Origin of the sequence: Streptomyces sp. TLI_55 (assembly GCF_900206255.1) — a bacterium.
Lineage (GTDB): Bacteria > Actinomycetota > Actinomycetes > Streptomycetales > Streptomycetaceae > Streptomyces > Streptomyces aquilus.
In genome coordinates this window covers 114,209-171,879 of the sequence record NZ_OAOJ01000002.1, presented here as the reverse complement: position 1 = coordinate 171,879, position 57,671 = coordinate 114,209, and the positions used below count along the sequence as shown (strand labels likewise).

Here is a 57,671-nt window from a genome sequence, read left to right as displayed (position 1 = left end):
TCAACGCCGCCGCGCGCAAGACCCCCGTGACACCCCAGCTCACCCCGGCCGGCCGGCACACCGAGGCGACGCCCGGGCAGGCGCTGGCGACGGTCGCGCGGCAGGCGGTGGAACTGCTCAGCGGCCCGGACGTGCCCTTGATGAAGGAGTGCGGCAACCCCGAGTGCACGCGCGTCTACATCGACCGCTCGCGGGGCATGCGGCGCCAGTGGTGCGGCATGGAGTCCTGCGGCAACAAGATCAAGGCGGCCGCGTACCGCGCCCGCAAGAAGTCCGCACCGGCCGCGGCCGGCCGCTGACATCCTCGACCGGCCCGGCGCGTGGGGCTCAGTCGGCCGCCAGACCCTTGAGGATCCGGCGGAACCGGTGCATCAGCACGCCTCGCGCCCAGCGCACGGGCGGCGGGAAACCCGCGTACACCCGTTCCCGGCCGGGGACGGGCTCGGGGTGTTCCAGGAACCCGAAGACCAGATGCGGCTCGCTGCGCAGCACACCGTCGGCGGCCGCGGCGCCGACTGTACGGAGATCTTCTTCTCTGGCCTGGGCGAGCAGCCCTTTGAGCAGGGGTTGTACGACAGCGATGTGCTCGCGCACCCCCTGCCCGACCCGACAGGACGCGAGCGTGCCTTCCCTCATCGCGTGCCCCCAGCTCACCGATCCGCCGACGTGGTGTTCCTCGGAGATGCGCTCGATGACGCTCTCCAGCCCGTCCAGCGCCTCGGCCAGCGTGTCGTCGTCCTCACCCAGCAGGTCGAGGCTGCGTACCGATTCGGGGCAGCGCACGCATAGCAGACCAGCTCCGCGCCCCGGGACATGACCGTGTGCGCAGCGAGCAGCTCCTCGTACAGAGGCGCACCATCCGTGACCGGCACCGATGTGGCGGACATGCATGGGCCTTTCTTCACCAAGTGTGCGCACCGGCGGCCCGAGGGGGGAACCCAGACCGCCGGTGCGGGGACGGGGACGGACCACGTGAACGTGGCTGGAACTCCGGATGTCCCGCCCCGACTCCCCCGTCCGCGTGTCTGACGGCGGAGCCTCCATCCTGGTAACGCGGCGACGGCCATGAAAGGTTCACAACATGTGTGGCCGGTTTCACCTCAGCCGCACGTCAGAGATACATGGCCCGGTGACTGCTCAGGGCGAAGGTGTCGCCCGAACTGAGGAGGGTCACGATCTCCTCGCAGAAGCGCCGGTACTCCGCCTCGTACTCGGCCGGCAGGGTGACGAGAACGGCGGCCCTCTGCAACACGACGCACCGCAGAATGTTCAGCAGGTTCTGCGGGGGCGGCAGCAACAGGACCTCCATGACGCGCCGGAAGACCTCGGTGAGGAACTCCTCGGCGTCGCCCGGCTCGGCGCCTGTACCGGCGAACAGATCGAGGCAGGCGGTCAGTTGCCCGAGCTCGGCCGCGGTCACCTCGATCGGGTACAGGCTCGTCAGTTGGTCGCCACGCACGCTGTACAGGATGTAGCGGGGCGGTGGTTCGGTCGGAGCGAGGACGTCTGACGCTTCCTCGGCGTGCCAGCGCGCCCACAGCGGAAGTTGCAGCAGGACCTGCACCCAGCTGTCGTAGGCGTCCGAGACGATCCGCTCAGCGTCGGAGTCCGTGGCCGCGTGGTGCAGCCGGTGGAGGTGGCGCAGCAGCAGCTCTTCCAGGCTCTGGAACTTGGCGTAGAACACGGGGTCGTCAGGTACCAGCAGGTGCACGTGGCCATTTCCTCTCGCCGGTACGACACGCCCCGGCCGGCGGGGCTCGTCATGAGGTTGAACGGAGTGGAACTCCACGGGGTTCATCGAATTTAGTCACCTCCTTGACCGGTGATATAACCGACTGTATCGTCACCTGTTAGAGCGGTTACTTACTCGCTGGACAGGTAAGTCACCTGACAGATCCATCGAACAGGTATGGGCTGTCACACTCGGTGCGACACCCGCGTCGAACGCCTCCGCCTGCACATACGTGTCGCGGAACGTGGCTACACTTCGCCGTCTTGGCCACCCGCCCCACACGTGGAGCCGGCGCGGCCCCCCACCTGCAGTGACGCCGGGACCGGGTGAGTGACCAGCAGCATCACGGGAGAAACAGCGAGGCCAGCTGCGACATGGACACAACAGTGCGTTACTCAGTCCTCGGCACCGTGCGGGCGACACGCGGTGACACCGAAATCGACGTGGGGCCCCCGAAACGACTGGCCCTGCTCGCTCTGCTGGTGCTCCGTGCCCCTGGTCCACTCACTCTTGGCGAGGCCGTCGACATCCTGTGGGACGAGGAGCCCCCGCCCAGCGCCGTCAATGTGGTCCACCGGCACATCGGCGCCCTGCGCAGAACCCTCGAACCCGAGCTGCGCAGTCGCAGCAACGCCGAACACCTCGTCCGCGCCGCCGACGGCTACCGGCTCCTCGTCGACACGAGCAGCTCGGACCTGCTGCGTTTTCGTGACCTGCGCACCCAGGCCCAGCTCGCGCTCCGCGACGGAGATCTCGCCGAGGCCGCGCAGGACTTTGTCGAGGCTCTGCGCCTGTGGCGCGGTCCCGTGGTGGCGGCGGGCACCAGCGTGGCCCGGCATCCCGTCTTCACCTCCGTCGGGCACGAGTTCGTCTCCACCGTGAAGGAGGCCGCAGACGCCGTCCTGACCGCAGCGCCCGCGCTGACGGAAGAGGTGCTGACCGTGCTGCGCAGCGCCCTGGAAAACCATCCGTTCGACGAGGCCCTGCACGCCCGCGCGATCGCCGCCCTGGCCGCCACCGGCCGACAGGCCGAAGCGCTCCAGCAGTTCGAGACCATCCGCAGCACGCTCGCCGACGAACTGGGCGTCGAGCCCGGCCCCGAACTGCGCTCCGCCCAGCAGCACTTGCTGCAACGCCGCATCGCCCGGACGCCGGACGCCTCACCGTCCCGGCCTTCTCCGCCCGCGCAGATCCACCGCCCTTCCCAACTGCCCGCGGACTGCGCCTCCTTCGCCGGCCGCCGCGAGCCTTTGAGCCAGTGCCTGGAACTACTGCCGATCCAGGGCGAGAGCCGCCCGCCCACGATGACCGCGGCCCTCTGCGGCATGCCGGGAGTCGGAAAGACGACCCTGGCCGTGCACTGGGCCCACCTGGTCGCCGACCACTTTCCCGACGGCCAGATCTACCTCGACCTCCAAGGCCACCACGCCACCCGGCCCCCACTCGACCCGGCCGAGGCGATCACCGCGGTACTGCGCGCACTCGCCGTCGAACACGACCCCGCCCACGCAAGTGCCGCCGCGCTGACCGCCGTCTACCGCAGCGCCCTGAGCCGACGCCGACTGCTGCTCGTCCTGGACGACGCGGAGAACTGCGAGCAGGTACGCCCCCTGCTGCCCACCACGCCGGGAAGCGTCGCCGTCGTCACCAGCCGACGGCGGCTGGAGGGCCTGTGCGTGACGGACGACGCCCGGATCATCACGCTGGATCCCATGACCCGCGCGGAGGGCTTGGAACTGCTCGACCGACGTCTGGGCACCGACCGCATCCGGGCCGAGCACGCGGCCGCGGAGGAGATCGTGGAGCTGTGCGGCGGACTGCCCCTCGCACTGGCCGTCACCAGCGCCCGGGCCCTGGTGCAGCCGCGATTCCCGCTGGCCTCGCTCGCGGCCCGGCTCCAGAACGCCGACGACTTCCTCGACATGCTGTCCTGCCGCGACGACCGCACCGACCTCCGCAACGCGATCCACCGCTCCTACGAAACGCTGAGCAGCAGTGCCGCACGGTTGTTCCGGCTGCTGAGCCTGCACCCCTCGCGCGACATCGCGCTGCCGGCCGCCACCAGCCTCGCCGGCACCGACCCGCGCAGGACCCGGCAGGACGTGGCGGAACTGATGGACCATCACCTGCTCGTCGAACTGACCGCGGGCCGGTACACCTGCCACGAACTGCTGCGCACCTACGCCAGGGAACTCTGCGCCGTCCTCGACTCCCCCACCGCCCGATCAGAGGCTCTGGCCCGGATGTTCGAGCACTATCTCTACAGCGCCGACGCGGCCACGGCACACCTCACGCCCCACCGCGGCACCGTGCTCCCGCAACCCCCGCGCCCCGGCGTACGGCCCGAGCGGTTCAACGGACGCACGGACGCCGCCGCGTGGATCGTGGCCGAGCAGTATCTGCTGCCGGAACTGGTCCGCTCCATCGAGGGCCACCCCCAGGACGAGACCCTGCACCGCCGCCTGACCTCGGCCCTGGAGATGTGCTTCCAGCCCGGTGGCTCCCGCTCCTAGGCGGCCTCCGGCCGCACGACCCCCCGCAGCTTGCGCAGGGCGTTGTGGTGACGGCTCTTGACCGTGCCTGCCGGGACCCCGAGGATGCCGGCCGTCTCCTGAATGCTGCGGTCGCACAGGTAGATGTGCACCAACACCGCGCGGTGCTCGGCAGACAGCCGCTGCAGCAAGGGCCTGGCGACCAGGGCGTCATGCACTGTCTCGGTGCCGTCGGTGCGCGACACGGGGTCGTTGTAGGTGACTCCGACTACTTCTCTGCGCGCGTGGGGCTTGCGCACCCAGTCGATGACGAGATGCCGGGTCACGGTGAAGAGCCAGCCACGGACCGACCCGTCCATGCCCAGCAGGCGGTCGATGTTGCGCCAGGCCCGGATGATGGTCTCCTGGACGATGTCCTCGGCGAGTCCGTGGTCCCCGAGCATCTTCTCGGCGTACGAGACGAGGCTTTCCCGGTGTTCCCTCGTGATGCTGCCGAGCAGGTCGGATCGGGACATAGCCGTGAGGGGCGTAGCCATAGTGTTCTGAACCATCCTGGTTCTCTGTGGTGCGGCGACCGGGGGTCGGATGTAACCCCCGCATTCGCACTGTAGGCAGCGACGGGTGCCAGAAAAATGCTGTGTTTGTGTCGTCTCGCTGCCGCTCCGGCGACCGACGAACACGTGTGACCATCTTACGGCGCAGATATAGCCTCTCACCTGGGCTTTTACCGGAGAATCACTGATTCCACGTCCTAACAGGTTCCCGACAATCGCCCCCCATGAGTTCTATGTCACGTGCCGCCGAGGCGCCTTGACTCAATCGCAACGTGTGCAGTGCTTCGTCATCAAACACATGTGAGAGGGTCGCGGGGAGGCGTCACCTGAAAGAGAAGACCACTTTGCGTAAGAACCTGCTGCGACTGGGTGTGACCATTGCCGCCGCCGTCGGTCTGTCGTTCGGTGCGAGCACCGCGTTCGCCACCCCGGCCGGACCGGGCGTGACCGGCAAGATCATCTCCCAGACCACCATCGGCGACACGGACTACATCCTCCGCCAGATCACCATCCCCCCGGGTCAGAGCACCGGTTGGCACTACCACGACGGAACCCTCTACGGCTTCGTCCAGCACGGCACCCTCAGCCACTTCGACTCGGACTGCCGGACCGACGGCGTCTACCGGGCCGGAAACTCCCTGACCGAGCCGTCCGGCGCCGACCACGTGCACATCGGCCGCAACCTCGGCAAGACCGACGTCGTTCTCGACGTCCTCTACGTCCTGCCGCACGGCGCCCCGCTGTCGGAGGACGCCCCCAACCCGGGCTGCGACTTCCAGTAACCACGCCCCGCGCACGTCGAGCCCGCCACGGCATCCCCGTGGCGGGCTCGACGTGCGACGTGCCTGCCGCCCCCCTCAGTCGTCCACGGGCGACCAGGAGCGGAACACCGCGGCCTGACCGTGGATCCGCCCCGCGGGGTCCATCAGGTCCCACATGGTCACGTCCTCGATCCAGAAGGGCGTGCCGCTCCTGCCGATCCGTATCCCGCGGTAGCCGGTGGCATAGTGCTGCGCCGACACGGCGCGTACGAAGGCGTCGCGTTCCTCCTGGCCGTCGGGGCGTGCCGAGAGCCGGGAGGGCAGGCCGACGAACTCGTCCCACGAGTAGCCGAAGCGGCGCTGCGCCGTGCGGTTGGCGTAGACGAAGCACGGGTCGGCCGACGTGTCATGCGCCAGCAGCCCGAACGGAGCCTGCTCGTACAGCCACCGAGCGGCGTCCGGACCGGCCGCCCGCGCCGACGGGGACAACGGTTCGCCCACCAGCCGCCGATGGCTGGTCAGCAGCAGGTCGGCGAAGGCGGGGTCGGCGGGCGGCGCGGGCAGTGCCAATGGGGCGGCGGCGCGGTCAAAGGGAGTCATCAGGGTTCACATGTTTCCTGTCGGGCACGGCTGAAGGTTTTTGCCATCGTCAAGGGCCTTGACACAGAAGTGTTCGCGGCAACAGCCTATGGCAACGTTGTCAGCTGCACGCGGGCCAGCCGCGCCGGCAACCACAGGCCACCGCTCACTCACACCTTGTGATGGGACGATTACAATGCCCGATCAGTCGCGCTCCTCGGGACACACCTCCCGCCGCACCGTCGTCGCCGCAGGCTCGACCCTGCTGGCGGGCTTCGGCCTCGGCACGGCGTTCACGTCGACGGCCGACGCCACACCCGCGAGCGCGACCGGCACCGGCACTCCGTCCGCACCGGGTGAGATCGCCGCCTACCGCCCGGTCCGGGCCTCCTCGCAGGCCTACGCGCCCACCCCCGCCGGGTTCGTCGTGGACGCGCTGCCCGCACCGGGCGTGCGCGGCACCGGCTGGCGTGCCGAGGTGGGCGACCCGCAGTGGATCGAGGTCGACCTCCAGGCGGACTGCCGTGTCGACCGCGTCCGGCTGACCTTCGAGGCCGACGCGAGCGACCCGGTCTTCACCCCTCCGACCAGTGGCAACCCACGCCAGGGCACCACCGGCAAGGAGATTCTCTCCAGCTACGCCCGCGAGTTCGTCGTAGAGACCTCCCGCGATCACAAGACGTGGACCAGCGTCTACCGCACCACCGCCGGCACCGGTGGCGTGGTGGACATCCCGCTGCCGGTCCCGGTCACGGCCCGCTGGGTGCGCCTGACGGCCCGCCGCCGCTCCCACCCCAACCCCCTCGGCCTCAACGGCTTCGAGGTCTACGGCACCGCTCCCGCCCACCGCCCGAAGGCCACCGGCTGGACCGACTGGGGCACCCACCACGGCGAGGCGCCCAGGCTCTCGACGGCCGCCGACGGCACGGTGCCGCTGGAGTCGGGCTGGACGCTCACCCTGGACGACTGGGCGGACGGTGACGGCGCGGCCCTGTCCCGCACCGGCGTCGACACCAGCCGCTGGCTGCCCGCGACCGTCCCCGGCACCGTTCTCGCCTCCCTCGTGGACCAGGGCAAGCTGCCCGACCCGGTCAAGGGCCTGAACAACCTGCGCATCCCCGAGGCGCTGTCCCGCCACTCCTGGTGGTACCGGCGTGCCTTCACCCTGCCCCGTGGTCTGCGCACCGGCCAAGGGCGGCACATCTGGCTGGAGTTCGACGGCGTCAACCACAAGGCCGAGATCTGGCTCAACCGACAGGGAGCGGGCGAGGTGACCTTTCCCTTCGCCCGCTCCGCCCTCGACATCACCGAGTTCCTCGCCAAGGACGGCGACAACGCGCTCGCCGTACGCGTCTCGCCCATGCCGACGCCCGGCAGCCCCGGCGACAAGGGACCGGCGGGCGAGGCTTGGGTGGACGCCGGAGCCAACACCATGAACCTCAACTCACCGACGTACCCGGCCTCTTCGGGCTGGGACTGGATGCCCGCCGTCCGCGACCGCGCGGCCGGCATCTGGAACCATGTGCGGCTGAGATCGACCGGCCACATCGTCCTCGGTGACCCGCGCGTCGACACCGTGCTCCCCGGTCTGCCGGACCTGTCGGTCGCCGAGCTCACTTTGACGGTCCCGGTGCGCAACGCGGACACCGCCGCCCACGAGGCCACGGTCACCGCCGAGTTCGACGATGTCCGCGTCTCGCGCACGGTCACCGTTGCGGCGGGCGAGGACATCGTTGTCACCTTCGCTCCGGACGCGTTCGCGGCGTTGCGGGTGCGCGACCCCGAGCTGTGGTGGCCCAACGGCCTGGGCGAGCCCGCCCTGCACGACCTCACCCTGACCGTCCGGACCGGCGGCGCCGAGAGCGACCGGCGCACCACCCGCTTCGGCATCCGGCAGTTCGGCTACGAGTACGACACCCCGCTGAAGTTCACCCCGTCCTCCGACGCCTACACCCAGACCATCCCGCTCGGCACCCGTGAGGCCCGCCACGTCCGCGTCCGCTGCCTGACCCGGGCCACCGGCTGGGGCAGCTCCCTGTGGACCCTGTCGGTGTTCGACAGCGCCCGCCCCGGCACCGACCTCGCCCTGCACGCCCCGGCCGAGGCGTCCAGCACCGACGAGGACGGCCACGCGGCGGCCAACGTCACCGACGGCGACCCCGGCACCCGCTGGTCCTCCGCCTTCGCCGACGACCAGTGGATCCGCGTCGACCTCGGCTCGGTGCAGTCCTTCGACCGGATCGACCTGGTCTGGGAACAGGCCTACGCGCGGACCTTCACCGTGCAGATCTCCATTGACGGCGAACAGTGGACGGACGCCGCGTCCGTCGACAACACGGCCGTCCCGCTGCCGTTCAACAGCGGCGACGCGAGCCTCAGGATCACCGACTTCGAGGCCCGTACGGCCCGTTACGTCCGCCTGTCCTGCGGCATCCGCAACACCAGCTGGGGCAACTCCCTGTGGTCCCTGGCCGTCATCGACAGCGCCGCACCCGGCACCGACCTCGCCCTGCACCGCGAGGCCACCGCCTCCAGCCAGGAGGACGGGCACCCGGCCGCCCACGCCACCGACGGCGACCCCGGCACCCGCTGGTCCTCCGCCTACGAGGACCACCAGTGGCTCCAGGTCGACCTCGGCAGCGCCCGGCGCTTCGACCGGGTCGCGGTCGTCTGGGAGCAGGCGTACCCGAAGACGTACGTCATCCAGGTCTCCGACGACGGCGACACCTGGACCGATGTCACCACCGTCAGCAACACCCCCGATCCGCTGAAGATCAGCGTCAACGGGGTCCGGGTGTTCGTGCGCGGCGGCAACTGGGGCTGGGACGAACTGCTGCGCCGGATGCCCGCCGAGCGGATGGACGCGGCGGTGCGGATGCACCAGGACATGAACTTCACGATGATCCGCAACTGGGTCGGCAGCAGCAACCGCGAGGAGTTCTACGCCGCCTGCGACGCGCACGGCATCCTGGTGTGGAACGACTTCCCCAACGCCTGGAGCATGGACCCGCCCGACCACGAGGCGTTCGTGTCCGTGGCCCGCGACACCGTGCTGCGCTACCGCAGCCACCCGAGCATCGCGGTGTGGTGCGGCGCCAATGAGGGCAACCCGCCCGCCGCGATCGACGAGGGCATGCGCAAGGCGGTCGAGAGCCAGGCTCCGGGACTGCTCTACCAGAGCAACTCCGCCGGCGGTGTCGTGACCGGCGGCGGCCCGTACGGCTGGGTAGAGCCGGAGAAGTACTTCGACCCCGCCACCTACGGCAGCAAGGACTTCGGCTTCCACACCGAGATCGGCATGCCCGTCGTCTCCACGGCGGCCAGCACCCGCGCCATGGTCGGTGACGACGGACCGGAGTGGCCGATCGGCGGCGCCTGGTACCACCACGACTGGAGCGAGCGCGGCAACCAGGCCCCGCAGCACTACAAGGCGGCCGTCGAGACCCGGCTGGGCACCGCCCGCGACCTGGACGACTTCACGCGCAAGGCGCAGTTCGTCAACTACGAGAACTTCCGTGCCATGTTCGAGGCCTGGAACGCCCATCTGTGGGACAACGCCAGCGGGTTGATGCTGTGGATGTCCCACCCGGCCTGGCACAGCACGGTCTGGCAGACCTACGACTACGACTTCGACGTCAACGGCGCCTACTTCGGCTGCCGCAGCGCCTGCGAGCCCTTGCACGTCCAGGCCGATCCGGTGAAGTGGCAGGTCATCGCCGTCAACCACACGCGGGAGGCGCTGCGGGGCGCGACGGTCACGGCCCAGACGTACGACCTGTCCGGCCGCCGTGTCGCCGATACTCGCCACACGCGCGTGGACGTAAATCCCGCCGCCTCGGCGACCGCTTTCACCGCGGCGCCCACGGACGACCTGCCGGACCTGCACCTGCTGCGGCTGACCATGGAAGACGCCGACGGCAGGCTCCTGTCCCGCAACACCTACTGGCGCTGCCGCACCCCCGAGGCACTGCGGGCTCTCGACCAGGTCCAGCGGGCGAAGCTGACGGCCTCCATGAGCCAGGTGTCCCACGACGGCGACCGGAGGACGACGACGGCCACGGTCCGCAACCGCGGGTCCATGGTCGCCGCGATGGTCCGGCTCTCCCTGCTCGACGAGGGCGGATCCCGCGTCCTGCCGACCCTCTATGACGACAACTACCTGTGGCTGCTGCCCGACGAGAAGCGCACGGTGACCCTGTCCTGGCCCGCGTCCGCCCTGCCGTCGGGCCGGCCGAAGCTGCGGGTCGAGGGGTACAACACGGCGCCGATCACGGCACGCGGCTGATACGACCAGACGGCCCGGGGAGCGGCGTCAGACGCCGCGCTCGTAACTGGCCCACGCGATGTGCGACTCGTGCAGGGTCACGGCCACCTCGCGGATTCCCCGGGCCCCCTCCCCCAGCGTCCCCGCGTGGATCGCCTCGGCCAGGCGGTCGGCGATCACTTTGGCCAGGTACTCCGTCGAGGTGTTGACCTCCCGGAACCGCTCCTCGTCATCGAGGTTGCGGTAGTTGAACTCGCTGATCACCTTGCCGAGTTCAGCGGTCGCCAGCCCGATGTCCACGACGATGTTGTCGTCGTCCAGTTCCGGGCGCCGGAACGTCGCGTCCACGACGAACGTCGCCCCGTGCAGCCGCTGGGCGGGCCCGAAGACCTCACCGCGGAAGCTGTGGGCGACCATCATGTGGTCACGTACCGTGATGCTGAACAAGAGGACTCCAAACGAGGTGTGCGCTCAACGATGAGCAATATAACCGCACACACGTAAGTTCACGTGTGAACCAAATGTGAGATCCTCTCGTGTCCCTGGTGTGTCGGGTGGCCGCACCGGCTGAGGAGGACGATGGAGACACCACCGGTGAGACGCCTGGAGCAGGCCCTTGCCGACTTCGCCCAGCGGTACGCAGCGCTGACCAGAACACGGGAGCAGCTGAGGGCTCTGTCGGTCACGGCCTGCTCCCGGGACGAGGTCGTGCAGGTCACGGTGGGCGTGGACGGCTGCCCTGCGAGTATCAGGTTCGTCGGCGAGCGGTTCCGGCAGATGCCGCCCGCCCAGCTCGGCGACAGCGTCGTGGAAGCCCTGGGCACGGCGCAGGCCGAGGTCGCGGCCCGCTTGTCGGCTGCGATGACCAGCGCAGGGCTGCCGGTCCAGGCCGCCCGGGAGACGCCAGGACCACGGCCGCAGCGGCCGTTGTGGGGCCGTCGCTCCTTTTCGCCGCACGCCCCCCTGCCGCCGGACCTGCGGGCGGCCGTCATGGCGCTGACGGACTCAGTGTGCGACGCCGTCAGGTGTGTCTGACGCCGGGCCGGACAGGACCCAACACACCTACTACGTTCACTGCACATACATTACTGCGCTGTCGAGCGGACAGCGCCTGTGCAACAACCGAGGAGCGGAACGAGCATGCCCACATCCCCACGTACAGACGACATCGTCCAGGTCGAGAGCAATGTGTTTCTCGTGTCCGGCAGCAACACGAACTGGGTGATCATCAAGGACGGAGCCAGCTGCACCCTCGTCGACAGCGGCTACCCCGGCGACCGCGACGCCGTGCTGGGGTCCCTCGCGACGCTCGGCCTGGGACCGCGCGACGTGTCCGCCGTACTGATCACGCACGCCCACAACGACCACATCGGCGCGGCCGAGCATCTGCGCGCCGCGTACGAGGTGCCGGTCCTCATGCACCCGGAGGAGGTGCCGCACGCCCGCCGCGACTTCCTCGACCAGGTCTCCGTGGGACAGGTGCTGGGGCAGGCCTGGCGGCCCGGGGTACTGCCGTGGGCCGTGCACGCCCTGCGGGCCGGCGGAACCACGCACGTGCCGGTCTGCGAGCCACAGGCGTTCCCCGCAGCGGGCGCCCTCGACCTGCCCGGAGCCCCGGTTCCCGTGCACACACCCGGGCACACCAAGGGGCACTGCGCCTATCACCTGCCCAAGAGCGGCATCCTGATCACCGGCGACGCCCTCGTCACCGCGCACCCCACGTCCCGGATCAGCGGTCCCCAACTGCTGCCCGAGATGTTCCACACCGACCGGGCGCGGGCTCTCGACTCCCTGACCACGCTGGAGAACCTGGACGCGGGCCTTCTGCTGCCCGGCCACGGACCCGCGCATCGCGGCCCGGCGAAAGAGGCCGCCGCTACGGCCCGCGAGCGCGCGAGCAGGTGACCGATCGCTCCCTCGGACGGCGGAACCCGGCCACCGGCGGTTCAACCACACACTTACCGGGCAGTACGTTCGAGGGTGCCCTCGTGCGAGTGACCCGGTGGAAACTCGAGGCAAACCGAAGAACAGCCACACTTCCTCTATGCAGGGGCACATCAGCGCTTATCGTGAGGAGTGAGCATGTCGGAGGAACCATCTGACGTTGACACTTATCCACACGAGTCCCTCGCCGTGGGTACCATGCGCAACGTCATCCATATCGAGGGAGTGAACGGTTGTGACCAGCCAATCAGCCGCCACGCTCCGATCGCGGTACGTAGCACAAGCCGCATCGGACTTGGAGGAGAACCGTCGGCGACAGCAGGAGCTGGCGGAGAGGATCTCCGTGTTGAAGCAGGAGGAGGCCCTCCTCGCGGACATCCTGAACCTCGCCGAGCGGTACGAGGGTTTCGCCGACGCGTCCCGGCTGCCCGAGCAGTTGCAGGACGAGCCCGTTGTTGCGAAGGCGAAGAAAACGTCCACCGGGGCGGCGCCCCGACGCTCGGCGTCGGCCAAGAGCACTCCGACCGGCAGGACGGCGAAGGCCGGCGCGAAGGGGAAGTCGCGTCAGCCTCTGCTCGGTGACCTGCTGGCGGAACTGCTCGGTCAGTACGAGGAACCGCGGCTGGCGAAAGAACTGCGCGACGAGCTCCTCGAGAAGCACCCGGACCGCAACCCCACCCCGCAGGTGGTGCGGAACACCCTTGAGTCCCTGGTCGCCAAGGGCCGTATCCGGCGTCACAAGCAGCAGCGCTCCGTCATGTACACCCTGATCAAGCCGGGTGCGTCGGACGGCGACAGCTCCGACTGAATCGTCCGCTCGTCCCGTTGTCCCACGAGCGGTGATGCGCGGCCAGGTCGGTGACACGCACCGGGCGCGACCCATCGTTTCGCGGGACAACGACGTGCGGGACGATCCTTCGTGGGACGGGCGAGGCACCGCAACCGCGCCGAGACAAACACGTATCTTCTCGTGGACGAGCATGCGGCCGTACTCGCCCTTCGAGGTCGCCTGGCGCTCGCAGAACGGCCCCCACACTCTCGAAAGTCCGGGCCGACCCGGACGCCTTCACCGCGATCAGCGCCGAGGTCGGAACCTTCACTCGCGCAACCGCGGACGGCATCTACCAACCGCGCCACACATTGTCGAACGCAGCGCTCTCCACGTCCCGCCGCAGGCGTGCGGCCGCCAGCTCCGTCACCGCGTCACCGACGGCGGCCAGCACGGTCGTGACGTCGTCGTCGAGGGAGCTGTCCTCACTCTCGGGCCGCTCGTCCTCTCTGCCTTCAGTGATCGCCGCGCCTTGGACTCCCAAGGCCGCCAGCAAGTCGTTGAGAACGGGCTCGCCGGATGCCCTGCGCTCCTCCGCCTCGCGGCGTTCCTGCGTATCGGCCGGCACAGCCGGCCCGGACAGCAGCCGGAGCCTGTGGCCGTGCGGATGAACGACGAGTCCTGCCCGCTCCAGGGCGTCGGCGTAGGCCGGCACGAGGTCGTCGCCGCGACGCCACAGCCACTCGTGAATCGTCTCGTACGGCTCGTGCCGGACAAGGGTGGCGTCCGCCTGGTCCAGCAGCGGGTCGTCGGACACCGTCCGCGGACCGGGCACCACCCGAGGACCGGGGACCATGCAGTCACCGTCCAGGCTCAGTGCCCCGCGCCGCAACAGGTCGATCGCTTCGGCTCCGGCGAGCGCGAGCGACAGGTCGCCCTGGCCCGCGATGTCGCCGGTCGGCAAGGTGAGGGCGACGAGCACGAGGTCGCGCGCGGTGCTCATGAGTCCCTCCGGGTCTCCAGCAGGCGCAGCCACACCTCACTGATGGTGGGGAAGGCGGGTACGGCGTGCCAGAGGCGTGCGACCGGCACCTCCCCGGTGATGGCGACGGTCGCCGAATACAGCAGTTCGTCCACGCCGGGTCCGACGAAAGTGGCGCCGACGACGACCTCACGCTCCCGGTCGATCAGGATGCGGGCCCTGCCCCGGTAGTCAGGGCGGTACTGGATGGCCCCCCCGACGCGCCCGAGATCGTAGTCGACAACCTCGACGTCCCGGCCGAGACGCTCGGCCTCCCGCGTGGTCAGGCCGACGCTCGCGACCGGAGGGTCGGTGACGACGACGCCGGGGACTGCCACGGTGTCGGCCGTGCCGCTGTGCGGCGACCAACGGCCCGTGTCCAGCTGCTCGCCCCGCGCCCGGGCAACGATCACGGAACCGGCGACTCGGGCCTGGTACTTGCCCTGATGGGTGAAAAGTGCTCGCCGGTTGACGTCGCCGACGGCGTACAGCCACTCCCCCGGCACCGCGGTGACGGTCAGGCTGTCGTCGACGGTGAGCCACTCACCCGGCTCCAGCCCCACGGTGTCGAGCCCGATGTCCTCCGAGCGCGGGGCGCGGCCTGTGGCGAAGAGGATCTCGTCGGCGGTCAGTTCGGTGCCGTCCGAGAGCCAGACCCGGACCTCGCCGCCGCCCTGGCCGTCCTCGCCGTCCGCCCGCTTGGCATCCACGACGGAGACGCCGAACCGTACGTCCGCTCCGGCCTCCCGCAACCGCTCGGTGACCAGCTCCCCCGCGAAGGGCTCCATGCGGGGCAGCAGTTCGTCCTCACGGGCCAGCAGGGTCACCTGGCTGCCCAGGGCCTGCCAGGCGGTGGCCATCTCGACGCCCACCACACCGGCGCCCACGACCACCAGGCGCCCGGGCGGCTGCTGGGCGCTGGTGGCCTCCCGGCTCGTCCAGGGGCGCAGTTCCTCGATGCCGGGAAGCGGTGGCAGGGCCGCACGGCTGCCGGTGCACACGGCGACCGCGTGCCGGGCCCGCAGTCGTACGGTGTCGCCGTCGGGGGTCACCACCGACGCCTCGCGCTCACCGGTCAGCCGGCCATGCCCGCGCACGAGATCGATGCCAACCGACTTGATCCAGTCGACCTGGTCGTCGTCCTTCCAGTGCGCGGCCATGCGGTCGCGGTGCGCCAGGACGGCGGCGACGTCCAGCGGTCCCTTGACGGCGGGGTCGAGCCCCGGCACGTGCGCGGCGTCGGCTCGGAACAGGGCGGGGCGCAACAGGGCCTTGCTGGGGTCGCAGGCCCAGTACGAGCACTCGCCACCGGCCAGCTCGCTCTCCACGATGACGGTGCTCAGACCGGCGGCGGCGGTCCGGTCCGCGACGTTCTCACCGACCGGGCCAGCGCCGATCACTATGACGTCGTACGTGCGGATGTTGTCGGTCGGCATGTGTCCTCCGGGGGCTGTGTGCCGGGCGGATGGGTAGGGGGTGGGTCGTGTCAGCGGCCGGGGGCTCGCTCGGTGACCTCCTGGAGGAACCACTCGTTGCCGTCCAGGTCCTTGAAGGCGGCGAACGTGCCGTAGCTGGCCCGCTCCGGGTGCAGGCCCAGGACGCGGTGGGTGTCACCGGCGTGGTGGAAGGCGCCCGTCTCGTCGCGGAAGGGGCCGTAGACCTCAACGCCGTACGAGGTCAGCTCCTCCTGGGCCTTGAGGATGTCGGTGACGGTCAGCTGGAGGCCGTGGAGCGTGCCCGGCTCCTGGCGGGTGAGGCCCTCGCCGAAGATGATCGAGCACTCGGAGCCGGGCGGGGTGACCTGGACGATCCGGTAGCCGTCGTTGATCGGGAAGTCGGCGTCGAGGCGCCAGCCGAGCCGCTCGACGTAGAAGCTCTTGGCCCGGTCCACGTCGGAGACGGGCAGGATGACGACTTCGAGCTTCATGTCCATGGCTGTGTTCTCGCTTTCGATGGTGTGGTGCCCCGCGCCGACGGGCGCCGTGCGCTCAGTGTGGGCCGGGGGCGACATGTGTCGCCTCAGTCAAGTGACGGTGGGTCTCGCAGTGCGTTGGCCGATTCGTTACCGAAGCCAGCGCACCGGACGGCTGTGAGATACGTGTGTTTGGTGGGTCCCCGGTGCGGGGGCCCGGACCGAACACGGAAGGACAGATCTTGAGAAGACTTTTCCCCGCCTCGCGCGCCGGCCGCGCGCTGACGGTGGGTGCCGCCCTCCTCTCCGCCGGAGCCGCCCTCGCCCCGGCCGGTACGGCCGCGGCGAGCACCGGCACGGAGAGCAGGCACCGGGTGGATTACGTGGCCCTCGGCGACTCCTACGCCTCCGCGCCGCTCGTCCCCACCCAGGTCGACGCGACCTGTCAGCGTTCCGACCAGAACTACCCCTCGCTGGTGGCACGTTCGCACTCCGCGAGGCTGACGGACGTCAGTTGCGCGGGTGCCACCACCGAGGACATGACGGCCTCGCAGACCGAGGGTGTGCCGGCGCAGCTCGACGCCCTGAACCGAGGCACCGGCCTGGTCACGGTCACCATCGGCGGCAACGACATCGGTTTCTCGACCGTGCTGGGCACCTGCGCCCATCTGACCTCGGGCAACCCGGCGGGCGCCCCGTGCCAGGCCTACTTCGCGGGCAGCGGCACGGACCAGATCACGGACGCGATCTCCGCGACCGGGCCGAAGGTCGCCCAGGTGCTGCGGGGCATCCACCGCCGCGCGCCGCACGCGCGTGTCGTGGTGGTCGGCTACCCCGACCTGTTCCCCGAGGACGGTGTCGGCTGCACCAGCAGCACGGTGCCGCTGGCCGCGGGTGACTTCGCGTGGCTGCGCGACAAGGAGAAGGGACTCAACGCGATGCTGGCCCGCCAGGCCCGCCGCGGTGGGGCGGAGTACGTGAACACGTACACGCCGACCGTCGGACACGACCTCTGCAAGCCGGCCGGCGAGCGGTGGATCGAGACCTTCGCCCCCGAGACCCCGGCGGCGCCGGTGCATCCCAACGCCATGGGCGAGAGCATGATGGCGACCGCGGTTGATGGTGTTCTCGCAGGTCACCGTCACTGACGTTTTTGCGGTGCGGGGTGGTCGGTCCGGCACGAGCCGGTGCCCGGTCCGGCCGCCCTCCCCTGTGTCGGGGCACCCGTCAGAGGAGGCTCGCGGGCCCGGGGCCGTACCCGGCCAGCACCGTGCTCTCCGCCCAGCCCCACACCTGCGTGTCCGTCGGCCAGTCATGGCCCCCCTCGGAGACCGGGCCACGTCGAGGTATCTGCTCGGCGGTGGCACGCTCACCGGAAACATGTTCATCGGAGGCGCGCCGGGAGTGTGCGCGACGTTTCTCGGCAGCCCGTACACGTATGTGCGTCAGGGAGACCATGGTCGGGCTCTCAGGCGGCGGCGCTGGCGTTGATGGTCACCGGGATGTTGCCGCGCAGGGCCTTGGAGTACGGGCAGATCTGGTGTGCGGCGTCCGCGAGTTCCTGGGCGGTGGCGTCGTCGACGCCGCCGAGCACGGGGTTGAGGACGGCGGAGAGGGAGAACTCGCCGTCATCGCCGTGGGTGAGGGTGATGTCGGCGGTGATGCTCGTGCTGGTGAGGCGGATCTTGCGGCCGGTGGCGGCGCGGCGCAGGGCGCCGAGGAAGCAGGCGGCCCAGCCGGCGGCCAGCAGCTGCTCGGGGTTGGTGGCCGTACCGGCGCCACCGAGCTCCTTGGGAAGGGCGAGGGTCGTCTCCAGCAGGCCGTCGGAGGAGCGGACGTGACCGCCGTTGCGGCCCTCTCCGTCGACGTTGACGACGGCGGTGTAGCTGACTGCCATGACTGTGCTCCCCATCTGGGTCGAAAGGTCCGTATGCGCTTCTGACCAGGACACCTTTCATGTCACCGGTTGAGGCGGTGACGCAATCATGGCAGTCGTCAGCATCACCAGTCAAGGCGGTGACTGGCGGCTTTGCCGGTTCATGTGCCGGCTGTCGCCCTTGTGACATGTCCCAGGTGTGCCACCGGCATCGAGTGACACCCGCCGCACGGCCGACGGATTCTGACGCGCAGATGAACAGCACACAGCGCGCCGGGAGAGGCACAGAACCGATGAGACACACCCGCTTGTTGGCGGCGTTCACCGCAGGCGTCGCCCTGGCCGCCGCGGCGGTCACCCCGACCTTCGCCGTCCCGACGGGCCCGCCGCGCACCGAGGACGCGCCCCAGGCGGCCTCCGATACGGCGACCGTCCGCCTGATCACCGGCGACCGCGTGACCGTGACCAAGGGAGCGGACGGTCGACAGACGGCTTCGGTACACCCCGGCCCCGGACGCGACGGCATCGTCTTCCACACCTTCGAACAGGACGGACGCCTGACCGTCCTCCCCTCCGACGCCTCTCCCCTGGTGGCCGGCGGCCGCCTGGACGAGACCCTGTTCGACGTCACCGCCCTCCTCGCCCAGGGCTACGACGACGCCCACACCGACGCACTGCCGCTGATCATCGGCACCACCGGCCCGACGGCCGCCCGCACCGCCGACAGGCTCACCCCGTTCGCCGAACAGGGGGCGCCCGCACGGGAGTTGCCGAGCATCCACGCCCGCTCACTGCACGTCGCACAGGACGACCTGACCCGCTTCTGGAACCAACTGACCCCCGACACCACGGCAGCGAAGGCCGCGGCTGTCCCCCGCGTCTGGCTCGACGGCCGGGTCAATGCCGTACTGGACCGCAGCACCGCCCAGATCGGCGCCCCGACCGTCTGGCAGACGGGCGCCCACGGCGAGGGCGTGAAGGTCGCGATCCTCGACACCGGCGTCGACCAGACCCACCCCGACCTCGCCGGACGCGTCACCGAGACGGCCAACTTCTCCAGCAGCCCGACCACCGACGACCCCTTCGGCCACGGCACCCACGTCGCCTCCATCGTCGGCGGCAGCGGCGCGGCCTCCGGCGGCACCCGCAAGGGCGTGGCCCCCGGCGCGCAGCTCCTCGTCGGCAAGGTGCTGGGCGACGACGGCAGCGGTTCGGAGTCCCAGATCATCGCCGGTATGGAATGGGCCGTCGCACAGGGCGCCAAGGTCGTCAACATGAGCCTGGGTTCGCAGGAGCCGAGTGACGGCACCGACGCGATGAGCCAGGCCGTCGACGAGCTCTCCCGCACCAGCTCCACCCTCTTCGTGGTCGCCGCGGGCAACAGCGGCACGGACGGCACGTCCACCGTCGGCTCACCCGGCGCGGCCGACGCGGCGCTGACGGTGGGAGCCGTCGACCGCGACGACAAGCTGGCCCCCTTCTCCAGCCGCGGCCCCCGCACCGGCGACGGCGCGGTCAAGCCGGACGTCACCGCACCCGGCGTCGGCATCGTCGCGGCCCGCGCCACCGGCACCACCGGCGGCGACGTGGTCGACCAGTACTACGTGGGCTACTCGGGCACCTCCATGGCCACCCCCCATGTCGCGGGCGCCGCCGCCCTGGTGGCCCAGCGCCACCCCGACTGGACCGGCCACCAGCTGAAGGACGCCCTGGTCAGCACAGCCCGCACCAGCACCGGCCAGCAGGTCACGGAACAGGGCGGCGGCCGTATCGACGCCGCCGCGGCGGCCCTCGGCACCCTCACGGCGACCGCCGGCCTCACCCCGGGCCCCTTCCAACTCACCGACCCGGCCCGCACGCTGGACCTGACGTACACCAACACCTCCGACCAGGCCGTCACCCTCGACCTGACCCCCCGCCTCACCGACAGCGCCGGCCGCCCAGCCCCGACGACCGCCGTCCGCCTCGCGGACTCCGTGCGCGTCCCCGCCCACGCGACCGCCACCGTCCCCCTCACCATCGACCCCGCCAAGACCGGCCAGGGCACCTACTACGGCTACGTCACCGGCACCCCGACCGGCACCGGCAGCCCAGCCGTCCACACCACCCTGAGCCTGATCGTGCACGGCCCCACACACCGGCTGACGGTGCGGACATACGACGAGCACGGCGACCGCGTCCCCGCACAGCCGCTCATCTGGGGCCCGGGCGGCTTCGTGACCTACACCGACCCCGAACACGGCATCGTCGAGGTCGAAGAAGGCACCTACCAGGTCAACAACACCTTCATGGGCACCGCCAAGGACGGCCAGGAACTGCGCGAGGTCGTCCTGCCGGAGGTGAAGGTCACCAAGGACACCACCGTCACCGTGGACGCCCGCAAGACGGTCCCCATCCAGATCCGCACCCCGCAACCCGCCGAACAGCGCGGCATCCTCAGCTACCAGACCTACCGCGAACTCGACGGCCACGCCCTGCTCCAGGGCACCATGTTCTTCGACATCGCCAAGCGGCTCTACGTCAGCCCCACCCCCCAAGTCCGCACCGGCACCTTCGAGTTCGCCTCTCGCTGGCAACTCGTCGCCCCGCTCCTCCAGGCGCGGGCCACGGGCCTGCCCGGCCCGCTCAACGCCTACTACATGCCGGACTCCCCCCTCTTCGCCGACCACGGCACCACCCTGCGGGCCGTCGACGCGGGTGACGCCGCCGCACCCGTACTCCGTGGCGTGCGCGGCCGACTAGCGGTCCTCACCGACGCACAGGGCACCGGCACCGGCGAGGCCCTGAAGCAGCTCGCGGCGGCGGGCGCCAAGGGCGTCCTGCTAGTCCACTTCGACGACAACCCCTGGACCCGCTGGAGCCCGAACGGCGACCGCTCCCCCCTGCCGGTCGTCCGCGTCGGCGCCACCACCGGTGCCGACATCCTCAAGCGACTCCCCCACCACACCACCGAGGTCACCTTCCACGGCACGGCCCGCAGCCCCTACCTCTACGACGTGATGCAGGTGTCGAAGGGCCAGATCCCCCAGCAGGTCATCCACACCGTCTCCGCCCACAACAGCGCCATCGTCCGCACCACGTACGCCGACAACGGCGGCACCGGCTGGTCCTCCGAACAGCGCTTCGCCCGCCGCCCCTACCAGCAGACGGCCTGGCTCCAGTACGGCCGCTACGCCCCGACCGGCTTCACCCGCACCGAGTACGTCAGCGCCGGTGACACGGTCTGGCAGCACCTGGTCCACCACACCACGACCTACGACCCCGACGTACCGCTCACCCTCGGCCTGCGCGACACCCCGCGCACCTACAAGTCCGGTACCCGGTCGCAGGAGACCTGGCAGGGCGCCGTCGTCCGCCCGTCCATCCCCGCGCACACCACCGACCCGACCGTCCGGCAGGGCAACGTACTGCGCCTGCGCATACCGGAGTTCACCGACTCCCAGGCCGGTCACTGGTCCCGTGCCCTGGCCGACGGCGGCGGCATCGGCACCAGCCGCACCCAGGCAGCCGGCGACACGGTGACCGCGGCCCTCTACCGCGACGGCACCAGGCTCGCCGACCTCGACTCCGCATGGACCGACATCGAGGTGCCCTCTGCCGCCGCCAACTACCGCCTGGAGCTGAGCACTTCACGCACCTCCCCCGACTGGGACCACGCCACCGCGACCAAGACGACCTGGTCGTTCCGCTCCGGCCCCGCCGACCAGCCCACCGCCCTCCCCCTCCTCCAACTCGACTACGCCGTACCGGTCGACGCCCACAACACCGTCACCCGCGCCGGTTCCTACGGAGTGAACGTCGCCGTCCGCGCCCAGGACGGCGCCCCCGCACCGCGCGCTCCCAAGGTGCGGGTGGAGGTCTCCTACAACGACGGCCGCACCTGGCAGCCGACGGACGTCCGCGACCACGGCCACGGCACCTTCCGGGCCACGCTGCCCCACCGGCACGACTCCGCCTTCGTGACCCTGCGCGTCACGGCCCGGGACGCCACGGGCAACTCCGTGAGCCAGACGGTCCACCGCGCCTGGTCCGAACGCCGCTGACCAGCACATCCCCCGGGGGCGAGAGGTCGTACAGACTTCTCGCCTCTGCCGTTTCGTGGCCCTGGAGTACAGTCCTCGGAAGTCTCGGATTGTTTACCCCACAACAAATGGGAAGGGCCTGGGGGATGCTGGAAGCCGCGGGAGTCCCACCCGAACAGGAGACCGTCTACCGCCTTCTGGTGACCTCGGGCGGAGCGACCGCCGAAGACATCTCCCGGCGCATAGGTGTGAGCAACGACGATTGCACACGTGTGCTCGATTCCCTGGTCCTCCAGGGATTGGCAAGCCCTACGGACGGCACACCTAGGATGTTCCGGCCCGTCCCACCGGACGTGGCTCTCCTCCCCCGTATCAAACACACCGCCGACGCCCTGGACACGGCACGCGCAGAGGCGGACCGGCTGCTGGAGACCTACCGCGAGACCGCACGCCGCCACGACGCGGGGCAGTTGCTGGAGGTCATCACCGGAGCGGAGGCCCTGCGCCAGCGCCTGAGACAGATCCAGGTCAACGCCCGTGAGGAGATGCTCTGGTTCTGCCGCGCCCAGTACGTGGCCATGCCCTCCGGCAGCAACACGGAGGAGTTCGAGGCCCTCGCCCGGGGCGTCCGCTACCGGGTGCTGTACGAGAAGGCCTTCTTCGACGACGAGGGAGCCGTCGACAACGTCGTCGCGGGGGTGCGGGCCGGTGAGATGGCCCGCTCTGTCCCTTGGCTGCCGCTCCGTCTGGCCATCGCCGACCGTTCCGTCGGCATCTTTCCCCTGGTGCCGGGCGGCCCCCAGGGCAGCCCCGGGCAGCCGACGACCGCGCTGGTCAGGGACAGCAGTCTGCTCGACGCCTTGGTCGCACTGTTCGAGAGCTATTGGGAGAACGCCGTCCCCCTGCACCTCTCGGAGTCGGGCGACACCCTGGCCACGGACGCCGGCACCCCCCACCCCGACCTCTCCCCCGCCGACGGCAAACTGCTGTCCCTGCTGGTCGCGGGGGTCGCCGACAAGGCGATCGCCTCCCAGTTGGGCCTCAGCCGAAGAACCGTCCAGCGCCGCATCCAGAGCCTGATGGAACGCGCCGGGGCCGGAACCCGCATGCAACTGGCCTGGCAGGCAGCCCGCCGCGGCTGGCTGTAGGCGACTTCTGCTTCCCCAGAAGGGACACAACTTTCCCCAGAAGGGACTCAACTCCCCTACCACGCAAGCCAGTTACGGCAACGAGAAGCCAAGCTCCTTGGCCGCGTCCGCCAGCCCGGTGGCCCCCCATCGCATCACCGCCTGCTCCGTCGTCGACAGCGAGCGCACCTCGGCGTGATCCAGATACAGCACCCCGTCGAGATGATCGGTCTCATGCTGCACGATCCGTGCGCCCAGTCCCTCGTACTCCTCCACGAGACGCCGCCCTGTCTCGTCTTCGCGCGTCACTCGGATCCGGTCGGGCCGCGCCACGACGGCCTGCCAGCCAGACACACTCAGACACCCTTCAAAGCTCGCCGCCCGGGCCCGACCTACCCCCTCGTACGAGGAGTTGATGAGCACGGTGAACGGAACGGGCTGCTGGCCGCGCTCGATCAAGCGCCCGGAGAGCCCGGCGGGGGTCGCCAACACCGCGAGCCGCAGCGGTAGTCCGACCTGAGGTGCGGCCAGTCCGACCGCCCCGTGAATCTGCTCCATCGTCTCGCGCATCTTGGCGATCAACTGCTGAAGCATGCCGTCATCGAGCTGACCGTCGTAGGAAGCGGTCTGCTGTCGGAGTACCGGGTCTCCGGCCTGAACGATAGTCAGCGGCCCCGGCTTCTCGATGAGCTGAGCCGCCCGGTCGGTGAGTTCATTGCCTCCCATGCCTGGTAACCGAACGCGGAGCCAGGCGGGTTCACACAACCCCCCAGGGAGTGGCGCAGGTCACACCGAAAAGGTCATCTGGAGCTCTGCCGAGGCGGAAAACGCGCGGACGGCCACAGAGGCCTCTTCGGGAGAATCGTTCTGAGCGAAGAATCGAACTGTTCGAACGGTGCCCCGATTGCGTGTACTTACCCCATTCACGCGCGAGACGGCGTCATTGCTCGAACGACACTCAAGACGTCCTGCAGATCGCCCCTCATTGACGTGACGTACATGAGGCACGATTCCCAGGTCGTGTCAGGTGGCCCGCCGGAGCGGAACGACGACCCGCTCACCCAGTCGGCCGGGGGTGATCCGGTAGTACTTGATGTGCCCGATCTTCTCGGTCTCCTCGAGCCAGCCGAGTGCGATGACCTGCTTCCGCGTCCTGGAGAAGACGGGCGGCGCCATACCGACCAGCTGGGCGAGCTGAGCCGCAGTCTCCAGCACAGCACCTGAACGATCAGTCGGGTGCAAGGCGTACAGCATGACGACGAGACGCTGGTTGGCCGTCATGCCGGCCGTGGCCTCCAGCAGCCTGAGGTTCTGCTGCTTGTCGTCACTGGTCACTTTGCCTCCCACCGTGCTGGGGTGTTCTCGTTGAAGCCTGGGATATCTGGTGGATTACATGCTTTCACGGCTTCCCGCTGCTCCAAGCCTGTTCCATGGAAAGCGATGTAAGGACTGATGCGGTACAGGTTGTAGTTCCCGATACGCCCACGCACCACCAGGACGCGGTGCTTCGTCAGCTTCCGGTTGATCTTCCCTACCGCGTCCGTCGACATCCCCACCCTCTTGGCGATGTCGGCTCCCGTGGCTCTCAGCGGCTCCATCCCCTCAGGGGATACCCCGATCCACCACAGAACCAGGAACTTCTCGCTGGGCGTGAAAGCCCTCGACTCAGTGATGGCCTCGACCCTGGCTTTGTCCACTTGAGTGTGCCTGCCGGAAAAGGCGTACGGCGCATAGGGGACCGGCTCGCCTGTGTCGGCATCGACCAGTCTGCGTGCTGCTCCCAACAGGCCCTCCGTGCATGGGTCATTGCCGCACTGTTCCTTGGGGACCGCCTTCAGACCGTTCTGATGAACTTAACGTACATGAGCAGGAAGTCAATTAACTCCGCTTGTCGGCCGTGTCGCTTGTCCCTGAGGACATCTGCGGCCCTTTCAGCAAGGGCAGAGCGAAGGGCAGAGTGCCGGGCCGAGAAATGAACGTGACGTCAATCTAGGGCGTTCCTGGGAACGTGGTACCCAGTCCTACGATCGTGGTCCTCACCCCTGTTTTCGCAGGTCAGGGGGCTATTGGAGATGTCGCTCTCTTACCGTGTGAAACAGCGCCATACTCGGCTCTCCCGACCCCACTCCCCCAATCCTCCGCTCCCTGCCCTCCACTCCCGTGCGTCCGCGCCCCACTGCTCTACGCCCGCTCGATAACGCGCCCTCCCCCACAATCCCGCACCACAGAAAGCCCGCCACGGCGTACCGGCACGCGATCACTCAGGCGCGCGTGTGCCTCGATCAACCCCATCAAGGCTCAACCACGCCCATTGGCATGTGACCCTCCACTCAGGGTCAGTGGCCGACGGGCCGAAAGGCGAACAACTCGGTGAGGACGGCGGACCCGGAGCTGTAGGCGAGCGCGCAGAGCCGAAGTCGGTCGGAGGCTATTACGCCGTAATAGTGAAAGCGCCTGTGGCCAGCACGAGAGGGTTCTCGTGCCGGCCACAGGCATGCTGAAACGGAAATGAGCTCAGGTCTTGGATCCAACCCGCTGGCTCTGATGCTCGTTGAGGATGTCCAGCATCTTGTCGAACTCGGTGTCGCTCATCTTCTGGATGAGGTGCATGGCGATGAACGCACCGTCGTCGTAAGGAAGTCGACGAGCAGTCCCCAACTCGGCCTTAGCCGGGTCCGCTTCACTGGAGAGGCTCTCGGCGGGTCGAGGATCGGGCACCGTCTCCGTCTGCTGAGCGGCAGGTGCTTCCTGCGCCGAAAGGTCAACCACCTCCTCCGCTACCGGCGTTGCCCTGGCGGGAGCAGGGCGAGAAGGCTCAACGACCTTGGCCGACTGGCGGCTCGAAGGGTCCTCGGACACCTCCCGACCGTCAACGGCCTGAGACGGCACGGAAGCAGCAGCCTCGGGAGCGGCTTCCTCAGCTGGCTCGACGACAGGGGGAACCGCAGGCATCGTGGGCACTGTGGACGCCTGCGGGGCCCGACGCTCCGCATCCTTGCGGGCGCGTTCGGCCTTGAGCTCCTGGAGGACGGCTTCCTGCCGGTCGTGAGATTCCTTGGCGACGGACCGCAGGAGTTCGACCGGCTCCTCCCCCACCACTGCCTGGAGTTCCGGGCTCAGATTGAGCAGTGCCAGCCGCTGGGAGACCCATCCCTGCGACTTGTGCAACCGCTTGGCGAGCTTGACCTGTGAACCATGAATGGAGAGCAGACGCTGCAGAGCCCGTGCCTCATCCAGCGGATCGAGGTCGTTGCGATGGATGTTGGCGACGAGCGCCGACTCCAGGATGGCGTCCCCGTCCTCACCCTGCTCGTCGTCGACCATGACGTTGAGGTGCGTGAGGCCCGCCTCGCGAGCGGCGGCCAGGCGGCTGCTGCCGTCCACGACGACATGGGTGGTGTCAGGCTCGAGGTCGCTGGCGCGCGCCGGGTTGGCCTTGATGTAGGCATCACGGTTCATGACCGTGATGGCCTGCTTCTGCCCGTGTTCCTTGAGGCTGTTGGTGAGTTCGCTCAGATCACCGAGCGTGGTCCGAGGGTTCTCGGGGTTGGGGCTGATCCGAGTGACGGGCAGCCGAGACGGTGGAGCCACCCCTTCTGTCGGCACCCCGGTCGCTGCCCCGATGGCGGCTCGGCGGGCGCTCACGGGCCGGGCCGCTCCCCCGAAGCGGCCGGCGCCCAACTGGTCAGCCTTGCTCATGAGATCTCCCGGGCCAGCGCACGCATGGCCACGGCCTGCTGCGAGGCAGGCGCATAGCTCAGGAGAGGCTGCTTCATACGAACGGCTTCCTTCTGTTCCTTGAGGTCGTTGACGAGGCCGACGACTCGCGGATCCTTTATGTCGATCCATCCCTGGAGCGAGGAGGTGGCGATGTAGCCACGTCGGCCGTCGTAGAGGTTGACGACGATGCCCAAGTAGTCAATGTCGAGGGCGAGGTCGTTGCGGAGATCCTCTATCTGGTTGGTGAGCAGGTCGTAGGCGTCGGCGGAACTGTCCTCGGCCTGGACGACGATGAGCGCTCCGGACTGGCCCGGTCCTTCACCGTCGCGCCGGCGTCCGTAGTAGGCGGCCGCGTCCATGCTGAGGCCGAGGCTGGGCGGGCAGTCGACGATGATGACGTCGTAATCGGCTTCCAGCGGGAGAAGGGCTCGTTCCAGAGCCGCCTCGCGAGCGCGGACCGCGGAGAGACGGACGTCGAGCAGGAAGGCGTCGTGGCAGGCGGGCAGGAGATGGAGCCGTCCGCCGAAGTGGTCCTCGTCGACGGAGACGATCAGGTCCTTCAGCTCACCCTTGGGATCGCCGGCCATGTGGTTGGTGAGGCTGTCACCGTTCATGGCCAGGGGGGCTGCGCCCAGTTGGTTGGTGAGGTGGCACTGGGGGTCGAAGTCCACCAGGAGGACGCGGAGTCCGGCTCCGGGAAGCTTCTCGATGTCGAGCGGGTCGGTGTCGGTGACGCTCGCTTCACCCTCGGACTCGCCTGCCCGCAGGGCGGTCGCCAGCGCCTTGGCGACGCGTACGGGGAAAAGCCGGTTGGGATCCTCCGCGAGGGCCTCCCCCACTCCCGCCGTGATGGCGGTCTTCCCCACGCCGCCTTTCTGGTTGCAAACGACGATGCGACGGGTGATGTCCGGACGCTGCACATCGGGCGCGGGGTTCGTGTCGAGCCAGAGCTGAACGGACTGGGCGAGCCCCTGAATCAGGGAGACCCGCCGGTCCTCGGCGATGCTCCGGAACTGCTCCCACTGCCCGGGCGGCAGAAAGGTGGAGAAGGACTCGGCCCCGGCGGTGTCGACCGAAGCCGTGGCTGAGGCAAGGTCACACCAGGCGGCGATGCCCTGCTCGACAGCGGTCTGGATCTCGATACCGAGCTGGGCGGTTCTGACTTTGAGGTTCTGCCGGAGCCATCCCGGCAGCTTGGAGACGACCTTGGCTCGGTCGCTTGAGGTGGCTGGCATACTCATGGCGCTACCTTACTAACGTCGTAGATCATCCGCCGCACCGACACGTTAGTTATGATGACTTGGTGATCCTGACACGCCCCGGCACCCCTATTACGGCGTAATAGCTCGCCCGGGTTCACAAGCCGCGCCGAGCCCACCCAGACTCCTCGCCCCTCCCCTCCCCCACAACCCCCAAGCCCCTCGGACCTCTCCTCACCCGGTCCCGCTCCGGGTCTGTTGGGGGCTCAGACCTATTACGGCGTAATAGGTCTGAGCCCCCAAGCAGCTCTGATCGAAGGGGCGACCACACAAACGTGGGCACGCCTCAGAGGGAGAGTCTCCCCCTGAGGGCTGCCAACGGCCCGCAGCTCCCCATCTCGCCTCGACCTATTACGGCGTAATAGCTCAAGCGATGTTCGAGGAGCCGTCGTCCTCCCTCTCTGCCCGACCGTGCTGGAGCTTCAGTGCCGCGTCCAGGGCGAGTCGAGCATCCTCGTCGAGCGCGACCGAGCGAGCCGTGGTCTTCTCCAACTTGGTCAGGGCTCGCAGTGCAGCTTCGAGATACCGCTTCAGACTGACCATCTGTAGCGGGGTCTGGCAGTGCGGCAGCACCGCCTCGATCTCCTCCAGCCAGTAATCGGCATCGTCATCCCGTACCAACGCCTCACGATGTTCCAGCAGCCGAGTGGCCACCGGCACCAAGAGCTCATGCCGCCGTTGCGCTGCCTCCTGAGCCCGGCGCTCGTCGGCCTGCTCCCAGGCAAGCCGACGCTCCGCCTCAAGAACTGCCTCGGGAGTCCGGCGCACATGACGGACTTGGTTGCCCGGCCCGGGAGTCTCGTCCCTCAACTCAACAGCCTTCAGCCGCTTCGCCTTGTTGTACGCAGCGTTCGCGGCACCCACTGCCAAGGCGGGCGCCAGCTCGATCCACTGCACCCCCACGCTCCGCGCATCATCCACGGCACGCGCCTGATGAACCTCGGTCTGCTCGCGCAGGTACTCCCACAACTGCACCCGCTTCACCGCGGCCGCGCGCTGCACCTCTACTGGCTGCCTCCGCAATGCCTGGGCATGCTTCTCCGCGTAGAGCAGCGCCCCGAACAACTCCTCATCCGCAGGCATCCGCTCCACGTCCGGATCTTCAGCGTCCTCATGCATCTGCCGCAGCTCGCCGACCACTGCCGAAGCATCAAGTGACCCGATCCGCATCGGCGCCCTGAGCAGCGGTTTCGTGGGCCGGGCCGAACTCCGTGAGCGTTTCGTCATGCCGGCATCCTGGTCCAACAGACCCTGATTCACAGAATGTGAAGCAACTTCAGCTGGGGGAGCCGGGGATGCCGACCTATTACGCCGTAATAGCTCTGGAGGCGGAACCAACGGAAGACAGCCGCTCCCGCCTTCACCCTCACTGCCCTGGGACGGGGCTGGCCGCTGGAACTGACGACGAGACCTCACCGCCGCGCCAAGGTCCGAGCAGCAGAGGGAGCCCCCTATTACGCCGTAATAGCTTCACCCGAGCAGCAACAGCAACACTGCCGTCGGGAGCGATTCCTCTTCCTGGGGCGTGAGACTGTCTGGTCGTGCCAGAGATGATGAGTGAGTTGGAGGCGGCCCTCGCTGAGGGCTCGGCTCCCTCCTGGACGCGCCGTCTGCGCGCCGGGCGTGACCTTGCTTCCTTCGCTGAGGTTCCTGAGGCGGCGGAAGTACTGGTGGGGCTTCTGCTGGACACCGAGGACACGGCGGTCACTCGACAGACAGCAACCGCCCTGACCCGGGTAGGGACTGTGGCCGCCATCAGGCTCATCGCACTGGCGGTCGCCGAGGCTGACGACAACCAGGCTGACTGGCTACAGACCGGAGTACGTGACGCGCTCCTGGGAACAGACGGTGTTCCTGACATCACAACGGCCTGCGCGGAACTGACCCGAGACTCCGAAAAGGCTGTCCGCCGAAGTGCCGCAGAGATCTGGACATGGGTGAACGACATACAGCGATGCCCTGAACCAGACAGATGAAACTCGTGCTTATCGACCGCTCAGCTGTGGGCAGCACGCTCACCACCGACGCTGGGGGGCGCATGAGCGAGGGCCAGATCACGAGCAGGCTCACGAGCGACAAAGGCTTTGGTGTTGTCGGACCGGCTGGACAAGCTCCCGACGACGGACCTCAGTTGCATCATCGACGATCCCGCCGGATGGACGCCGATCCACCAAACGCCGGGATGCTGGACAAGGCACTTCTGAGTTGTTCGCGGCAGACAACGGCCAGCGGCTCGGGGCGACCTGTCTGGCAATGATGCTCGACGGGTTCGACTGGGTCAGCTCCCGCCACACGCTGGGGCCGCGCCGGCGGGCAGTCTGAGGTGATCACGCTGAGAAGAGCAACCGGAACCGGGCTGGACACCTGATCCAGTTCATCGTGGCGAACCTGACCGTGTTCGGGACAGTCACTGTTTGATCCAAGTGACTGGAGTCAGTTGGCATCGGCAGTACAGCGGACGATCGGCTGATCCGACCAAGCGGTGTGGCTATTACGGCGTAATAGCTCTACGGGTGGGGGAGTAGTGCACGGCCGACTATCTCGAACGTCTCCCGCGTCCCGCCGCGTTGGACCCACTGTCCCGCGGGATGCTGGCGGGGTTTGTCGAACTCGTGCAGACCTCTGGGATGGGACCAGTGACGACCTCGGCTCTGGTTGTCACCGCGCGGCTGGACAGAAACCCAGTGGCCGGGGGAAGAGACCGCACGCCTGCCTTATGGCGCGCAAGCCCGAAGAGGCCTGACGGGGCAGGGACCGTGGGGGAGTGGTTGACCCTGCACCCGGTACCAAGCTGCGCACCCCTCCCACTTGGACAACGGAAGCAGGGACCCGCCAGGTTCACTCCTCCACCCGATCAGCCACCAGCTGAGCCCTGAAGAGGGGCTGAACAGGGTCCAAGCGGGACTGGGAGGGACTCGGACCCTTTCGGTCCCTGGGCTTTCGTCCCTGCTGTTTGTGCAGGTCAGAGGGTTTTTGACCCTCGTGGGAGGGACTGTAGGGACTCAACTCCGCAATTATGACGTAGACAAGAGATGTATTCGTACACGCGCGCGCATACGAACCCACATATCAACTACAGCTCATAATGGCGAGATTCAGTCCCTACAGTCCCTATCTTGGCGGGGTGAAGCGCTCTGACCTGCGGCGATGCCGAGGGTCTGGTCAGTCCCTCGGCAGATTTACAGACCCTGCCCTTTGGTCCCTGGACCCTTTCCGTCCCTCGCCGGTCCCCGAGCAGCCGCAGTACGCGACACGCCTCCTGCTCGTCGGTCCCTTCAGCCCCTAGGGTGTGAAGGGACCGAAGGTTGAAGGGACCCAAGGGACCCATGAACCTGATAGAACGGCACGCGGGTTGGACAGCCGACTTTTTGCGAACGTGGGCCTTACACTCTTTTCGCATCAGAGTCCCTTCGGTCCCTGTCGAGGTATCGGCCCCGTCAGGTGTGTGAAGGATCGGGCAAAAAACAGAAGTGACGAGGACGATTCCTGTGCCGCGCGAAGGTGAGAACCGACAGAGTGCCGTCGGCGCCGCGCCTGCGTCCCCGCGAACGGTCGCGCGCTGGTGTGCCGCGCAAGGATGGCCGGTGCATCCGCTGTCTCCAGGTCGGAAGACCCCCGTGGGGAACTGTTCTGCCTGTTCAACGACCAGGCATGAGCCGGCCTCGTGCCCCTGCCTCCCCGCCGGACGTCCTTGTCACGGCTTCCACGCGGCGACCACCGATGCCGCCCTGCTGGAGCGGTGGTGGGAAGTGACCCCTGCCGCGGGCGTGGGTGTCGCCTGTGGTCCGGCCGGGCTTGTCGTCATCGACATCGACGCCCACCAGGTGTCTGTCGCCGACCGGGCACACCTGCTGCCAGGTATCACCATCCCCGAGCAGGTCGAGCTCGGCGGCCTGGCCTCCGGCTTCGACACCTTGGCCCTGCTGGCGGCCTATCGCGGGCAGACCGATCCCGCGCAGGACGAAGGGACTTTGCGGGTACGCACGCCTTCTGGGGGGCTTCATGTCTGGTACCGGAATCCCGATACATCCATCCGTTATCGGTGTTCGACCGGTTCCGGTCGGAACACGGCACTTGCCTGGCAGGTCGACGTACGGGCCGAAGGTGGCTACATCGTGGCCCCAGGCACACGTACGCCTCAGGGTGTCTACCGCGCGGAAGGGACCGTGCGGCGCCCGGCGCTGCTGCCGGAGTGGCTGCGCGAGGAGCTGCGGCGTACGGGACATGTCATCGAGGACCAGCCGCGTGCCGAGGCGGCGGCCGGGCCCAGTCCAGTGAACATTCCGGCGGCTCGCGGGGGACGGCGTCCGGGCGCTGCCCATCAGGTCATCGACCCACTGATCGCTGTGGTCGCGGAGTGTGCCGCCGCTCCGCAGGGGACCGGTTTCACGGAGAAACTCAACAGGGCTGCCTACACAGCCGGCGGTCTGGTCGGAGCCGGTCACCTTGAGCACGACGTAATCAGGGACCGACTTGTCCGTGTCGCTCACTATGCCCGCCCTTGGCAGCAGTCCCGGAATGAAAAGATCGTTGACGACGCCCTTGCCGTAGGGTCCGTCCGCCCTCTTCACCTCAAAGGACGTCCATGAGCAGCAGTGCCGATGGCTCGCCGCGTTTTGATCCGCAGGCCGCCGCTCAGCAGATGCTCGACCTCCAGTCGGCGGAACTGTCGGCGGACCTGGTCGCCGGTTCCGCCCGTTTGCCCGCCCAGGGCTTCACCGGAGGTGCCATGGCTGTTCCGGTGACTCAACTGGCTGTTCCGGCGGCCCAGGCCCTTCCTGGCGCTGCGGTCTCCGCCGCGCTGCCGCCCTCCCTGTCCGACCGGGGCAACGCCCGGCTCTTCGTGCAGCTGCACCGTGACCAGTTCCGGCATGTGGAGGGCCTGGGTTGGTTCGCGTGGGACGGCTACCGGTGGAAGCGCGGGGGAGGGGAGAAGGCCGCGCTGTGGGCCGCGGGGGAGATGGCCGAGGACATGGCGCTCACCGACCCCCGCGGGATCTTCAGTGACCGTGAACTCGCCCACCACAAGCGGCGCACACTGTCCACCACCGGGCTGAAGGCGCTCCTGACGCAGGCCAAGGCGTCCCCGGACATCTCGGTCGACCCCGACACCCTCGACGGGGACCCGTACGCCCTGTGCACGCCCGTCGGGGTGGTGGACCTGCACAACGGGACTCTGCGCAAGCCCGACCCCACCCGTGACTTCCACTCCCGCGCCACCAGCGTCGCCCCGCAGGACATGGAGACGCCCCGCTGGCACCGCTTCCTCGCCGACACCTTCGGGGACGACGACGAGGGCCGGGAGATGATCGACTTCCTGCACCTGCTGCTGGGGTACTCCATCACGGGCGACGTCGGCGCCCAGGTGCTGCCGTTCCTGCACGGTGAGGGCAAGAACGGCAAGTCCGTCCTGCTCGACATCATGATCCAGATCCTGGGCGACTACGCGGACGCGGCCCCGCCTGGCTTCCTGATGGACCGGGGTGCCTTCTCGGAGCACTCCACGGAGCTGACCGAACTGCACGGACGCCGCCTGGTGGTGTGCAGTGAGCTGAAGCCCAACGACAAGTTCGACGAGGCCCGGGTCCGGCTGCTGACGGGCGGCGACAAGATCAAGGCCCGTCGGATGCGGCAGGACTACTTCTCGTTCACGCCCACCCACCACCTGTGGCTGCTGGGCAACCATCGGCCGGAGGTCTCCACCGGCGGCTTCGCCTTCTGGCGGCGTATCCGGCTGCTGCCCTTCACCCGGACCGTCCCGGCGCATCGCAGGATCGACAACCTTGCCTTCGAGCTCGTACGGGACGAGGGGCCGGGGATCCTGCACTGGCTGATCGAGGGCGCCCAGCGGTATCTGCGGACCAGGGACCCGTTGGAGGGCCCCGACCGGGTGCGTATCGCCACCACGGCCTACGCCACCACCGAGGACCACATCGGCCGCTTCCTCGCCGAATGCTGCACGCGTGACGGGGAACCGGGGAAGGACCTGCGCGTGGAACAGGGCCTGCTCTACGCGGAGTACAGCTCCTGGTGCAACGCGGGTGAGGGAATCCGGCCCGCGACTCCCAGGGCGTTCGCCAACCGCGTCCGTCAGGAGGTGGGTGTGACCTCGCCGACCGACATGATCAAGTCGAATGGCCGGAAGTACTACCCGGGCATCGGACTGCTGGAGCAGTCATGACGGCTGGGGCGGGGCAGCTGTCTCCACCAGGTGCCCTACAACGGTCTCGCTGTGCGCTCTACGATGGTAGTCAGGCCCCGTACGCGGTGGCCCCCACAAAGCGGCCCGCCACGTGGCGGCGAGCGGGCCGGAGCGATACGGACAGATGCCCGGACATGCCCCCATGGCCGGGGAGCATGCCGACGAAGGAGGGGCTGCAGCCATGAGTTCGCTGTTGACCGAGAGCGACCTCATCCACGAGGCCGAGGTGGTGTGGCTGGAGAACCTCGAACGGCTCGACTACGTCCGTCAGGCGCTGGACAAGACCAGGCGGCGCAACACCAAGCCGCCGTACGCGCGCGACGGCCGCATGGTGGGCTACGCGCTGCTGGACGAGGATGCCTCACCGGACCCCGACAGCGGTCTGTACAAGCGCCGGGTGTTCTTCCTGCTGCCGCACGACCGGGACAGCCTCCCCGACGGTCTCTACCGCGAGGGCGCTCCGGGCGAAGCCGTCGATCCGCGCACGATCGAGCCGAAGAAGCCGGGGGCCAAGACGCCCCGCTCCCAGTCGGGCTCGGTGGCCGTGGCGTCCGCGCCCTGACCCTGCCTGCTATCGGGCTCCGGACAAAAGCACCGCACAGTCTGCTGAGGCGTGCCGACAATCCTCCACTACTACGACGGACGCGCGCTCGGCGCGGGTTCACATGCGCCGACCCAGGCCCAGGTCGACGCACATGACCTGCTTGCTGTTTACGCCCTGGTCCGCAGGACGAAGGCACGGACCGCTTCCGCGAACACCTCGGGCTCCTCGACGTGCCCCATGTGCCCGCTGTTCTCCAGCACCAGCAACTGCGCGTCGGGGATCAACTCGTCCAGTTCGTACCCCCAGCGGGGGCCGCAGATCACATCGTGACGGCCCACGATCACCAGCGCCGGCGGTTCCAGCCCCTTGAGGGCGGCGCGGTCGTCGATGACCTCGGGGACGAGGTCCTCGTCCAGGCCGGAGATGTAGGCGGCCCGGACCGCATCCCGGAAGGGTGCCAGCCGCTCCTCGTTGGCCCAGTAGTCGGCGAAGTAGGAGGGCAGCACACCCCGTGCGACCGCCAGGGTCTGCTCGTCGCTGGAGATGGTGGCCATGGCCTCGAACGCGGCCAGGATGTCGGGCAGTCCGGGATGGCCTGCGTGCTTGGCGACGAACGCCTCCACCATGCGGCCCGCCTCCGCGCCGTGCTCGGGACCGGTGACGGGGGCACCCTCGTACAGGACCACGCCTGCGACCTGTTCGGGGCGGTGCAGAGCGTGATAGGCGGCCACGAAGGCGCCGTGGGAATGGCCCAGCAGGTGCACTTTGGCCACGCCGAGGCGGTTGATCAGCACCTGGAGGAAGCGGCTGTAGCGCTCGCGGGTGTAGCCGTGCGGGTGCGAGGGCAGGCGGCTGTCCTCGGACGTGCCCACGGGTTCGACGTAGACCATCGTGAGGTGCTCCTCGAGGGCGGGCATGCGCAGGTACTCGTAGAAGATGCCGGGTCCGCCGGAGTGCGCCACACACACCGGGCCGCTGCCGTGGACGTGATAGCGCTGGACGATGCCGCCGGCCCGGTAGGAGTGGGTGCCGGGGGAGAGCGGGTCGGTGTGGGTGGTGGATGTGTTCATCGGGGTCTCCGTAGCTCCGCAAGGGGCAATGACACCGACAAGACGCTCTCGAATCAGAGAAGTTCTATCGTCGCGTTGTGATGTGGATCACTGAGCCTTGCGGCTCAGGCCACGCCAGGCGTGGCCGTCGGCTCCGGGCGGGCTGCGTGGTAGAGCGAGACCCTGTCGAAGCGGCCGCCGTCGAGCGACATGATCCAGGCGACTCCGGGCGGGCAGTGGTCCGGGTCGTCGGGCGGGCTGAGCAGCTCCATCTCCCAGACGACCAGCGACCGTCCGGCCACCACGTGCAGGGGGCGCTGGCGTACGCCGGCCGAGAGGTCTTGGTCCATCCCGGCCAGCAAGAGGCCGGTACCGCCGAGCCGCCGGCCTCCGGCCAGCAGTGCGACCTCGGGGGAGTACCGGTCTTTGACCACCTTGCCGAACTCACCGCGTTCGGCGGCCGCGAGCGTCTCGCGGGCCTCCTGCCAACTGGCTTCGGTACGACGGGACATGTCGTCGTGTGCCGAGGCCGCGGTGGCGGTGAGGGCCTGGGCGAGGGCGCCGCGCGCCTGGTTCAGCCGGCTGCGCACCGTGCTCACCGGAACCGCGCAGGCCTCGGCGATCTGCTGGTAGGTGGTGACGGAGGTGGAGAAGTACCGCAGGACGAGGGGGAGCCTCAGTGTCGGCGTCAGCGCCTCGACGGCCTCCCAGACCCAGTCCCGCAGCGCATGGGTCTGCAGGACCTGTTCGGGTGTGGCTCCGGAGGCAGCCAGGGGGACCGCCTCCATGGGTTCGACCCGCTGGGCGGCGCGCAGCAGCGTGCGGCAGCAGTTGCGGACGACCATGCGCAGCCAGGGCCCCACGGATTCCGGGTCGCGGATGTCCACGATCCGGCGCAGGGCCACCAGCGCCGCTTCCTGCATGACGTCGTCCACGTCCGGGCCCGGCCCCAGCAGACTGAGCGCCACCGCGCGCATGCCGGGTCGGTGCCGCTCCAGCAGCAGGGCCAGCGCTGATACGTCGCCCGACTGCGCCGCCCGGGTCAGCGCCGCGTCCTGCATCGGGCCGGTGTCTCCGGGTGCCCCGTTCATACCTTGTCCTCCCGGCCGCGACATGTGTCTTCGACCATAACCGCAGTGCGGGGGACCGGGCTCAGTACCAGTGGTTGGCCTGCCAGAACGTCCACGCCTGGCACGGGCTGCCGTACACGCTGTTCATGTAGTTGAGGCCCCACTTGATCTGGGTGGCCGGGTTGGTCTGCCAGTCGGCGCCGACCGACGACATCTTGGAACCCGGCAGCGCCTGGAAGAGACCGTAGGCGCCGGAGGAGGCGTTGACAGCCCGGTAGTTCCAGCTGGACTCGTGGTCCACGATGTTGCTGAAGCACTGGAACTGGCCGCTCGGCACCAGCTGGGCCGCCATCGCCTGGATCTGCGCGACCGAGTAGGAGCTCTGCACGGGGAAGCTGGACGCGGACCGAGAGGCCGCCGTCTTGGCCTCGGCGCGCTCCTTGGCTTCCTTCGCCGCCTTCTCGGCGGCTTCCTTCTTCTCGATCGCCGACTTGGCAGCAGCCTTGCGGGCCGATTCCTCGGCGTCCTTCTTGGCGCTCGCGTCCGCCTGGACGGCCTGGACATGGGCCTGTTGCGTCAGCGACGCGGTCTGCACCTGGGCCTGCTGGCCCGCGGGTATGTCCGCGAGGAGCGTCGTCTCGGCTGCTGTCGCCTCGGCGTCGTTCGTCTGCGCGGTGCTGCCCGAGGCAACGCCTACGACGCTTCCGACAGCGGTGACCGCGGTGGCAGAGGCCACTGCGAATCCCCGTAACGACCTGACGCTCACGTGTGTTCCTTTCGGGGCGTGCCCGGACGAGTCCCGCGGCTGTGATGTTCAACTGGGCTACTCAAAGCGGGAATTGAAACACTCTGTCGTTTCAGGGAGTGTCATGTAAATGTCTTGGAAGGTGTGAATACTCACACACGGTCTCGGTCGACGGCTCAGAGGGCTGAACCTTTCGGTCGAGGCGACACGTGTAGGAGGAGGTCCCACCTGTCGGCACTATGGCGCGGAAGGGTGTGATCTGTTGGGTGGAGCGGTCGCCCTCATGTCGGGGAAGAGCATGAGGACGACCGCCCCGTCCTGCGCCCGGGCCAGCCAATGAACATCCCTGGCGCAGGAGTCTTCTCTGGGGCAACGAGGTTGAGGGCGCGGCAGGTTCATAGAGGGACGAGACAATCGACCTCCCCCGCTGGTTCTCCCCCTGTTTGTCCCCTATAGCCACCACAGACCGGAGCACTGGATGCCGAACGACCGCACGCCGAAGCCTGGTTCAGCACCGTTCGCGCAAGCACTCCCGGACACCGCCAGGCTGCGCCGGCATGTGGAGTTCCTCGCCGCCGAACCCCGCAGTCGGCTGCGCGCGCCTCGGGCCATGGAGCGCGCCGAACAGTACGTCGATGAGCAATTGACCTCCGCGGGCTGGCTGGTGGAGCGGCGGCCGTTCGATGTGCGCTGGCAGCTCGGCTCGACCGACCGGCACGGCCATCGCGCGCTCGCCCTCAAACCACGCCTCCACCGGCGTCTGCGCGGAGCGAACCTCATTGCCTCACTGCCCGGTTCGGGCAACGGCCCTGCCGTGGTGATCGGCGCCCACCTGGACAGTGTCAGCGGCAGCCCCGGCGCCGACGACAACGCCTCCGGCGTGGCAGTCCTCCTGGAGACGGCCCGCCTGCTGGCCAAGGCGCCGGTGCCCGCCCGCGTCGTGCTGGCCGTGTTCGACATGGAGGAACTCGGGCTGATCGGCGCCCGTCAGGCAGCCCGCGAACTGTGCCGGGACGATGGCGTGCGGGGGATGATCTGTCTGGAGTCCGTAGGGTATTTCGCGGACGGTCCCGGCACCCAGAAACTGCCCGTCGGCTTCGAGCGCGTTTTCCCCGAGGCGTCCACCGCGGTGCGTGCGGGCGGACACCGAGGTGACTTCACCCTCGTGGTGCACCGGCGCTCCTCGACCGCGGCAGCGCGGACATGGCAGCGGGCCGCCGCGGCGGCTTCCCCGTCGCTCCCGGCCCTGCTGTTGCGCGACCCCCGGCCCGACGGCCCGCTCGGCCTGCTCATCGGGCTCGCGGTACCACCCGCCAACCACCTGGGACGCAGTGACCACGCGCCATTCTGGAACCGTGGGGTTCCCGCGCTGATGCTCACGGACACCGCGAACTTCCGCAATCCGCACTACCACCGGTCGACGGACGCGCCGAGGACCCTCGACTACGACCGCCTGACCAGCGTCACCGAGGCCACCGCCCTGACCGCCATCTCATGGCCCGAGCCGCAGACGTGCCCGGGACGGCGGGACTGAGCACCACAGGCTCCGGACGGCGGCGCTGAACGCGATCAGTCGCAGTGAGCCTGTGGCTTGCGCAGCAGATCCGCCGACGCGGCGTCCCAGTCGATCTCGCTGAGCTCGTCGCCGGCGGGCACCAGCTCGTACGTGTACGCCAGCCACTCGGCCAGCGGCAGCGAGGGCAGCTCGAACAGGGCCGCCATGTCCTGGGAGACCAGCTGTAGCCGTGCGGTGGCCCGCCCCGCGGACTGTGACGGCCAGACCTGGACGGAGTCGAGGCCACTCATCGAGTGGAGGCCCTGCTGGAGGAGATCACGGCCGATCCGCCACAGGACGCGCGGACCGTCGTGGATGGCCAGCTCCACGGACACGAGCCAGGGGGTCTCCGGGTCGAAGCGGAATTCGGCCCGCACGGCCTGCCGGGTGGAGAGGTCCAGTACCCGCTCGATGTCCAGGATCAGCTCGTGGTGACCGTCCACTGTGGTTCGGCGTACCTGTCGATCTGATGGGTTGCCGCTCATGGCGAGTGATCCCTCTCTGTGGCGGAAGCTGGCCTCATCCACTCTTGCGGCCGCGGAAGCGACGTACATAAGTAACATGACCGGCCGGCTTCACTTACCTCGGCGGCGAACGGCGTGGCGCGCCGTCCGCAGTCGGCTCTTCAGACGGACCGGTGTCCGCTTCATGCCGGTGTGATCGAGGCTTGGCCCGACCCGCCCGGGGGTGCGCGACGGCCAGTCCAGCGCGTCTCGCCCCGGGCTGCCGGGGCCCGGCAGCCGTCGCGGGCCATGAACATTAAGTCATTCGACTGTCGCCCCCTGACCTGCGCCTGAACGATGCTGAAACGGTCGCCCGTGTGCCGGTGCCGGGTGATTGTCTGGCTCGGAGGAAACAGCCGTGAACCGTACCCCCGTGGTCTTCATCCATGGCGCGTGGCTGCACGCGCTCTCCTGGGAGTCCTGGGCGGAGCGTTTCGCGAGCCGGGGCTTTGTCTCTTTCGCGCCGGGATGGCCGGGGGAGCCGCTCACCGTGGAGGCGATGTGGAAGTCCTCCGAGCGGCTCGCCGACGTCGGCCTGGACCTGCTGACCGACCACTACGCGAAAATCGTAGACTCGTTCGATGTCGCACCGGTGATCATCGGTCACTCGGTCGGCGGCCTGATCGCCCAGCACCTCATCGGCGCCAACTTCGGTCAGGCCGCGGTGGCGATCGCGCCCATACCGGTCAACGACATCGCGCCTCCCGCCCCCCCGTCCGGACTGTGGCTGCCCGGCCAGACCGACGGCGGCGATCCCTCGGTGCACGACTCTTCGGTGTCGCTGTCCCCGGAGCAGTTCCACCACTTCTTCGCGAACAGGATCAGCGCGCAGGAGTCGGCCCGGCTCTTCGAGCGCTATGTGGTGCCGACGCCCCGAAGGCTGCTCGCCGACCTCGGGTACGCGGGCTCGGCGCCAGGTCCACGTGTCCTGGCGGACGTCGACAACGCCGACCGCGGACCGCTGCTGCTGATCTCGGGACAGGAGGACCTGCTGGCACCCGACGCCGCCACGCGCGCGACCTACAAGCAGTACGGAGACTCCCTGGCCGTGACCGATCTCAAGCAGTTCGCGGACCGGGCGCACTCTCTGGTCATCGACAACGGATGGAGGTTCGTCGCGGACTACGTGCTCGGCTGGCTCGACGAACACGGTCTGCGGGCCCACCGCTTATGAGCACTGCCCACGGGGAGCCCGAACGGGGAATCACTCACACGTTCTGGTCGTCGGGAAACTTGCCCAGGGCGTCGCGCAGGGCCGCGCGGGAGGTGATGCCGAGCTTGGGGAAGACCCGGTACAGGTGTGAGCTGACCGTCCGTGGAGACAGATGCATGCGTTCGCCGATCTCCTTGTTGGTCAGACCGCTCGCGGCGAGGTTGGCGATGCGACGCTCCTGCCACGTGAGCTCGGCGAGTGGGGTGGTGGCGCGGGTGGCGAGGCCGGAGACGCGCAGTTCGGCTTGGGCGCGCTCGGCCCAGGTTGCCGCACCGAGGCGTTGGAAGGTCTGGGCGGCGAGGGTGAGCGAATGCCGGGCGATTTTGGGGCCGTGGGTGTGGCGTTGGCGGATGCCGTGAGCGAGGTGAATGCGGGCGAGCTCGTAGGGGAAGAGGTGGGCTTGGGGGTGGGTCTGGGCCTGGCGGTAGTAGTGGTCGGCCTCGGCGGGGTCGGGGGTGGTCATGGCGAGGGCGCCGTAGGTGGTCAGGGCCAGACGGGGGGAGATGCGGGGGAGCCCCGCGTGCTGCGCGGCTTGGGCGTGCTCGTGAGCCTGCTGGGTGCGGCCGGTGTGGAGGGCTGCCTCGACGAGGTCGAGGAGGGTACGGGGGGCCTGGTGGGCGTAGGGGTGGAAGGTGCCGGGGGCCGTGATGCCGATGGCGTGGAGGTAGGCGGCTTCGTAGTCGCCTTCGGCGAGGGCCGCGGTGGTGCCGATGGCGTCGGTGATCTGGGTGAGGAAGCCGACACCGCGGGGGCGGGCCCAGGCGTCGACGGTGGCCTGGAGTTCGCGGGCGAGTTCTATCTGACCGCGCAACGCCGCCAGCAACCCCAGATAGGCGTGCGCGTGGTGGATGAACAGCGCGTGCTTGTGGGTGGTCGTCAGCTCCAGGCACCGCTGCCCGGTCCGCTCGGCCTCGTCCCAGTCACCCACCGCGATCTGGTCCAGCATGATCAGATGCAGCATGGTCATGGCGTCGGCCAGGGCGCCCGTCTCGATCTCGCGGTCCACCGTGCGCTGCAGATACGGCCGGTACTGGCTGAGCGCGTCCACGTGATAGGCGGCGACGCACAGCCGCGTGACGTCCCAAGGCCGCAGGGCGTGCCGGTCGGCGAAGGCCCGCTCCACCCGTTCGTGCACTCCCGCGCCGCGCAGGACCACGTCGCCCCACGCGTCCTGGTAGATGCGGGAGTTCGCGGGTACCGCGTCGCCCAGGCTGTCCAGCAGTTCGTGGACCCGCTGCCACCACGCCTCGTCACTGCCGTACTGGCTGATGGCCAACAGCAGGTCGATCAGGCGGGTGAGAACCTCGTCCGGCCCGTTGGCCCCGCTGTCGCGGATGCTCTCGATCGCCGCGAACACCTGGTGCTGGGAGGACCGGATGTCCCCGTCCTCGAAAAAGGCGACATAGCCCGAGGCCACCACCGAGTCCGGGGAGCCGTCGGTGCCCGCGTCGGTACCCTCGCGGACCAGCTGCCGTGCCTGGTCCAGGCGGCCCGAGTGGCCGGCGACATACGCGGCACTGCCCAGTCTGCGGGACCGCTCCTCGCGGCTCTCGCTCAGCTCGGCGGCGCGGGTCAGCCAGGCCACGGCTGCGACCGCGCCGCCTCGTCGGGTCGCGGATTCGGCGGCCGCTTCCAGAGCGGCGGCGACCTTCTCGTCCGGGTCGATGGTCGAGGCCGCCAGGTGGGTGGCCCGTCGCTCGACGTCGTTACGGTGCACGTCGGCGAGTACGGCATGTGCCGCGCGCCGCTCGTTCGGGGTCGCCGTCTGGACGACCGACGAACGCACCAGAGGATGCCGGAAGACGAACTCGCCGCTCAGCGGATCGACCTCCACCAACCCGCAATCGGTGGCCTCGTCGGCATCGGCCATACGGTACCGCCCGCCTCGCGCCTGGCCGGCCGCCGTACCTGCCCCTACGCCGTCCAAGGCGCCGCGCAGCAACTCCGCGCGGACGTCGGCGCTCAGGGCCCTGACGCGGGCGCCGTACACCTGTTGCAGACGTTGCGGCAGGGGAATGCCGGTGTATCCGAAGGACTCGTGATCCGTGTGCCCCGCCCGGTCGCCGCGCACGTACGGAGGCAGTTCCAGCAGGGCCAGCGGGTTGCCCTGCGCCTCCTCCAGAACCAGCCGGCGGACATGGTCGGCGAGATCGGGGTGGTGGATGTCCAGCATCTCCTCGGAGGCCTTCTGCGACAGCGTCGCCACTGTCAGCTCCGGGAGCGCGGCGGTGTCGAAGCCCGAGGGCACTCCGGCCCGCAGGACGACGACGAGCTTCACCGAGCTGCCAGTGAGGCGGCGTCCCACGAAACCGATCACCTCGGTGCTGGACGGGTCCAGCCAGTGGCCGTCGTCGATCACCAGCAGCAGCGGATGCTGCGAGGCCGCCAGGGAAAGCAGGTCGAGGACGGCGATGCCGAGGGTCATGACCGACGGGGGAGTGCCCTCGCTCCGGCCGAAGACGACGTCGAAGACCTTGCGGTGGATCTCGTCCAGCCGGTCGATGGAGGACAGCAGGGGATACAGGACCTGGTGCAGACCGGCAAAGGGCAGCTCCGACTCGGCCTCCACCCCGGCCGCCCGGATCACCCGGTGCTGCTCGGCCGCTGCGAACTGCGACACATGGCCCAGCAGCGCGCTCTTGCCCACACCCGAGTCACCTCGCAGCACGAGTGCCCGGCCTCCGGGGGCCGCCACGAACGCGGACAACACCTCCCGCTCGCTGTCCCGTCCGACCATTGTCCCGACTGCTGACTCCACCGTCCCCCACTCCCTTCCCGATGAACCAGCCCGGTCCGCGTGCTGTCGCGTCCAGGCGCATGGATCACGCCAAAGCATTTGTGAGGGTACGTTGCTGTCCCTCCCTGCCGTGGTGGCAGGTGTCTTGACCCGGACTCGAAGCAGGTGTGTGCTCGCACTTCACTTACGGACGACCGTGCAGGGGTCAGCGCGGCCGGTGGGCGCCCTGGGACCCCTCGGTGTGGTCCCCCGACGGCGATCCGCTGTGCTTGTGATACGTCCGGTCGCCCGCCGTCCACACCTTCACGCAGCAGACTAGAGCGCACCGTGGCATCCGTCAGCCGGTATGGCCGAAATGGTTCGTGTTGTACGGCTGCCCCCATACCCGGAGATGCTGTCTGTAGGGCTGGCCCCATGACCTACAGGCAGAGGTCGAGGAAGGCTCGGCGACGGGTGCCGCGCGATGGCTGCGGTCCGGTGGTGCACACCAGCGCCACCGAGCAGGGGCTCGTTCGTCGCTCTTATGCCGATGAAGCCCCTTCTACGCGATGCCCCGGACACATGTGGGTTAGGCTCACACGTATCTATCTGTACATGTACGGCCGCAAAGGCGTGCCCGAGGGGTGCCCGCTGGGGAGCGTGATGACATGGACTGGGCCGACCAGGCGTTGTGTCGGACGCAGCCGGACCGGATGTTCGTCGAGGGCACCGCCCAGAACAGGGCCAAGGCCCTCTGCCGGAACTGTCCGGTGCAGCTCGACTGCCTCGCCCACGCCCTCGATCACCGCGAGGAGTACGGTGCTTGGGGTGCGATGACCGAGCGGGAGCGCCGTGCGCTGCTGCGCCGGCAGCCGACCGTGAGCTCGTGGGCGGAGATCCTCCGTGCCGCCCAGGGGGACGCCACGCTGATCGGCTCTCTCGGGCCGACCGAGTGCCGGTAGTGCCTGCCGAGCCGGTTCACACATGCGAGTGGTGCGGCTCACCTGAACCGTGGCGCTGATTCACACGTCCAAAAGGTGTGTGACACCAGACCTGGAAGAAGCTGATGCACGATGAAGGACGGCGCGACCGTCTGGCTCCCCTACCAGCGAGACCAGGTCCCAGGGCTGCCTGACGGGCTCTCCTACGCCTACTGGGACGGCACCGACCCGCTGCCGGGCGATCCTGCCGGCGTCCGCTTCCTCGTCGGTATACCGGCGCCCGGGGCCGAACGCGTCCTGCGCCCGGTCCTGCCGTACCTGCGCAACCTCGAGGTGCTTCAGCTCCTCAGCTCCGGCTACGACCACATGGTGCCGTTGCTGGCCGAGCTGCCCGCCGGTACCCAGCTGGCCACCGGGCGTGGTGTGCACCGCGAGACCACCGCCGAACTGGCGGTCACCCTGCTGCTGTCACTGTGCCGGGGCCTGGACCGGTTCGTTGCCCGCCAGGGGCAGGGGGAGTGGGTGCCCGAGGTGTGCACCACCTTGGTCGGCAAGCGTGTCCTCGTCGTCGGCTACGGCGCGGTCGGCGCCGCGGTGGCCGCCCGGCTCGGCGTGTTCCGGTGCGAGGTCGTCCTCGTGGCCCGCACCGCGCGCACCACCCCGGTCGGCCGCGTGCACGGTGCGGCTGAACTCCCCGCGCTGCTGCCCACGGTGGACGCCGTGGTGCTGTGCGCGCCGCTCACCGACGGCACGCGCGGCATGTTCGGCACGGACGCCCTGTCCCTGCTGAAGGACGGGACGCTGCTGGTCAATGTCGCCCGCGGTGAACTCGTCGACACCGGCGCGGTGGTCCGCGAGGTGAGGGCAGGACGCTTGCGCGTCGCACTCGACGTCACCGACCCCGAGCCCCTGCCCGCTGGACACCCGCTGTGGAGTCTGCCAGGCGCCCTCATCACCCCGCACGTGGCGGCGTTCACCGACGCCTTCCCCACGCTGACCACGGACTTCCTCCGTCGGCAGCTGCACCGCTACGCCCGGGGCGAGGACCTGCACAACATCGTCTTCACGGCGCCCCTGGCCCAAGGAGGCGAGCAAGCTGCCTAGGCCCACGACCCCCACGTACGGCGACAAGCACCCACGACTGCTCGGACCTGACACCCGGCTCGCGCAGGTGTTCGCCGCCTTTGAGACGGCGGGTCACGCTGACCCGGCCGGAACCTGGCAGGCCCTGACGACCGCCTGGAACTGGGCCGCACCCCTGCCGGCCGCCATGTGCCACCCCGACTTCCCCGGGGCGACCGCACGGCCGGCGCCTGGCGGCTTCACGCTGTCCGGGCTGTGGAGCCTTCCCCCGCGCGAGGAGGCCGGACCCTGGTCGACCCTGCCGGTCCCCGTGGCGGGGGCCGGCGAACCGGACCTTTTCGTCGTCGCGTCGAAGGTGCTGCCCAGGACGAGCGGGACCGGCACCGTGGTCCGCCTCGACGACCTGTACGTCCCCGCCGGCTTCGCCACGCACACGGCGGGCGCTCCGCTGCGGGACGGCGACGCGGCGTTCCTCTGGACGGCGGTGGCCGCCCTGGCCCTGGGCACGGCCCGCCGTGTCACCGACGTACTGGCCGCCCTGCATGCGGGCGGGGCGGCCAGTACCCCCTATGCCGCGGTGGCTGCCGAGGTCGCCGCTGTCTTGTACGACGAGCGGCTCAGCCTGGCCGCCGCTCTGCACGACGTCCCGTCCGCCCGGCAGGGCCTGCCCGCGGCCACCGAGCGGCGGCTCGCCGCTCACGTCCCACGAGCCGGTCAAGTTGTCCAACATGCGGTCGCCGTGGCATACGAACACGCGCTGACGGCAGACTGGAGCGGCGCCTGCCACCCCCTGGTGAGCCTGATTGAAGCGGGTTCCCCGATACTTCAGCAGGCGCGCTACGCGACGGAGGTCCTGCCGCCCCGCGACAGGACCTCCTTGAGGAAGGCTGGACACGGTGACGACCGCCGCATATCAGGGTGAACCCGGCTCCAACTCGGCGACCGCCGCGCGCGCCCTCTTTCCCGAGGCCCGCGAACTGCCCTGCACCAGCTTCGAGCAGGCCCTGGACGCCGTTACGCTCGGCGCCGCCGACATCGCCGTCATCCCGGTCGACAACTCCGCGGCCGGACGCGTCGCCGACGTGCACCATCTGCTGCCCGAGTCGGGGCTGTTCATCGTCGCCGAGCACTTCCTCGCCATCCGCTTCGACCTGATGGGCGTGCCCGGCGCGACCCTGGACCAGGTGGAGTGCGTACGCAGCCATGTGCATGCCCTTGGACAGTGCCGCAAGATCCTGCGGGAGGGCGGCTGGCGCACCCTGGTCAGCGACGACACCGCGGGAGCGGCCCGCGAGGTGGCCGAGCTCGGCGACCCGCGGCACGCTGCGCTGGCCCCGCCCGCCGCAGCGGACCTCTACGGCCTGAACGTGCTGCGCGCCGAGGTCGAGGACGACCCGGACAACACCACCCGCTTCGTGGTCCTGTCCCGGGACGCGGCCTTCGCCCCGCACACCGGGGAACCGACGATGACGAGCCTGTTCTTCTGTGTGCGCAACATCCCCAGCGCGCTCTACAAGGCGCTCGGCGGGTTCGCCAGCAGCGGTGTGAACCTCACCAAAATCGAGAGCTATCAGATGGGCGCGGGCCTCAACCCCAGCCGCTTCTACGTCGAGATCGAGGGCCACCCCGATGACGAGCGGGTCGCCCTGGCCCTGCACGAACTGCGCTTCTTCTCCTCCGAAGTGCGCATCCTGGGCGTCTACCCCGCGCACCCGCACCGCGCCGGGAGCTGACGACGGGACGGGTTCCCCGTCGCCGTCGCCGTGGGCGCCGGGGAACCCGTCATCAGCAGGACGTAGCCGACCGCCCCGAAGGTTCACATCACGGCGGACACATGTGTGTGGCCATCGACACCTGCCGAGAGACATCACCTGGCGGGCGCGGCCTGTGGCCACCTTTTAAGGTGTGAGTATGACCCAGCACCGCAAGGGCCTCGTCCTCGACTTCGGTGGTGTGCTGACAACCCCCCTGCTGCCCGCCGCGCTCGCCTTCGAACGCCGCGAGGGCCTGGCCGAGGGAACCCTGCTCACCGCCCTCTACCTGGACGCCGAGGCAATCCGGCTGACCGAGGAACTGGAGCGCGGCACACTCACGCAGACCCGCTGGAACGAGGCAGCCGCCGAACGCCTCGGCATTCCGCCGGACAATTTGATGGGCCGCATCTTCGCGGACCTGCGCCCCGAGCCCATGATGATCACCGCAGCCGCAGCCGCCCGCCGGGCGGGCATCAAGGTCGGCATCCTCTCCAACTCCGTGGGCCCGACCCCGTGGAACCTGTACGACGGCTACGACGTAGAGACTCGGTACGACGCCCTGGTGCTGTCCGAGGCCCACGGCGTGCGCAAGCCCGAACCGGAGATCTTCCGGCTCATGCTGAAGGAACTCGATCTGGCGGCCGAAGAGTGCGTGTTCGTCGACGACACCGAGCAGCACCTGCCGCCGGCCGCCGAACTGGGCTTCGCCATCGTCCATGCCGTGGATCCCGCGCAGACGGTGGCCGCGCTTGAAGCCCTGCTCGGCGTCCCGCTGATGTGACCGAGCCCGCGGGCGGACACGGCCCCGAACCGGACCACCCCTTGAGGAGACACTTGTGAAACTGGGCCTGGCCCTACCGACCTTCGGTCCCGACGCCCGTCCGGAAGGCATCCTGCGGATCTGCCGCACCGCCGAGGACATGGGATACGACTCGCTGTGGACCGGCGACCGCGTGCTCGCTCCCCGCGTGCCGAGCGCGCCGTACCCGAGCTCGACCGGTGAGATGCCGCGCGCCTACGAGAACCACATGGATCCGTTGGTCGCCCTGACGTTCGCCGCGTCCCACACGACCCGGGTCCACCTGGGCACGAGCACGCTGAACGGTCTGTGGCTGCCACCGCTCATGCTGGCCCGATCGTTGACCACCCTCGACGTCCTCAGCAAGGGCCGTCTGATCGTCGGACTGGGCCTGGGCTGGATGCCCGACGAGTACACCGCCGTCTCCGTGCCCTGGAAGGGGCGCGGAGCGCGGCTCGACGAGACCTTGGACGTCCTGGAGAAGTACTGGGCCAACGACGTCTTCGCGCACGAGGGGACGCAGTTCACCATCCCGGAGACCGTGGTGGGTCTCAAGCCGAGCCAGCGGCCCGGACCGCCCGTACTGCTCGCGGCGTTCAGCCCCGGCGGATTGAGGCGCGTCGGACGGCGGTGCGCCGGTTGGCTTCCCGTGGCGATGCCGCTGCCCCACTTGCTGGGCATGTGGGACGTCATCCAGAAGGAGGCCGTAGAGGCCGACCGCGACCCCGCGGCCCTGCGCATGGCGCTGCGCGTCAATCCCGAGCTGACCGACACGAAGACCGACCCGGACCGGATGCCGCAGGCGGGTACCCTCGCCCAGTACATCGACTACGCGCGGGCCGCCGCCGAGGCGGGCGTGCACGAACTCTTCGTGGACTTCGGGCAGATACCCGCCACGCTCACCGAACGCGTCGATCTGGCCGGCCGTTTCCTCGAAGGGGTCCGCCGAGGCTGAGGGGGCACGGCGCGGAAACTCGGGTTCGTCCGGAATGTGTGCGCTCCATTTCTGGTTCCGAGAGCACGCACATCGATGGGAGAACCGCCTTGAAGCGCCCTGACTCCGAGAGCCAGCCGTCCCGACTCCGCCGTGTCCGCCTGCCCGGAACCGTGCCCGTGCCGGCCGCGGCTGCTTCCCGGAGACCGCAGGACGAGGACAAACAGCAGCAGGCCTCCGGCGCGGACCCGGCCCGGCAGCTCGCGGAATGAGATGAGCGGCGGCGGGACACACCCCCCGTATCGCCGCCGCGTGGATGACGGCCCTCGGGAACACCTTGACCCAGGTGTTCCCGAGGGCCGTCGGTGTTGTCAGGACGGGCCGAGGCCGTTCAGCAGGGTGTCGACGACGATGTCCGCTGCCTGGCCGGGGCTCAGTTCGGGCAGCTGCCGGGTCACGAGGTGCATGAGCTGGGGCAGCAGAGCGCTCGCCCAGCCGTCAGGGAGACCGCGTCGCAGAAGTCCTTCGTCAGTGGCGCGCGCGAGGAACGTGTCGACCTCCTGCATGGCGGCGTCGCGGCGCGTGTGGACGCTGTCCTCGGCGAGCATGCGGCCGAGGTCGACGGGCCAGGTCCGGTTGACGGCGATGATGTTCTCGACGTAGCGGTGCAGGGCGACGGCGACGGGGGCCTCGCGCAGCCGCGCGTCCTCGATGGCGTCCTCGATGGCCGTGAGCCGGGCTTCGTAGATGGCCGCGAGAAGGTCCTCGCGGTTGGCGAAGCGGCGGTAGACGGTGCGCCGGTCGACACCTGCCTCGGCGGCGATGCTCGCGATGCTGGCGCCGGGGTCGGCGGCGAGCATACGTGCCCCGGTGGTCAGGACGGCTTCCAGATTGCGTGCTGCGTCGGCTCTCACCGGCCCGAGTCTAGTGCCGCGATGTGATGCCTGAGACATCTAACGCCTCTCGGGAGTAGAACCCTACCCATTAAGTGCTACATTAAAGTGACAGATACAAAAGCTTCAGTCATTCTCTTGTCCTACTTCTGGGGAGGTATCTTCCATGTCGAAGGCATCCGTATCCGCATCACCCAGGACAGGCGGGGTCGCCGCCGCGATGAGCGTGCTGATCCTGGCCGTCCTGCTCGCCGCCCTGGACCAGACGATCGTCTCCACCGCGCTGCCCCGGATAGCGGAGGACCTCAACGGGTTCGACGACATCGCATGGGTCAGCGCCGCATACCTGCTCGCCTCCACCGCGGTCACCCCGTTGTGGGGCAAGCTCGGGGACATGTTCGGCCGCAAGCGGCTGTACCTGACGTCGACCTCGATCTTCCTGGTCGCCTCGGTCGCCTGCGGCCTCGCCCAGAACCTGCCCGAGCTGATCGGCGCCCGCGTCCTGCAAGGCATCGGAGGCGGCGGCATGATCGTGCTGACCTTCGCCCTCGTCGGCGACATCGTCGCCCCGAGCGAACGCGGCCGCTATCAGGGCATGTTCGGCTCCGTCTACGGCGTCGCCAGCATCGTCGGCCCCCTGTTGGGCGGCGTCTTCACCGACCAGCTCTCCTGGAGGTGGGCCTTCCTGATCAACCTGCCCATCGGCATCGTCGCCCTGACCATCGCCGCCCGCGCTCTGCCGGCCGCCACCCGAGGCGTGAAGGCCCGCATCGACTACCTCGGGGCCACCCTCCTGGCCGCCATCGCCACCGGCCTGGTCCTCGTCACCTCCTTCGGGGAGCGCTGGGGCTGGGGCTCACCGGCCATCGTCGGCCTGATCGTCGTCACCGTCGCGCTGGCCGCGCTGCTGCTGCCCGTCGAGCGCCGTGCCGCCGCCCCGGTCATGCCGCCGGCCATGCTCGGCTCGCGGACCGTGGTGTTCTCCTCGCTGATCGCCTTCTTCGCCAACGCCGCGATGTTCTCCGTACTGGTCTACCTGCCGACCTACCTCCAGATCGTCCACGGCGTCTCGGCCACGCTGTCCGGCATCTACATGCTGCCGCTCGTCGCCGGTCTGGTCGTCAGCCAGTCCCTGGCCGGACGCTGGGCCGCACACGTCCACCTGCTGCGCAAGATCCTGCTGGGCGGGCTGCTCGCCAACCTCGCCGGACTGCTCCTGCTGGGCACCATCGGCGCGGCCACCAACACCCTCGTGCTCAGCGTCTACTTCCTGATCACCGGCGTCGGCATCGGCATGGTCCCCATGGTCGTCCTGACCTCCGTCCAGAACAGCGTGCCCGCCACCGATCTCGGCGCCGCCAGCGCCGTGGTGACCTTCTCCCGCTCCATCGGCGCGGCCTTCGGAGTCGCCGTCTTCGGCACCCTGCTCAACACCGGCTTCGCCGACCGCACCCACGCCCTGCCCACCGCAGGCGGATTCGACGCCGCCCGCCCCGACACGATCGGCCGGCTGCCCGCCGCCCTGCGCGACACCGCCCTGGACGCCTTCGCCCACGCCATCGCCACCGGCTACCTCTGGATCGCCCCGGCCCTCGTCGTCGGCATCCTGCTCGCGCTCTTCCTCAAGCCGGCCTGCAAGAGCGGCGAGGCGGACCCGACCACTCCGGACACCGCAGCCGTCGGCACCGCAGTCGCCGACGCCAAGGCCGCCGACGCCAAGGACACCGTCACCGCCGCCTGACCCACCGCACGTACCGCCCTCGTCCGGCCGACACCCTCACGGGTGCCGGCCGGCGGCGTGCTACGGGGCGCTCTCGGCGAGCCGCTTGAGCTGAACCAGCCACCGGGAGCTCAGACGCTGCGCCCACGACGGGGACGACACCTGAAGCGACTTGGCGGCCGGACCCCGGAGCACACTCTCGGTCACCACATGGGTGCCGGACTCGACCGCGGTGATCAGCCAGGCCTGGTACAGCTGCACACCGGCGCCGACCCCCGACCAGCCGAGCCGGTACGGCGGCACATGCTCACCCACGAAGATCTCGAACCGATGCCCGTGGAGCCACACCTCGAAGTTCCTGACAAGCGGCCCGACCCGCACCTCGGTGACGCCCGGAACCCACTCCGGCCACCGGGCCACATCGCTGAGCAGCTCGAAGGCCCTGGCGGGCGGGGCGTTCACGACGGCCCGCGCCGTGCAGAAGCTCTGGGCCTGGTCGGGGGAGAAGCCCGATGGCCAGTGGATGTCCGGGTGGCTCTCCGAGGCGCCGGGCATCCGGGTCCCCTCTCGTGGTGCGGGGTGGCTCCAGAGGCGGCCACCGGTCGAGGACGGACAGGAAGGACCTCCTCCACATCACTCTCCGCGGCGGATCGGCACCCCGCATAGGTCATATGACTTGGGGGAAACTCAGCAGCCCCAAGGCACCCGGATCCGGTGCGTCACCGGCCGTCGTCCGCCCTCGCGTCGAGCTCCGACAGCGCATCGCGCAGCGCTGCCCGCGAGGTGATGCCCAGCTTGGGATAGATCTGGTACAGGTGTGTGCCGATGGTCCGGTGGGACAGCATCAGCCGCTCGGCGATCTGCTTGTTGGTCAGCCCGGTCGCCGCGAGCCTGGCGATCTGCAACTCCTGCGCGGTCAGTGCCACCGGGCCCGGCCGGACGGCGGCCGGCGCGGACTGGCCACTGGCGCGCAGCTCCGCCGCGGCACGCGCCACCCATGGCTTGGAGCCGAGCCGCTGGAAGGTCTCCAGCGCAGGGACCAACTGATCCCGTGACAGCGCCGTGGCCCGCAGCCGCCGCAGCCGTTCGCCGTAGAAGAGACGCACCCGCGCCACGTCGAAGGGCCAGCGCTCCGGATCGGGCAGGGACAGTGCCTGCTCGAAGAGCGCCAGGCCGGGCCGGCCGGGCGTGGTCAGCGCCTCGCAGGCCAGCACCAGCATCTCCAGCCGGGGCGACAACGCGGCCATCGACGATTTCCGCATCGCGGCCGCGTGGGCCGCGGCCTCCTTCTCCCGGCCGGTACGCAGGGCCGCCTCGACCAGGTCCATCGCGCCCCACATGGCGATCGGCAGATACGGGGCCACGGTCCCGGGCGGGCTGAGCGTGCAGGCGTGCTGGTAGGCGGTCTCGAAGTCGCCGCTGCCGAGGGCCGCCAACGCCCGGGCGTGGCAGGCGAAGAACCGTGCGCCGTACGTTCCGCGCGGCATCGCCCACCGGACGATCTCCTCGGTCAGCGCGGCGCTGGTCTCCGCGTCGCCCTGCACCGCGGTCACGGCCGCCTGGATGTACTGGAAGTACCACGCGAAGAACCGGTAGTCATGGTTCTCGCACAGCGTGAGCCCCTCGGCGGCCAGCTGGGCGGCGTCCTCCCAGCGGCCCAGATGGAAGTAGTCCAGGCCCAGATGCATCAGGGCCCCCAGGTGCCGCCGCACCGGCGCGGTCCCGGCGCGGCCCTGCTCCGCCAGCTGGAGTGTGGCCCATCGGAAGTCGCCGAGCCGGTCGGGGAAGACCGAGGCGGTGCCGACGCGGATCACCCGGGTGGGGTCGTCGCCGACCGTGGCGATCAGCTCTCTCAGCCGGGGCAGCGCCGCCGCACCCGTGCGCGCCGGGTCGGCGAAGGTCTGGGTGAGCACCCAGAGCAGTTCGGGGGGTTCGGGGGTGAGCCGGTTCATGAACGCGAGCATCGGTTCCCACAGCTTGGGGTCACCGCCGTACCAGCACAGCAGCACCAGCAGGTGCAGCGCCTCGATGAGCCCCTCGTCCTCGGCGTCGTAGCCGTGCTCGGGTTCGGCCGACTCGATCGCGCCGATCAGCAGCCGGTAGGCGGTGTCGATGTCGCCGTCCCGGTTGATCAGCAGGAAGGCGGACGCGGTGGCCGCGTGCAGCGACTGGTGTCCGGCGGGGTGGACGAGCCGGGACTCGGCGAGCAGCCGTGTGGCGTCCTCGAGTTCACCGCCGGAGTCCACGCCGACGTAGGCCGCCACGGCGAGCCGGCGGCTCTCGTCGGACGCGGCGGGGCTCAGCCCCGCGGCCCGGGTCAGCGCCGCGACGGCGCCGAGCGCGTCCCCGCGGCGCAGCCGATGGCGCGCGGCCTCTTCCAGCAGGGCCGCGACCTTCTCGTCCGGGCCCGTCGCCGCCTCTCCCAGATGCCAGGCGCGGCGCTCCGGCTGGTCTCCGAGCACGTCCGCGAGCGTCTGGTGCGCCCTTCTGCGATCCGTGGCGCTCGCCAGCTCCACCACCGCGGAGCCGATGAGCGGATGCCGGAAGGAGAGGCGGCGGTTGTCGGCGGAGATCGTCACCAGCCGGTTCCGTTCGGCCGGAACGAGGTCGTCGACATCGGCCCGGCCGGCTGCGGCGGCCTCGATGGCGGTGAGGTCCCCGGTTCCGTCGAGGGCCGCGAGCAACAGCAGCTCCCGGCTGCGGGCGGGCAGTTCCGCCACCCGCGAGGCGAACAGGGCCTGCAACCGCTCACTCAGCGGCAGTACGGCCGGCACCGCCGCGAGCGTGGCACGCTGCTCGGCGGAGAGCGCGGTCGGTAGCTCCACCAGCGCCAGCGGGTTGCCGCGCGCCTCGGCCGCGATCCGGCGCCGTACGGCGGGGGAGACGTCGGGGTGCGCGAGCGCGAGGAGCTCGGTCGACGAGACGTCGTCCAGCGGCTGCAGCCGGTGCTCGGCCAGGCCGCTGGACTCGAAGAAGCTGTCGGAGCCGTCACGGGAGGCGGCGAGGAAACCGATCCGGCTGCCGACCAGCCGTCGGGCCACGAACCCGAGCACCGCGTTGGTCGCCCGGTCCAGCCACGGCAGGTCGTCGATCACGAGCAGCAGTGGCGTACGGGCGGCGGTCAGTCGTAGCAGCAGCAACACCGCCGTGGAGGTCAGCAGCCGGTCGGGAGCCGGCCCGCCCCCGATGCCGATCGCGACCCGCAGCGCGTCCTGGTGGGCGGGATCGAGGACGTCGAATTCATCGAGGAGGGGGAGAAGAAGCTGGTTGAGACCGGCGTAGCTGATGTCGCCCTCGAACTGCACACCGGCCGCGCGCAACACCCGGACGCCGTTGTGCAGGGCACCGGTCGCGACCGCGTCGAGCACCGCGGTCTTGCCCACCCCCGCCTCGCCCGACACCAGCAGGGCCGCACCCTGGACCTCGGAGTTGCTGAAGAAGGACTGGATGAAGGCGAGGTCCCGGTCGCGTCCGACCAGCCGTGTGGAGGCCGGACAGGCGGTCGAGCCCAGGTCATTCATCGAGCTGCCTCCAACGGCGGACGTCTGGAGGCCCGGTGCTGTCCGCCGACCTGGCTGCGTTGCACCTGGCTCCGTGCGGTCATGCAATCACCGCAGTCTAAAGGGCGTCCAGATCATGCTCTTGCCGGTCGGACCGGCGGGCAGGGTGGGGGAGCGGCCTGCCGGTGGTCTCTTTTCGTGAGTGATACACAAAGCGTAGGGCTCCCCCTATGGTCCGGTCGTGAGGCGGTTCGGCATGCTGGGAGCATGCGCATCAACATCGTCGTCGTCGACGACGACCCTGGGTTCCGCCGCATCGCCACGACGCTGCTTGCGGCACGGGGCCTGCATGTCGTGGCGGAGTCCCGGGACGGCGCCTCGGCCCTGGCCGCGGTGCGGGAACACCGCCCGGACGGGCTGCTGCTGGACCTGCACCTGCCCGACACCGACGGCCTCAGCGTCGCACGCCGGCTCAGCGAGGAGAGAGACCGGCCACGGATCGTGCTGACCTCCACCGACAAGTCCTTCTGGTCGCCGGAGGAACTGGAACGCGCGGGCATCGAGTCCTTCGTCGCCAAGGACAAACTCTTCGACGCCGACCTCAAAAGCCTGTTCACCCCCACCGCCCCCTGACCCCCTGACAGCGGCTCACTGGCCGAGGTAGCGCAGCACCGCCAGGACCCGCCGGTGCTGGCCGGTGGCCGTCTGGCTGAGGCCCAGCTTCATGAAGATGCCGGTCACATGCCGCTCCACGGCGGCGACGCTGACGAAGAGCTGCTCGGAGATGCCTGTGTTGGAGTGGCCCTCCGCCATCAGCGCCAGGACCTCGCGCTCCTTCGGCGTCAGCGCGGCCAGCGGATCCTCCGGACGCTTGCGGCCCAGCAGCGCCGCGATCACATCGGGGTCCAGGGCCGAGTCCCGCGCCAGGACCCGCTCGACGGCGTCGATGAGGATCTGGGGGCTGGCCACCTTCTCCTTGAGCAGATAGCCGACCCCGCTCGGATCGTCGCCGACCAGGTCGAGCGCGTAGGAGGCGTCCAGGAACTGGGAGAGGACGATGACGGCGGTCTGCGGCCGGGCGGCGCGGATCTTCTGCGCGGCCCGCAGGCCGTCCGCCTCCAGGCCCGGAGGCATCCTGATGTCGGTGATCACCACGTCGGGGCGGTGTTCGCCGGCGGCCCGCACGAGGTCCACCGCGTTGTCGACGGCCTCGATCACGTCGATGCCCGACTTGCGCAGGATGGCAGCGATGCCTTCACGCATGAACGGCTGGTCTTCTCCGAGCACCGCCCGCAGTGGTTGGCTCATGGCGGGATCCTAACCTGCGGTGCTTCCGCACCGAGTTGACGAGGGAAAACGGGCTTGGTGATCAAGTGGTCCCTGTCGTCGGAGCCCAGCTCAGGAACCGGTTCGGTCCACTCCGGGGCCGGGGCGGGGAAGCCCGCGCCGAGGTCGTTGCGCCCGTCGGGGTACGCGAGGGGTAGGTCGACGATGCCCTTCTGGAGGTCGACGACGATCAGGCGGCGGGTGGATCACGCGGAGGCGCTGGTGGCCTCGACCTCGCGGGCGTACAGGCGGGCCAGCTGGACCCGGGAACGGACGCCCAGTTTCTCGAAGGCGTGCCGCAGATGGGTGTTCACGGTGTGCGGGGAGACGAACAGCCGTTCCGCGGCCTCGCGGTTGGTGGCGCCGTGCGCGATCAGCCGCACCACGCCGAGCTCCGATCTGGTCAGCCCGCGCCATGTCGCGCCGGGCACGGTGGCCGCCGCGACGGGCGAGCCGTCCGCGAGCCGCAGCTCGACCGAGCGACGGCGCACGGACAGCCGGAGCGGCGCCGGCAGCGTGGCGGCGACGGCCTCCCGCACCGACGGGTGCACGAAGGCGAGACATTCCAGCTGGGCCCGCATGAGCCCGGCCGCGAGCACTTCGCGCAGCGGACGCAGCAGCGCCGCCTCCCTGCGGTCCAGCATCCGGGACAGATGCCGCACTCCGAGACTGTCACCGACCCCGGAGGCCGTCAGCACCAGTTCCCGGGCCTGCGACGTCAGTTGATCGAGCCGCCGCGCGGCGACGGCCTCGGCCAGCACCTCCTGGCGCGCCTCGCCCGCCGTGGCCCTGAGGAGGGCACACGCGTGCCGGATCGCTCCTGGCAGTCCGCCCAGCAGCGGCAGGTACGGTTCGGCCTCCCCGGCCCGCGAACCCAGAAGATCCGCCACGAGGAGCCGTACCGAATCCGGGTCCAGGGCCGTGAGTTCCAGGGACTCCGTGCGCTCGGGCGGCAGGTTGCGGCGAAGGGAAACGACGGCCGGCACATCGAGGTGGGAGCGTGCGGCGAGCACCCACAGCACGGGCAGTTCGGCCAGCCGCGCGGTGAGGGTGCGCACCGCGAGCAGCGTCAGGTGGTCGCAGAGGTGCAGG

At 69.4% G+C, this 57,671-nt stretch carries 49 protein-coding genes (2 of these 49 running past the window's edge); 24 read left to right on the top strand and 25 right to left on the bottom strand.

Going from position 1 to position 57,671, the window contains the following annotated elements; all coding sequences use genetic code 11:
* Window positions 1-299 carry the 3' portion of a CGNR zinc finger domain-containing protein gene (locus CRP56_RS43745; RefSeq protein WP_097275366.1) on the top strand. The gene continues 265 nt to the left of window position 1, outside the view, so the window shows 299 of its 564 coding nt (coding positions 266-564); its start codon lies off the left edge, out of view; it ends in the stop codon at window positions 297-299.
* Window positions 300-327: 28 nt separating this feature from the next.
* Here CRP56_RS43745 and CRP56_RS43740 read toward each other — a convergent pair whose 3' ends face one another.
* Together CRP56_RS43740 and CRP56_RS43735 are read right to left on the bottom strand one after the other, a co-directional pair.
* Complete coding sequence (locus CRP56_RS43740; RefSeq protein WP_257042221.1) at window positions 328-783, bottom strand: hypothetical protein; 456 nt, start codon at window positions 781-783, stop codon at window positions 328-330.
* A gap of 328 nt (window positions 784-1,111) precedes the next feature.
* Window positions 1,112-1,711, bottom strand: coding sequence for a hypothetical protein (locus tag CRP56_RS43735; RefSeq protein WP_097275364.1), 600 nt, complete (start codon window positions 1,709-1,711; stop codon window positions 1,112-1,114).
* Between the two features lie 407 nt (window positions 1,712-2,118).
* On the opposite strand from CRP56_RS43735, the gene CRP56_RS43730 reads away from it, so the two are divergent.
* Entirely contained in the window at window positions 2,119-4,245 is a 2,127-nt protein-coding gene (locus CRP56_RS43730) for an AfsR/SARP family transcriptional regulator (RefSeq protein WP_257042219.1), read from the top strand.
* Here the strand turns inward: CRP56_RS43730 and CRP56_RS43720 are convergent.
* Window positions 4,242-4,739 (bottom strand): sigma-70 family RNA polymerase sigma factor, encoded by a 498-nt coding sequence (locus tag CRP56_RS43720; protein ID WP_097275358.1) that lies wholly within the window; start codon window positions 4,737-4,739, stop codon window positions 4,242-4,244. The two genes, CRP56_RS43730 and CRP56_RS43720, sit on opposite strands and share 4 nt — an antisense overlap.
* A gap of 383 nt (window positions 4,740-5,122) precedes the next feature.
* Here CRP56_RS43720 and CRP56_RS43715 point away from each other — a divergent pair, with 383 nt between their 5' ends.
* Complete coding sequence (locus CRP56_RS43715; protein WP_373559783.1) at window positions 5,123-5,560, top strand: cupin domain-containing protein; 438 nt, start codon at window positions 5,123-5,125, stop codon at window positions 5,558-5,560.
* Between the two features lie 75 nt (window positions 5,561-5,635).
* Here the strand turns inward: CRP56_RS43715 and CRP56_RS43710 are convergent, their stop codons facing one another.
* Window positions 5,636-6,139: an MEKHLA domain-containing protein gene (locus CRP56_RS43710; RefSeq protein WP_097275356.1), complete on the bottom strand. Its 504-nt coding sequence runs from the start codon at window positions 6,137-6,139 to the stop codon at window positions 5,636-5,638.
* 175 nt (window positions 6,140-6,314) lie between these two features.
* On the opposite strand from CRP56_RS43710, the gene CRP56_RS43705 reads away from it, so the two are divergent.
* Window positions 6,315-10,403, top strand: a complete 4,089-nt coding sequence (locus tag CRP56_RS43705) for a discoidin domain-containing protein (RefSeq protein ID WP_097275354.1) — start codon at window positions 6,315-6,317, stop codon at window positions 10,401-10,403.
* Window positions 10,404-10,430: 27 nt separating this feature from the next.
* Here CRP56_RS43705 and CRP56_RS43700 read toward each other — a convergent pair whose 3' ends face one another.
* Entirely contained in the window at window positions 10,431-10,829 is a 399-nt protein-coding gene (locus CRP56_RS43700; protein ID WP_097275352.1) for a 6-pyruvoyl trahydropterin synthase family protein, read from the bottom strand.
* Window positions 10,830-10,961: 132 nt separating this feature from the next.
* Between CRP56_RS43700 and CRP56_RS43695 the strand changes: the two genes are divergently transcribed.
* The 3 genes from CRP56_RS43695 to CRP56_RS43685 all read left to right on the top strand — a co-directional run bounded on the left by CRP56_RS43695 (window position 10,962) and on the right by CRP56_RS43685 (window position 13,134).
* On the top strand, window positions 10,962-11,417 hold the full coding sequence (locus tag CRP56_RS43695) for a YbaB/EbfC family nucleoid-associated protein (protein ID WP_107484060.1): 456 nt from the start codon (window positions 10,962-10,964) through the stop codon (window positions 11,415-11,417).
* Window positions 11,418-11,522: 105 nt separating this feature from the next.
* Complete coding sequence (locus CRP56_RS43690; protein WP_097275348.1) at window positions 11,523-12,287, top strand: MBL fold metallo-hydrolase; 765 nt, start codon at window positions 11,523-11,525, stop codon at window positions 12,285-12,287.
* 274 nt (window positions 12,288-12,561) lie between these two features.
* On the top strand, window positions 12,562-13,134 hold the full coding sequence (locus CRP56_RS43685) for a hypothetical protein (protein ID WP_097275347.1): 573 nt from the start codon (window positions 12,562-12,564) through the stop codon (window positions 13,132-13,134).
* A gap of 313 nt (window positions 13,135-13,447) precedes the next feature.
* Here the strand turns inward: CRP56_RS43685 and CRP56_RS43680 are convergent, their stop codons facing one another.
* The 3 genes from CRP56_RS43680 to CRP56_RS43670 are packed head-to-tail and all read right to left on the bottom strand — an operon-like array spanning window position 13,448 to window position 16,049.
* Window positions 13,448-14,098, bottom strand: coding sequence for a GPP34 family phosphoprotein (locus CRP56_RS43680; RefSeq protein ID WP_097275345.1), 651 nt, complete (start codon window positions 14,096-14,098; stop codon window positions 13,448-13,450).
* Window positions 14,095-15,552, bottom strand: coding sequence for a dihydrolipoyl dehydrogenase family protein (locus CRP56_RS43675; protein ID WP_097275343.1), 1,458 nt, complete (start codon window positions 15,550-15,552; stop codon window positions 14,095-14,097). Before CRP56_RS43675 ends, CRP56_RS43680 begins: the two co-directional genes overlap by 4 nt.
* Before the next feature lie 50 nt (window positions 15,553-15,602).
* Window positions 15,603-16,049, bottom strand: a complete 447-nt coding sequence (locus CRP56_RS43670; RefSeq protein ID WP_097275742.1) for a VOC family protein — start codon at window positions 16,047-16,049, stop codon at window positions 15,603-15,605.
* 221 nt (window positions 16,050-16,270) lie between these two features.
* Between CRP56_RS43670 and CRP56_RS43665 the strand changes: the two genes are divergently transcribed.
* Window positions 16,271-17,176, top strand: a complete 906-nt coding sequence (locus tag CRP56_RS43665) for an SGNH/GDSL hydrolase family protein (protein ID WP_257042213.1) — start codon at window positions 16,271-16,273, stop codon at window positions 17,174-17,176.
* 320 nt (window positions 17,177-17,496) lie between these two features.
* Here the strand turns inward: CRP56_RS43665 and CRP56_RS43655 are convergent, their stop codons facing one another.
* Window positions 17,497-17,925, bottom strand: a complete 429-nt coding sequence (locus tag CRP56_RS43655) for an organic hydroperoxide resistance protein (RefSeq protein ID WP_097275337.1) — start codon at window positions 17,923-17,925, stop codon at window positions 17,497-17,499.
* 272 nt (window positions 17,926-18,197) lie between these two features.
* On the opposite strand from CRP56_RS43655, the gene CRP56_RS43650 reads away from it, so the two are divergent.
* The gene (locus CRP56_RS43650) at window positions 18,198-21,947 is read left to right on the top strand and encodes a S8 family serine peptidase (RefSeq protein ID WP_097275335.1); all 3,750 of its coding nucleotides are present in this window, start codon (window positions 18,198-18,200) and stop codon (window positions 21,945-21,947) included.
* Between the two features lie 125 nt (window positions 21,948-22,072).
* Window positions 22,073-23,074, top strand: coding sequence for a helix-turn-helix transcriptional regulator (locus tag CRP56_RS43645; protein WP_097275333.1), 1,002 nt, complete (start codon window positions 22,073-22,075; stop codon window positions 23,072-23,074).
* 72 nt (window positions 23,075-23,146) lie between these two features.
* Here CRP56_RS43645 and CRP56_RS43640 read toward each other — a convergent pair whose 3' ends face one another.
* From CRP56_RS43640 to CRP56_RS48815, 6 genes are all read right to left on the bottom strand, one after another.
* Complete coding sequence (locus tag CRP56_RS43640) at window positions 23,147-23,779, bottom strand: peptide deformylase (protein WP_097275331.1); 633 nt, start codon at window positions 23,777-23,779, stop codon at window positions 23,147-23,149.
* Between the two features lie 297 nt (window positions 23,780-24,076).
* Window positions 24,077-24,388: a replication initiation protein, RepL2 gene (locus tag CRP56_RS43635; protein WP_097275329.1), complete on the bottom strand. Its 312-nt coding sequence runs from the start codon at window positions 24,386-24,388 to the stop codon at window positions 24,077-24,079.
* Complete coding sequence (locus CRP56_RS43630; RefSeq protein ID WP_097275327.1) at window positions 24,385-24,837, bottom strand: MarR family transcriptional regulator; 453 nt, start codon at window positions 24,835-24,837, stop codon at window positions 24,385-24,387. Before CRP56_RS43630 ends, CRP56_RS43635 begins: the two co-directional genes overlap by 4 nt.
* Before the next feature lie 730 nt (window positions 24,838-25,567).
* Complete coding sequence (locus CRP56_RS43625; RefSeq protein ID WP_097275325.1) at window positions 25,568-26,752, bottom strand: ParB/RepB/Spo0J family partition protein; 1,185 nt, start codon at window positions 26,750-26,752, stop codon at window positions 25,568-25,570.
* Window positions 26,749-28,014, bottom strand: a complete 1,266-nt coding sequence (locus CRP56_RS43620; RefSeq protein WP_097275324.1) for a ParA family protein — start codon at window positions 28,012-28,014, stop codon at window positions 26,749-26,751. The genes CRP56_RS43625 and CRP56_RS43620 overlap by 4 nt, the downstream gene beginning before the upstream one ends.
* A 384-nt stretch (window positions 28,015-28,398) precedes the next feature.
* Complete coding sequence (locus CRP56_RS48815; protein ID WP_257042205.1) at window positions 28,399-29,172, bottom strand: hypothetical protein; 774 nt, start codon at window positions 29,170-29,172, stop codon at window positions 28,399-28,401.
* A gap of 410 nt (window positions 29,173-29,582) precedes the next feature.
* Between CRP56_RS48815 and CRP56_RS43610 the strand changes: the two genes are divergently transcribed.
* From CRP56_RS43610 to CRP56_RS43590, 4 genes are all read left to right on the top strand, one after another.
* Window positions 29,583-30,008: a hypothetical protein gene (locus tag CRP56_RS43610; protein WP_257042349.1), complete on the top strand. Its 426-nt coding sequence runs from the start codon at window positions 29,583-29,585 to the stop codon at window positions 30,006-30,008.
* A 1,512-nt stretch (window positions 30,009-31,520) separates the two neighbouring features.
* Complete coding sequence (locus CRP56_RS43600; RefSeq protein WP_097275322.1) at window positions 31,521-32,621, top strand: bifunctional DNA primase/polymerase; 1,101 nt, start codon at window positions 31,521-31,523, stop codon at window positions 32,619-32,621.
* Window positions 32,618-34,213, top strand: coding sequence for a DNA primase family protein (locus CRP56_RS43595; RefSeq protein WP_097275320.1), 1,596 nt, complete (start codon window positions 32,618-32,620; stop codon window positions 34,211-34,213). The genes CRP56_RS43600 and CRP56_RS43595 overlap by 4 nt, the downstream gene beginning before the upstream one ends.
* A 202-nt stretch (window positions 34,214-34,415) precedes the next feature.
* Complete coding sequence (locus CRP56_RS43590; protein WP_097275318.1) at window positions 34,416-34,796, top strand: DUF6009 family protein; 381 nt, start codon at window positions 34,416-34,418, stop codon at window positions 34,794-34,796.
* Window positions 34,797-34,945: 149 nt separating this feature from the next.
* Here CRP56_RS43590 and CRP56_RS43585 read toward each other — a convergent pair whose 3' ends face one another.
* The 3 genes from CRP56_RS43585 to CRP56_RS43575 all read right to left on the bottom strand — a co-directional run bounded on the left by CRP56_RS43585 (window position 34,946) and on the right by CRP56_RS43575 (window position 37,633).
* On the bottom strand, window positions 34,946-35,848 hold the full coding sequence (locus CRP56_RS43585; RefSeq protein ID WP_097275316.1) for an alpha/beta fold hydrolase: 903 nt from the start codon (window positions 35,846-35,848) through the stop codon (window positions 34,946-34,948).
* A gap of 104 nt (window positions 35,849-35,952) precedes the next feature.
* A complete protein-coding gene (locus CRP56_RS43580) occupies window positions 35,953-36,918 on the bottom strand; it encodes an RNA polymerase sigma factor (protein ID WP_097275315.1) in 966 nt (321 codons plus the stop codon).
* 61 nt (window positions 36,919-36,979) lie between these two features.
* Entirely contained in the window at window positions 36,980-37,633 is a 654-nt protein-coding gene (locus CRP56_RS43575) for a transglycosylase SLT domain-containing protein (RefSeq protein ID WP_097275313.1), read from the bottom strand.
* Window positions 37,634-38,120: 487 nt separating this feature from the next.
* Between CRP56_RS43575 and CRP56_RS43570 the strand changes: the two genes are divergently transcribed.
* On the top strand, window positions 38,121-39,176 hold the full coding sequence (locus CRP56_RS43570; protein ID WP_097275310.1) for a M28 family peptidase: 1,056 nt from the start codon (window positions 38,121-38,123) through the stop codon (window positions 39,174-39,176).
* A 35-nt stretch (window positions 39,177-39,211) separates the two neighbouring features.
* Here CRP56_RS43570 and CRP56_RS43565 read toward each other — a convergent pair whose 3' ends face one another.
* Complete coding sequence (locus tag CRP56_RS43565) at window positions 39,212-39,640, bottom strand: SsgA family sporulation/cell division regulator (RefSeq protein WP_257042200.1); 429 nt, start codon at window positions 39,638-39,640, stop codon at window positions 39,212-39,214.
* Window positions 39,641-40,058: 418 nt separating this feature from the next.
* Here CRP56_RS43565 and CRP56_RS43560 point away from each other — a divergent pair, with 418 nt between their 5' ends.
* The gene (locus tag CRP56_RS43560; RefSeq protein WP_097275306.1) at window positions 40,059-40,874 is read left to right on the top strand and encodes an alpha/beta hydrolase; all 816 of its coding nucleotides are present in this window, start codon (window positions 40,059-40,061) and stop codon (window positions 40,872-40,874) included.
* 34 nt (window positions 40,875-40,908) lie between these two features.
* On the opposite strand, the gene CRP56_RS43555 is transcribed toward CRP56_RS43560, so the two are convergent.
* Window positions 40,909-43,650 carry a helix-turn-helix transcriptional regulator gene (locus CRP56_RS43555; protein ID WP_097275304.1) on the bottom strand — a complete coding sequence of 914 codons (2,742 nt, stop codon included), beginning with the start codon at window positions 43,648-43,650 and terminating at the stop codon, window positions 40,909-40,911.
* 647 nt (window positions 43,651-44,297) lie between these two features.
* On the opposite strand from CRP56_RS43555, the gene CRP56_RS43550 reads away from it, so the two are divergent.
* From CRP56_RS43550 to CRP56_RS43525, 6 genes are all read left to right on the top strand, one after another.
* Window positions 44,298-44,591: a WhiB family transcriptional regulator gene (locus CRP56_RS43550; RefSeq protein WP_097275302.1), complete on the top strand. Its 294-nt coding sequence runs from the start codon at window positions 44,298-44,300 to the stop codon at window positions 44,589-44,591.
* 111 nt (window positions 44,592-44,702) lie between these two features.
* A complete protein-coding gene (locus CRP56_RS43545; RefSeq protein WP_097275300.1) occupies window positions 44,703-45,674 on the top strand; it encodes an NAD(P)-dependent oxidoreductase in 972 nt (323 codons plus the stop codon).
* A 67-nt stretch (window positions 45,675-45,741) separates the two neighbouring features.
* On the top strand, window positions 45,742-46,575 hold the full coding sequence (locus CRP56_RS43540; RefSeq protein ID WP_257042199.1) for a hypothetical protein: 834 nt from the start codon (window positions 45,742-45,744) through the stop codon (window positions 46,573-46,575).
* A complete protein-coding gene (locus CRP56_RS43535) occupies window positions 46,550-47,386 on the top strand; it encodes a prephenate dehydratase (RefSeq protein ID WP_097275296.1) in 837 nt (278 codons plus the stop codon). Before CRP56_RS43540 ends, CRP56_RS43535 begins: the two co-directional genes overlap by 26 nt.
* A 178-nt stretch (window positions 47,387-47,564) precedes the next feature.
* On the top strand, window positions 47,565-48,188 hold the full coding sequence (locus CRP56_RS43530) for an HAD-IA family hydrolase (RefSeq protein WP_097275294.1): 624 nt from the start codon (window positions 47,565-47,567) through the stop codon (window positions 48,186-48,188).
* 55 nt (window positions 48,189-48,243) lie between these two features.
* Window positions 48,244-49,161 (top strand): TIGR03619 family F420-dependent LLM class oxidoreductase, encoded by a 918-nt coding sequence (locus CRP56_RS43525; RefSeq protein WP_097275292.1) that lies wholly within the window; start codon window positions 48,244-48,246, stop codon window positions 49,159-49,161.
* A 350-nt stretch (window positions 49,162-49,511) separates the two neighbouring features.
* Here the strand turns inward: CRP56_RS43525 and CRP56_RS43515 are convergent, their stop codons facing one another.
* Complete coding sequence (locus tag CRP56_RS43515; RefSeq protein ID WP_097275285.1) at window positions 49,512-50,000, bottom strand: TetR/AcrR family transcriptional regulator; 489 nt, start codon at window positions 49,998-50,000, stop codon at window positions 49,512-49,514.
* Between the two features lie 199 nt (window positions 50,001-50,199).
* On the opposite strand from CRP56_RS43515, the gene CRP56_RS43510 reads away from it, so the two are divergent.
* Window positions 50,200-51,774 carry an MDR family MFS transporter gene (locus tag CRP56_RS43510; RefSeq protein WP_097275283.1) on the top strand — a complete coding sequence of 525 codons (1,575 nt, stop codon included), beginning with the start codon at window positions 50,200-50,202 and terminating at the stop codon, window positions 51,772-51,774.
* Between the two features lie 60 nt (window positions 51,775-51,834).
* Here CRP56_RS43510 and CRP56_RS43505 read toward each other — a convergent pair whose 3' ends face one another.
* Together CRP56_RS43505 and CRP56_RS43500 are read right to left on the bottom strand one after the other, a co-directional pair.
* Window positions 51,835-52,308: an SRPBCC family protein gene (locus CRP56_RS43505; RefSeq protein ID WP_097275281.1), complete on the bottom strand. Its 474-nt coding sequence runs from the start codon at window positions 52,306-52,308 to the stop codon at window positions 51,835-51,837.
* Between the two features lie 164 nt (window positions 52,309-52,472).
* Entirely contained in the window at window positions 52,473-55,274 is a 2,802-nt protein-coding gene (locus CRP56_RS43500) for an ATP-binding protein (protein WP_097275279.1), read from the bottom strand.
* 246 nt (window positions 55,275-55,520) lie between these two features.
* Here CRP56_RS43500 and CRP56_RS43495 point away from each other — a divergent pair, with 246 nt between their 5' ends.
* Entirely contained in the window at window positions 55,521-55,886 is a 366-nt protein-coding gene (locus tag CRP56_RS43495) for an ANTAR domain-containing response regulator (protein WP_097275277.1), read from the top strand.
* Between the two features lie 15 nt (window positions 55,887-55,901).
* Here the strand turns inward: CRP56_RS43495 and CRP56_RS43490 are convergent, their stop codons facing one another.
* Both CRP56_RS43490 and CRP56_RS46915 read right to left on the bottom strand, forming a co-directional pair.
* Window positions 55,902-56,561 carry a response regulator transcription factor gene (locus CRP56_RS43490; protein WP_097275275.1) on the bottom strand — a complete coding sequence of 220 codons (660 nt, stop codon included), beginning with the start codon at window positions 56,559-56,561 and terminating at the stop codon, window positions 55,902-55,904.
* A 224-nt stretch (window positions 56,562-56,785) separates the two neighbouring features.
* On the bottom strand, window positions 56,786-57,671 hold the 3' portion of the coding sequence (locus tag CRP56_RS46915; RefSeq protein WP_101924622.1) for a helix-turn-helix transcriptional regulator. 401 nt of this gene lie beyond the right edge of the window; 886 of the gene's 1,287 nt are visible here — the last part of the coding sequence; its start codon lies beyond the right edge, outside the window; its stop codon occupies window positions 56,786-56,788.

Bases quoted from the DNA above. Each gene is read 5' to 3' on its own strand.
- CRP56_RS43720 (WP_097275358.1), bottom strand. From the start codon at position 4,739: ATGTCCCGATCCGACCTGCTCGGCAGCATCACGAGGGAACACCGGGAA.
- CRP56_RS43710 (WP_097275356.1), bottom strand. From the start codon at position 6,139: ATGACTCCCTTTGACCGCGCCGCCGCCCCATTGGCACTGCCCGCGCCG.
- CRP56_RS43705 (WP_097275354.1), top strand. From the start codon at position 6,315: ATGCCCGATCAGTCGCGCTCCTCGGGACACACCTCCCGCCGCACCGTC.
- CRP56_RS43695 (WP_107484060.1), top strand. From the start codon at position 10,962: ATGGAGACACCACCGGTGAGACGCCTGGAGCAGGCCCTTGCCGACTTC.
- CRP56_RS43690 (WP_097275348.1), top strand. From the start codon at position 11,523: ATGCCCACATCCCCACGTACAGACGACATCGTCCAGGTCGAGAGCAAT.
- CRP56_RS43680 (WP_097275345.1), bottom strand. From the start codon at position 14,098: ATGAGCACCGCGCGCGACCTCGTGCTCGTCGCCCTCACCTTGCCGACC.
- CRP56_RS43675 (WP_097275343.1), bottom strand. From the start codon at position 15,552: ATGCCGACCGACAACATCCGCACGTACGACGTCATAGTGATCGGCGCT.
- CRP56_RS43670 (WP_097275742.1), bottom strand. From the start codon at position 16,049: ATGGACATGAAGCTCGAAGTCGTCATCCTGCCCGTCTCCGACGTGGAC.
- CRP56_RS43655 (WP_097275337.1), bottom strand. From the start codon at position 17,925: ATGGCAGTCAGCTACACCGCCGTCGTCAACGTCGACGGAGAGGGCCGC.
- CRP56_RS43650 (WP_097275335.1), top strand. From the start codon at position 18,198: ATGAGACACACCCGCTTGTTGGCGGCGTTCACCGCAGGCGTCGCCCTG.
- CRP56_RS43645 (WP_097275333.1), top strand. From the start codon at position 22,073: ATGCTGGAAGCCGCGGGAGTCCCACCCGAACAGGAGACCGTCTACCGC.
- CRP56_RS43640 (WP_097275331.1), bottom strand. From the start codon at position 23,779: ATGGGAGGCAATGAACTCACCGACCGGGCGGCTCAGCTCATCGAGAAG.
- CRP56_RS43625 (WP_097275325.1), bottom strand. From the start codon at position 26,752: ATGAGCAAGGCTGACCAGTTGGGCGCCGGCCGCTTCGGGGGAGCGGCC.
- CRP56_RS43620 (WP_097275324.1), bottom strand. From the start codon at position 28,014: ATGAGTATGCCAGCCACCTCAAGCGACCGAGCCAAGGTCGTCTCCAAG.
- CRP56_RS43610 (WP_257042349.1), top strand. From the start codon at position 29,583: ATGATGAGTGAGTTGGAGGCGGCCCTCGCTGAGGGCTCGGCTCCCTCC.
- CRP56_RS43595 (WP_097275320.1), top strand. From the start codon at position 32,618: ATGAGCAGCAGTGCCGATGGCTCGCCGCGTTTTGATCCGCAGGCCGCC.
- CRP56_RS43590 (WP_097275318.1), top strand. From the start codon at position 34,416: ATGAGTTCGCTGTTGACCGAGAGCGACCTCATCCACGAGGCCGAGGTG.
- CRP56_RS43585 (WP_097275316.1), bottom strand. From the start codon at position 35,848: ATGAACACATCCACCACCCACACCGACCCGCTCTCCCCCGGCACCCAC.
- CRP56_RS43580 (WP_097275315.1), bottom strand. From the start codon at position 36,918: ATGAACGGGGCACCCGGAGACACCGGCCCGATGCAGGACGCGGCGCTG.
- CRP56_RS43570 (WP_097275310.1), top strand. From the start codon at position 38,121: ATGCCGAACGACCGCACGCCGAAGCCTGGTTCAGCACCGTTCGCGCAA.
- CRP56_RS43555 (WP_097275304.1), bottom strand. From the start codon at position 43,650: ATGGTCGGACGGGACAGCGAGCGGGAGGTGTTGTCCGCGTTCGTGGCG.
- CRP56_RS43550 (WP_097275302.1), top strand. From the start codon at position 44,298: ATGGACTGGGCCGACCAGGCGTTGTGTCGGACGCAGCCGGACCGGATG.
- CRP56_RS43545 (WP_097275300.1), top strand. From the start codon at position 44,703: ATGAAGGACGGCGCGACCGTCTGGCTCCCCTACCAGCGAGACCAGGTC.
- CRP56_RS43530 (WP_097275294.1), top strand. From the start codon at position 47,565: ATGACCCAGCACCGCAAGGGCCTCGTCCTCGACTTCGGTGGTGTGCTG.
- CRP56_RS43515 (WP_097275285.1), bottom strand. From the start codon at position 50,000: ATGCTCGCCGCCGACCCCGGCGCCAGCATCGCGAGCATCGCCGCCGAG.
- CRP56_RS43510 (WP_097275283.1), top strand. From the start codon at position 50,200: ATGTCGAAGGCATCCGTATCCGCATCACCCAGGACAGGCGGGGTCGCC.
- CRP56_RS43505 (WP_097275281.1), bottom strand. From the start codon at position 52,308: ATGCCCGGCGCCTCGGAGAGCCACCCGGACATCCACTGGCCATCGGGC.
- CRP56_RS43500 (WP_097275279.1), bottom strand. From the start codon at position 55,274: ATGAATGACCTGGGCTCGACCGCCTGTCCGGCCTCCACACGGCTGGTC.
- CRP56_RS43495 (WP_097275277.1), top strand. From the start codon at position 55,521: ATGCGCATCAACATCGTCGTCGTCGACGACGACCCTGGGTTCCGCCGC.
- CRP56_RS43490 (WP_097275275.1), bottom strand. From the start codon at position 56,561: ATGAGCCAACCACTGCGGGCGGTGCTCGGAGAAGACCAGCCGTTCATG.